Source organism: Arhodomonas sp. KWT2 (assembly GCF_041949875.1).
GTDB lineage: Bacteria > Pseudomonadota > Gammaproteobacteria > Nitrococcales > Nitrococcaceae > Arhodomonas > Arhodomonas aquaeolei.
Map to the genome: position 1 here is coordinate 55,660 of NZ_JBHFPQ010000046.1, position 41,481 is coordinate 97,140.

Consider the following 41,481-nt stretch of genomic DNA (forward strand, 5'->3'; position numbering starts at 1 on the left):
GTGCTACCGCGAGGTCGTCGCGGCGGTGCGCGAGCGCTGGCCGGGGACCGTGGCCATCGGCGGCAAATCCATGGGCGGACGCATGGCAAGCCTGGTCGCGGACGAGCTCGGCGCCCGGGGACTGCTCGTCCTCGGCTACCCCTTCCATCCCCCGGGCCGGCCCGAGCGGCCGCGGGTCGCGCACCTGGCGGCGCTGTCGACACCGGCGCTGATCCTGCAGGGCGAGCGTGACCCGTTCGGCCGGCCGGACGAAGTCGCGGCCTACGAGCTCGCCTCCACCATTGCGGTGACCTGGGTGCCGGACGGCGATCACTCCTTCAAGCCGCGCAAGCGCAGCGGCGAGACCGAGGCGGGCAACCTTGACCGGGCGGTGGCCGCCAGCGCTGCCTTCCTGGCGCGGCTCGCCTAGTCCCCGGAGACGCCGATGCGGTTACGCCCGCCGTTCTTCGCCGCATAGAGCCCGGCGTCGGAACGCTCCAGTGCCCGTGCCGCCGTATCGTCGCTGCGTACCTCCGTCACGCCTGCCGAGATCGTGATACCGATTTTGTGCTCGCCGGTTTGGAAGTGCTCGTCGCGTATCCGTGCCAGCAGCTTGCCGGCGGTGTGGCGGGCCTGCTGCAGGTCGGTCTCCGGCAGCAGCACCACGAACTCCTCGCCGCCGTAACGGGCGAGCAGGTCGATGGCGCGCACCTCTGCCTGAAGCCGGCTGGCGACGGCGGTGAGGATGCGGTCGCCGGTGACGTGGCCGTAGGCGTCGTTGACCCCCTTGAAGTGATCGATGTCGAGGATGATCAGTGACAGGCGCCGGCCGTAGCGCTGGCGTCGCGCCAGCTCGACGGCAAAGCGCTCCTGGAAGGCCTTGCGGTTGTAGATGCCGGTGAGGGCATCGGTGGCCCCGCGGTTGCGTTCCTCGGCAAGGCGCCGACGAAGCTCCGCGATCTTTGCCTCGCTCTCGCGCAGGCGCCTGCGGTACGGGCAGGCCCTGCACGCCGTGCTCTGCCGTCCGGGGCTGCAACGCTGCAGCAGCGCCAGGGCGCGGAGGGCAAGGCGTCGGGGGATGTTACCGGGGATGGTGCGTGTGATTGGCCTGCCGCGCTCAGCCTGCTCGTCCTGAGCCATTGATCCCTACCTCTGCGCACGTCCCGTGCATCCGTGCGCGGCACGGGGGGCTGGTTCTGGCGTGTCCCTGCACCGGTGCCATGCAGTCGCGGGGTTTACGCGGGTGCATGGCTCGCGCCGCCATTGCGTCGTCCTTTCCCGGGGCGTTCCCGGTAATGGGACATGGTCGACATGACGCGATCGTCTGCCGCCCGGTATGCTCGTTCACTTATGGTCAGCCATAAGCCACCGCCGCCGCGCGATTGGGTATCCGCCCGGTGTGTCCATACTGCGGTGTCTCCGTGGCTCAAGGCGCACGGGCCGGCACGTTGCATGCGCCGACACGGTCTCCGGCCGTCCATTCCGTGACGCCGGAGTCCCGGATAAGGGTGAGACTGCCTTATCCGGGAGTTTCGTGTCAATGGTTTCCGGGCGTGTGTCGCAACCGGGGTGGCCCGGGCGTGCCAGTGGAACACGACAATGCCTGACGAAGGAAAAAACAACGACATGGCCGGCCGTTCACACGGGGGTGCATCGACGGATGCCGGCGCCATTGGGGCTCGCATATCCGAGATTGCCGCGCACGTCGGGGGCAAGAAGGCCCTCGCCGCGCGGGCCGGTGTCTCGGAGAGCCATCTCTATCGTTATATCGCGGGGGCCAGCGAGCCCACGGCGGGGCGCCTGGTGGCCCTGGCCCGGGCCGGCGGTGTGTCCGTCGCGTGGCTCGCGACCGGCGAGGGGGCGCTGGAGGTATCCGGTACCGTACGCGAGGCCGGGCCCCGATACGCCGCGGGGGAATACACGCCGATCCGTGCCGCGGACACGATGCCGGTGCTGGCGCTCTCATCGGCGTGGCTGAACGCGGAGGGACTGTGCGCCGAGGCGCTGGTCGTGGTCACGGCCAGCGGCGACTCCATGGCCCCGACCGTGAACGAAGGGGATCGCCTTCTCGTCGACACGACCCGGCACGATATCGGCGACGACGCTGTGTACGTGCTCCGCGTCGACGGTGCGCTGCAGCCGAAACGCCTGCAACGGGACTGGTCCGGCGGGGTGTGGGTGCGATCGGACAGCCTCCGCTACGCGGATCAGCACGTTTCCGGCGCGGCCCTGGCGGCCCTGGATGTGGTCGGCCGGGTGATCTGGATAGCGCGACGGGTCTAGCCCGGCACCGCGTTCGCTCCGCGTCGTCGTGGTTGACGTTGGTGACGCGGCACTCGCCGGGTGTCAACGCAGGCGCACGGCGATCCGGTCGCGTCCGGCGCGCTTGGCGTCGTAGAGGGCGTGGTCCGCGCGTTCGAAGGCATCCGTCATGTCGTCGCCGACCTGGACCTCGGTCACACCGGCCGAGATCGTAACCGGGACGGCCTCCGGGCCGCCGCCGTCGGGGCGCAGCCGGCGGACGGCCTCCAGCAGCCGGTCGGCGCTCTCCCGTGCCGCGTCCGCGTCCGTTTCGGGCAGCAGCGCGACGAACTCCTCCCCGCCGTAGCGGGCCATCATGTCCGTGGTGCGCAGGGCGGCGCGCAGCGTTTCCGCCACGGCCACGAGGATCCGGTCGCCGGCGAGGTGGCCGTGGATATCATTGACGCGCTTGAAGTGATCGATATCCGCGACGACCAGGGCGAAGGTCCGGCGGGTGCGCTGCTGGCGGGCCAGCTCATCGGAGAAACGCTCCTCGAAGGCCATGCGGTTGGGGACGCCGGTGAGGGTGTCGGTGGCCCCGCGGCTGCGCTCCTCGACCAGGCGCCGGCGTAGCTCGGCGGTCTCGGCCTCGGCCTCCTGCAGCCGGCCGCGCAGTGCGTCCGCCTCGGATTCCGCCGCTGCCACGCGCTCGTGCTGACGCCGGGAATAGGTCCGCAGGGTGTCGACGATGTGCGCGAGCCGTGATTCCACGCGCTGCATCGGTACGTCGGCGGTCCCGCCGGAGACCGCCTGACGGATGTCCCCGACGTGCTGGCGGACGTGGTCGCTCATGGCGTCGTGGTCGGCGATGGCCTCCGCGCGCTCGCTCTCGGCGTGGCGGAGGTGGCGGTCCAGTGCCGCGAGCTGGCGGGCGTAGGTGTTGAGCCCCTGCTCGAGCAGCCTGGCCTCCGAGCGCAGGTCCCTCTCCAGCAGGGCGTGGAAGCGGTGCACGCGCTCGGCGCAGTCGGTGTCGTCGCCAAGCTCTTCGGCGAGGGTCCCCCGGTGCGCGCGGCTGGTTTCCGGCAGCGCATCGGTGGTGAACAGGGCCGCCAGCGCCCGCCTGAGTGCAGCGGTGACGGAGCGGCGCCGGCGGGCGTGGAGCCAGTCGCAGAGGCGAGGGAGCAGGGCGCGGGCCATGGTCGCCCGTTAGTGCCCGTCGTGCAGCGGCGGGGTGAACTGCAGGCTCATGTCCCAGGGGAAATAGATCCAGGTGTCCTGGGAGACCTCGGTGACGAAGGTGTCCACCACCTCGCAGCCCTGGGGCTTGGCGTAGACCGTGGCGAAATGCGCCTTCGGGAGCATGTCGCGGACCTCGCGCGCGGTGCGGCCGGTGTCCACGAGGTCGTCGACGATGAGCACCCGCTCGCCGCTGCCGGCGCCGAGGTTGGTGACGGCGTCGGTGACGTGCTTGAGCACGACCAGGTCACCCTGGGTGTCGTAGTCGTGGTAGGAGGCGACGCAGACGGTCTCTATAAGCCGGATGCCGAGTTCCCGGGCGACGATGGCCGAGGGCACGAGCCCGCCGCGGGTGATGCAGACCAGGGCGTCCCACTGGCCGACGCCGGACAGACGCCAGGCCAGGGCGCGGGCGTCGCGGTGGAGCTGATCCCAGGAGACGGGAAAGGCCTTTTCCTGTGGGTGTGGCACCATGGTCGTCGAGTACCTGCAGCGGGGTTGGGGCGGCACATTATCGTCAAATCGGCCCGCGCGGCCAATACCGGAAGGCCGCCCCGCCTGGTGTCACCGCTTGCAGCTGCCGTCCGGGGCGGCATGGATGTCGTCGCCCGGGATGACGCTGACCTGCTTGTAATAGTCCCAGGCCGAGGTGCTGTTCAGCGGTGATTTCACCTGCATGAGATAGAAGTCGTGGACCATCAGCCCGTCCTCGCGCACGTGGCCGTTGTGGGCGAAGGCGTCCTCGATGGACATGCCCCGCAGCGTGTCCGCGACGCTCCGGGCGTCGTCCGTGCCGGCCTTCCTGGCGGCGCGGAGGTAGTTCAGCGTGGCCGAGTAGGTGCCCGCGTGGATCATGGTCGGCATCGCGCCGGCGCGCTCGTAGACCGCCTGGGCGAAGGTGCGCGAGGCCTCGTCGAGGTCCCAGTAGAAGGGGGTGGCGAGCTGCAGGCCCCGGGCGACGTAGAGCCCGAGATCGCGGACATCGGTGAGGAACATCAGCAGCGCGGCGAAGCGGTGCTCGTCGTCCACCAGGCCGAGCTCATAGCCCTGGCGGATCGCGCGCTGGGTGTCCTCGCCGCCGCTGGCGAGCGCGATCACGCCGGCCCCGGAATCCTCCGCGGCCGTCAGGGGCTCGGTGAGGTCGGTGGCCTTGTACGGGTAGCGTGCCGCGCCGAGGACCTCGCCGCCGGCCTGCTTGACCAGCCCGCGTGCGGCGGACTCGATGGCGCTGCCGAAGGCGTAGTCCGCGGTGACGAAGAACCACTCGTCGCCACCGTCCCGGGTGACCGCCGAGGCCACGGCGTTGGCGAGGGCGTAGCTATCGAAGCCCCAGTGGAAGGCGAGCGGCGAGCAGTACTTGCCGTGCAGTGCCGAGGCGCCCGCGCCGGTGGGCATGACCACCACGCCCTGCTCGGTCGCATAGCGCTGTACCGGGATTGCCGTGTTGGAGCGCACCAGGTCGGTGATCATGTCCACGTGGTGGGTCTCGACCAGTTCCCGCGCCGCCTTCAGTGCCTGATCCGCATCGCTGCCGTGATCCATGGCGATGATACGGATGGGGGCACCGTCGATATTCCCGCCCAGGCGGTCGGCGGCGACCTCGGCGGCGACCACGCTCAGCTGGCCGGCGTCGCCGCGGGAGACGCCGGAGAGGTCGGTAAGCACCCCGATGCGGATCTCACCGTCGGAGAAGTCGGCATGGGCCGTGGCATACGCGCCGCACAGCACCAGGGCGAGCAGTCCGCGAAGCATCGCGCGCATGGATGATCTCCTTGCTGGCCGGCGCAGTCCATTCCCTACCGCGCCTTATTGTTCGGATTGGGCCGTGTTGCCGCGACGGCGCGTATCCGCGCGGCTACGCACGACTGTAGCATTTTGGCGGCGTGGCGGTCGCCGGCGTGTGAGCAACATCAAGCTTTGATGGATCCACGGTCTCATCCGGTGCCTGATCGCCGTGTGTCCGTATGCCTTGCGGGTGCAACGGGCCCTTGCCGGGCGGCACCGCGGTCCGGTGAAGGGGCGTTCCCGGCATACCGGGGTGAGGACGGGCAAGCGTCCGGGTTAGTATGGCGGCACGCCTTTCACCTCCCGGAGGAGTCGCCGTGGCGGACACCGCCCCGCTGGTGCCGGCCGGTCCGGCGCGTGCCGAGACCTTGGTGCGCAAGAGCCGGTTCATCGCTCACGCCGAACGCGCGGAGACGCGCGGGGAGGCGTTCGCCGTGGTCGATCGGCTGACCGCGGAGTTCCCGGACGCGCGCCATCACTGCTGGGCCTACCTCGTCGGAGACCCCGAGGGGGCCGCCTCCGCGGCGGTGAGCGATGCCGGTGAGCCTTCGGGTACCGCCGGCCGGCCCATCCTCGGTGTGATCCAGCACAAGGGCATCGCCGACGTGGTGGTGGTCGTCGTGCGCTATTTCGGCGGTATCAAGCTGGGGGCCGGCGGCCTTACCCGGGCCTACGCGGGTGCCACGGAACAGGTGCTATCGGCGCTCGAGCTCACGCGTCACCGGCCGTGCTCCCGGGTCCGCCTGCATATGGGCTTCGCGGTCGAGCAGCCGCTGCGCCACTGGGCCTCCGGTCACGACGCATGGCCGTGCTCGGTCGACTACGGCGAGGGGGTGGTCATGGAGCTGGTGCTGCCGGACGACGAGCTGGAGGCGCTGTCGGCGTTCTGCGGCGCGCAGGGCGTCCGTATGGAGGCGCCCGCCACCGTCCCGGGAACGGACGGCGAAGGACGCGGTTGATGGCGGACGGGCCTCACCCGCCAGCCTCGTCACCCCAGATGGCTTCCAGGCGCTGGTCCCGCCCGCAGCGCAGGCGGTAGTACTTGTAGCGGATCGGATTCTTCCGGTAGTAGTCCTGGTGATAGTCCTCCGCCGGATAGAACGCCGAGGCGTCGACCACCGGTGTGACGATGCGGTGATCGAAGCGCTGCGCCAGCCGCTCCTTGCTCTGCTCGGCGAGACGGCGCTGCTCGTCGTTGTGCACGAAGATCGCCGTGCGATAGGAACGGCCGCGGTCGCAGAACTGTCCGCCGGGGTCGAAGGGGTCGACGTTGCGCCAGTACACCTCGAGCAGCCGCTCGTAGCTGATCTTCGCCGGGTCGTAGACCACGCGTTCCGCCTCGTAGTGACCCGTGCCGCCGCTGCCGACCTGGCGGTAGGTGGGTCGCTCGACGTGGCCGCCGGTATAGCCGGAGATCGTCTCACGCACGCCGTCGAGCTTGTCGAACGGCGGCTCCATGCACCAGAAGCAGCCGCCGGCGAAGGTCGCCACCGCGAGTCCCTCCGGTGGCGGGCCGGCCGCGGGCTTGCCCATGCCGGCGGCGCCTGCGGCGGTGGTGACGGCGGCAAGGAGGATTACGGCCAGCCGGCGCATCATGCCGGGGCCTCCCCGGCGGGGACGAAATCAAGCGCCACGCCGTTGAGGCAGTAGCGCAGCCCCGTGGGCTCCGGACCGTCCTCGAAGACGTGGCCGAGATGGCCGCCGCAGCGGCTGCAGTGCACCTCGGTGCGCACCATCACGAGCAGGCGGCGGTCCTCGCGGGTGCCGATCGCGCCGTCGATGGGGGCGTAGAAGCTCGGCCAGCCGGTGCCGCTGTCGAACTTGGTCTCCGAGCGGAACACGGGCTGGTCGCAGCCGGCACAGGTGTATACCCCGGCGCGCTTCTCGTGCAGGAGCTCGCTGCTGCCGGGTGCCTCGGTGTCCTCCTCGCGCAGGACCTCGTACTCGCGTGGGGTCAGCCGCTTGCGCCACTCCGCCTCGCTGAGCTCCAGGGGGAACTCGCCGGCGGCGCGAGCGCTCGGCAGCAGCCGCCACACCCCGGCGGGGATGATGGCCGCGGCCCCGAGGGCCGCGAGCAACTGGCGTCGTGTCATGGCCATGCCTTCTCTCCGCTGACCTTTACCGTTTCGACAGCCCCGTCCCCGGTATGTTCGCCGGGGGCGGGCGGCCATGGGAATGACCGTGTCAGTAAGGCTAGCGCGGGGACTCCGGCATGTGCATACGGGGCTTTACGGACCCCGCCCGCCCTCGTTCAGCGCGCCGGCGGGGCGTCCTCCTCCTCGCGCACCTGCGCGGCCATGCCGGCGAGGTCCGGGAAGAGGAAGTCGACCGAGGGCCGTTCCGGTACCTCTGCGGTGGCCCCCCAGCTGCCGCCACGGGACAGGCCCTGGCGATCGATCCAGCATCGGGCGAGGCCGGCGTGGCTGGCCGGGACGTGGTCGTGGAACAGGCTCTGGGCGGTGTGCAGGATCTGCTCCGGGGCGATGCCGTGGTCCTCCCGCAGCCGGTTGACCATGTACTCGAAATTGCCGGGGGTGGGCTTGTAGGCGCCCATGTCCTCGGCGGTGTAGATGGCGTCGAAGGTGACCCCGAGCTTGCGATTGGAGGCGGCGAAGCCCCCGTGGTCCACGTTGGAGAGGATCACCAGCCGGTACGAACGGGCGAGCGAGCGCAGGGCGTCGGCGCTGTCGGGGAAGGCGGGCCAGTGAGGCACGGACTCGCCGAACGCCCGGTCCAGGGCCTCGTTGCTGCGCAGCCCGAAGCGCTCGACGAAGCGCTCGTGGACACGCCGCAACAGCTCGGGGTAGCGCATCCCGGGGGTCTCGGCCTGCTGCGTGCTCTCGAACTCGGCGAAGGCGGCGAGGCCGGTTTCGCGGGTGATTTCCGTGCAGCCGTTGGCGTGGAGCACCGGCTGCAGGGCGTCCCAGATCCCGCTCTCCCAGTCGATCAGCGTCCCGTAGCAGTCGAAGGTGAGCACGGAGAAGTCGGTCAGTCGACGGGTCATGGCTTGCATCTCCTCTGCGTCCTGAGGCCGCAGTCTGGAGCGTGGGGCGGAGGCCTGTCTTTGCCCGTTGCTGCCGCCGTTTGTGCCTGGTCTCCGCCTTTATCGCCGGCCACCGTGGCGGCGGCGGTAAGCGGCCGGCGGCATGCCCGTCTCCCGGCGGAAGGCGCGGGTGAAGGTGCTCTGGTCCGCGTAGCCGGAGGCCAGGGCGATCTCCGCGAGCGGCCGGCGCGTCGTCTCCAGCAGCCAGCGTGCGTGATGCAGGCGCTGCCGGGCGAGATAGCGGCCCGGCGAAGTCCCGAAATGCGTATCGAACAGCGTGAACAGCCGGCTGGTTCCGACACCGGCCTCGCGGGCGATCGCCGCCACCGTGAGGGCCTCGCTGCAGTGGGATTCCATGAACCGGACGGCCCGCGCCAGCGGCCGTGGCAGGGCGGCGGGGACCGTGTCGAGGCCCCGGGCGAGGGTCTCGACGATCATCGATCCGGTGACCTCGGAGCGCACCCCGCCGAGACCGTCCGGGCCGATGCGCTCGGCCATGAAGCGGCACAGCCCGTGGAGGCTGGCGTCGAAGCGCACGAAGGGCTGTTCGGCGGCCGCCTGCCAGAATTCGCGGCCGTTGCCGGGGGAGGGCGGTGCGGTGATGTCGAGGATCAGGAACGCGTTGTCACCGCTGCCGGCGAAGCCGTGGGGCCGGCCGCGGGGGATAACGGCGGCACAGTCGCCGGTGACGTCGCCGCCCCGGCCGTCCACGTCCATTTCCAGTGTGCCCGCCAGCGGCAGCACGACCTGGTGATGGGGGTGAGCGTGGTGGTGTGTCTCCCGCGCGTAGCGCCGCAGCGCCAGGTGTGCCGGTTCCGTGGGGACCGTCATGACCGTGTCCTCCGGGCCGGCGTTCGCCGCCGGCCATGTTCAGCCGAGTACGAGTGCGTCGTCGTCGACCTCCTCGCCGCGGACCTTCTCGAACATGTGCAACAGGTCCTCGACCTTCATGCCGCGGCGCTCCTCCCCGCTGACGTCGAGCACTACCCGCCCCTCGTGGAGCATGACCGTACGGTCGCCGTGGTCCAGCGCCTGACGCATGGAGTGGGTGACCATCAGTGTAGTCAGCCCGGACTCTCCCACGAAGCGGTCCGTCAGGCCCATGACGAAGTTCGCGGTACGCGGGTCCAGCGCCGCAGTGTGCTCGTCGAGCAGGAGGATGCGCATGGGGTTCATGGTGGCCATCAGCAGGCTCACGGCCTGGCGCTGGCCGCCGGAGAGCAGGCCCATGCGGTCGCCGAGGCGGTCCTCGAGGCCGAGGTTGATCTCCGCGATCCGCTCGCGGAAGGCGCGGTGGCGGCCGCCGTCGACCGCGCGGCGCAATCCGCGGCGGTGGCCGCGGGCGCAGGCAAGGGCCAGGTTCTCCTCGATGGTGAGGTCTTCGCAGGTGCCGGCCATGGGGTCCTGGAACACCCGGGCGACCAGCCCCGCCCGTGCCGATGTGCTGCGGCGGGTGACGTCGTCCTCGCCGATGAGCACGCGGCCGGTGTCCGTGCCGGTCTCGCCGGCGAGGACGTTGAGCATGGTGGACTTGCCCGCGCCGTTGGAGCCGATGACGGTGACGAACTCGCCCGTGGGGATGTCCAGGTTCAGGCCCGTGAGCGCGTGGGTCTCGATGGCCGTACCGGGATTGAAGGTGACGTGGATGTCCTCGAGACGGATCATCAGCCCTGTCCCCCCTTGTTGGCCGGAGTGGCCCGGGCCCGGCGCTGCATGGCGCGCTTGGTGCGCAGGCCCGGCAGCACCATGGCGACCACGACCAGCACCGCGGTGATGAGTTTGAGGTCCTGCGCCTGCAGGCCGATGAATTCGGCGTTGAGCGCGAAGGCCACGGCGAAGCGGTAGATGATCGAGCCGATCACCGCGCCGATGACCGCGCGCACGATCGTCTTCGGCGGTACCAGCGCCTCGCCCACGATCACCGCGGCCAGGCCGATCACGATGGTGCCGATGCCCATGGTGATGTCCGCTGCGCCCTGGATCTGGGCGAACAGCGCGCCCGCGAGTGCCACCAGGGCATTGGACAGCGCGATGCCGAGCAGCGTCATCCGCCCGGTATGAATGCCCTGCGCGGAGGCCATGCGCGGGTTGGCACCGGTGGCGCGCATGCCGAGTCCCATCTCCGAGCCCAGGAAGCGCGTGATCAGGTAACCGGTGACGAGGACCACGACCAGGAGCACCGCGGGATTGAGCCAGTAGTAGGGGATGTCCAGGCCCTCGAATGCGGAGAAGACCGTGGGCTCGCCGAGCAGTGCGACATTGGGCCGGCCCATGATGCGCAGGTTCACCGTGTGCAGCGAGATCATCACCAGGATGCTCGCGAGCAGGTGGAGGATGCGCAGGCGCACGTTCAGCCAGGCGGTGACCAGCCCGGCGCCGGCCCCGGCGAAGAAGGCGGCCACGGTCGACAGCCAGGGGTTCACGCCGGCGAGGATCAGCGTTGCGGCGACGGCGGCGCCCAGCGGAAGGCTGCCGTCGACGGTAAGGTCGGGGAAGTTGAGTATCCGGAAGCTCAGGAAGACGCCGATGGCGACCAGGCCGAACAGCAGGCCGGTCTCTATGGCGCCGAGAATGGCGATCTGACTCACGTCGCTGCCCTTTGCGTCATAACCGAAGGTGCCGGTCCGGGCCGGCCACGCCTTGTGGGCGCGGCCGGAAAACGGCCGGTGGCCGGGCGCCGGCGTGGTGGCCGGCGCCGTTCGGACCCGGCCGCGGGCCCGCGCGTGTTATTCGACGATCTCGTCGGCGTCGTCGAGCACCGACTGGTCGAACTCCAGCCCCATCTTGCGGGCCGCCGCCGGATTGAGATGGATCCGTGTCTTGTCGACGAACTCCACCGGGATATCCCCGGGGGCCTCGCCCTCGAGGATGCGGGCCACGATGGCACCGGTCTGGCGGCCGACGTCGTAGTAGTTGAACCCGATACCGGCGGCGGCGCCGCGGCTCACGATGGTGGTGTCGCCCGTGAAGATCGGGATGTCCGCCTCCATGCCCACCTTGGCCACCGACTCGAAGGCGCTGATCAGGGTGTTGTCGGTGCCGATGTACATGGCGTCCACGTCGCCGACCAGTGAGCGGGCGGCGCCGAGCACGTCCGCTGTTGACGGGGCGGCCGCGGTCTTGACCTCGATGCCGTACTCCGGCGCGGCCTTCTTGATCGCGTCGACAAGCACGACGGCGTTGGGCTCACCGGGATTGTAGGGAATGCCGAGGGTCTCGAGCTCCGGCATTACGCGCTTGATGAACGCCAGGTGCCTGGCTACCGGCGTCATGTCGGAGACGCCGGTGACATTGCCGCCCGGATGGTCGAGATCGTTCACCAGCTTGGCGTTGACCGGGTCGGTCACCGCGGAGAAGACCACCGGGATCCGTCCGCGGGCGGCGGATACCGCGGCCTGTGCCGAGGGCGTGGCGATGGCGACGATCACGTCTGGGTCGTCGCCCACGTACTGCCGGGCGATCTGTCCGGCGATGCCGACATCGCCCTGGGCGGTCTGGAACGCCCAGTCGAGGTTGTCGTTCTGCTCGTAGCCGCGCTCGCGCAGCTCGTCCAGCGTGCCATCACGCACGGCGTCCAGCGCCGGGTGCTCGACGATGGAGGTCACCCTGACGGTCGCCGGGGCCGCGGCCGCGGGGCCCGCGATCAGTGCCATGGACAGCGAGGCGGCCCCGAGCAGGCCGCGGACGAGGTTTTTGCCGATCATTCCCTTTCCCCCTGGCTGGTGTTGCCGGCGCCGACGTGTCCCGGCGAAGGCGTCGTGCGCGGCGCCGTAAGCCGCCAATTCTGCCGCAAAGGCCGACGCGGGCAAATACCGCCGGCCGTAACGAAAAGAGCCCGGGGCGCCGCCCCGGGCTCGATCGGGTCTCGAGGTTTCCCGCTTCGGGAAGCCTACTTCTTCTCGGCCTCGTCGAACAGCTTGGTCACCAGATCCAGCAGCTCCTGGCCACTGTCGCCGACCTCGTCGACGAAGACCTGGCGCACCGGCTTGGCGAGCTCGCGGAACTGGTTCCGCTCCTCGTCGGAGAGCCGGATGATCTCGATGTCGCTGTTGGACTTGATGATATCCAGGCGCTTGCTGTTGAGCTCCTGCTGCTTGTCGTGGATATAGCGCACGAGCTCGTCGGTGGCCTCCTTGATGAGCTGCTTACGCTCGTCGGACAGGCCGCTGTACCAGTCCTGGTTCGCCATCGCGGTGGCCACGAACTGCGCCTGGTTGGCGAAGATCATGTAGTCCTGAACCTCGTAGAAGTTCATCTCCTCGTGGGCGAAGACCGGCTGGATGTTGCCCTCGGCCTGGCCCTGCTGGAGGGCGCTGTAGAGCTCGCCGTACTCGATGGTCGTCGGCGACGCCCCATAGGCGCGGTAGGTCTCGAGCAGCAGGCGGTTGTCCATCACGCGGATGGCGAGACCTTCCATGTCGTCAGGGGTGTGGATCGGCTTGTTCGCCGTCCAGACCTGGAAGCCCTCGGGCACGATCGCGATCGGGTGCAGGCCGCGATCCTGGAACGCGTTCTGCCACGGGTCACTCTCCAGGAACTCGGGGGAGTTGAGGACCTTGGTGGTCATCCACTCGTCCTGGGGCAGGATGAAGTTCAGGCTGAACAGCTGGCTCTCGGGCACCGTCCCGCCGAGGAAGCCGGAGCCGAACGCGAGCTGGATGGCGCCGCTCTGGACGGCATCGTAGATGTCGGTGAGCCCGCCCAGCTCGCCGTAGGGATAGAGCTCGACGGTGACGTCGCCGTCGGTCTTCTCCTCGATGATGTTCTTGAACTCGGCCGCGTACTCGTACTGAACGCTGCCCTCGATCTCTTCGAGACCGAAGCGCCAGGTCTCCGCACTGCTCGCTGTTGCCGCGAACGCCAGGCCCAGGCCGAGCGCCGCGATGGAGATGGACTTGTACAGCCGCATGGGTAAGGACCTCCTTTCTGATTGGCTGTTCTCGTTCGTGTCGAGGCTCCCCGGTAACAGTAACACAGGGTTTTCGGCCGTCCAGCGAGTAGGCAAACCCGGATTCTTGGTTTATGGTCAATTGAGGTTTGACCAGCCGCGGCGGGGGAATTCGCTATGACGCAATCCGGTGATGGTGCGGCGGGACCGCGCAGTCACAACGTCTTTCTCAGAGGGTTGGCGACGCTGGACCGCTGGCTCGGCAACATAGAAAGGCTGATAGTCGGCGGCGGTATCCTGGTCATGGCCATCGTCATGAGCGGGCATGTCCTCGGAAGACTGATCTTCGGCGAAGGCATCCCCGGCACCAGCGAGATCACCGAGCTCCTGATCATCCTCATCACCTTCATCGGCGTCAGCTACGCCGCCCGCTCCGCCCGCCACATCAGCATGTCCGCCCTCTACGATCAGCTCGGCGGCACCGCCCGCAAGGGGCTGCTCGTGCTGATCTGTCTCGGCACGGCCGCGCTGATGTTCTACCTGGCCTTCGAGTCCGCCGACTACACCCTGGCGATCTACGAGCGGGGGCGCACCAGCTCGGCGCTGACCATCCCGCTGTGGATCGTCTACCTCGCCGCGCCCATTGGCTTCACCCTCGCCGGCGTGCAGTACGTGCTCACCGCCGTGCGCAATCTCACCAGCCACGAGCTGTATCGCTCCTTCACCGAGAAGGAGGAGTACGCCGAGGTTCCCGTCGAGGAGGAGGGTGCCGCGGCCGGCACCACGACGAATCAGAATAACGGCGCCTGAGCGGGCGCGTAGGCTAGAGAGCAAGGGGAGCGCGCCGGATGTTGACCTGGCTTGTTGTGACGATGATCGTGCTGCTGCTGCTCGGGTTCCCGATGATGGTCCCGCTGGCGGCCGGCACGCTGTACATGATGTTCACGGGGATGACCTTCTTCGGGCCCGACCAGGGTGTGAGCTGGATGATCTCCGGTATCGGCACCTGGGTGCTCGCGGCGGTGCCGATGTTCATCTTCGCCGCGGACATCATGACCAAGGGGCACACCGCCAACCGGCTGCTGGACCTGGTCTCCGCCTTCACCGGCCATCTGCGCGGCGGCCTGCCGATCACCACCGCGGCGAGCTGTGCGGTGTTCGGCGCGGTTTCCGGCTCGACCCAGGCCACGGTGGTCGCCATGGGCGGGCCCATGCGCCCGCGGCTGCTCGAGAAGGGCTACACCGACAGCTTCGCGCTGGCGCTGATCATCAACTCCAGCGACATCGCACTGCTGATCCCGCCGAGCATCGGCTTCATCGTCTACGGGGTGATCATGCCCGGGGCGTCCATCGGCGACCTGTTCATCGCCGGTATCGTCCCCGGCCTGCTCATCCTGCTGCTGTTCTCCGTGTACTGCTACATCGGCTCGCGTGTCCAGGGCATCGAGCCCGAGCCGCGGACCCCGTGGCCGGAGCGCTGGCAGTCGATCAAGCGCGCGCTGCTGCCGCTGGGCTTCCCGGCCATCGTGGTGGGCGGCATCTACGGCGGTTTCTTCAGCCCGGTGGAGGCCTCGGCGGTGGCGGTGGCCTACGCCTTCGTGCTGGAGGTGATCATCTTCCGTCAGGTCACGCTGCGCGATCTCTGGGACCTGGCGCTGTCCACGGGCATGATCACCGCCGTGGTGTTCATCCTGGTCGCGGTGGGCGCCGCGTTCTCGCAGACCCTGGCGACGGCGCATATCCCGGAGCAGGTCCTCGGCCCGGCGGTGGACAGCATCGGCGACAACCAGATCGCCGCGCTGTCGCTGATCGCGCTGTCGTTCTTCATCGGCTGCATGTTCGTCGACCCGATCGTGGTCATCCTGATCCTGGTGCCGATCTTCAAGCCGCTGGTCGACTCGGCCGGGCTGGATCCGGTGCACGTGGGCGTGATCGTTACCCTGCAGGCGGCGATCGGCTCGGCCACGCCGCCGTTCGGCTGTGACATCTTCACGGCGATGGCGGTGTTCCGGCGGCCCTATTTCGACGTGATCCGCGGCACCCCGCCGTTCATCCTGATCCTGCTGCTCGCCACTGCGCTGCTGATTGTCTTCCCGGAGCTGTCGCTGTGGCTGCCCTCGTTCGGGGCGCAGTAGCAGGCCTGCCTGGGAGCGCCGCCGGCCAGGCGGCGCCCCAGGTCCGGGGCGCAAAGGTGTTTCACAAGGGCAGAGACGGGGCCGCATGCCGGCCCGGGCGGCGGGTGCCGCCGCAGGGCTATCGGCGCAGGCGCGTCGCGATGTCCGGGTAACGGCTCAGCCGTTCCACCTCGTCGTCGTCGGGCAGGGTGGGGCGGTCGCGCTCGCGGTCGACGATGCACAGAAAGCCGAGGGGCCCGTCGCCGGTGGCGTGGAACTGGTGGACGGTGTGCGGCGCGATGTAGACGACGTCATGGGGGTGCAGCGGCTCCACGCGGTCCCCCAGGATCACCTGGCCGCCGCCGCGCAGCACGACCACCGAGTGTGGGTGGGCGTGGTACTCCAGCGTGGAGTAGCCGCCGGGCTGGATCTCGAAGTACCGCGTCACGAAGCCCGGGGCGCGTTCGTCCTCCCCCTCGCCGATCAGCGTCTGGCGGGTGATGTCGCGGAAGGTCGTGGTGCCCTCGCTCTTGTACTCGCGCACCGGCACCGCCTCCCAGCGGAAGTCCCGGGCGTGGAGCACCTTGCTGCGGTCGTTATCACTCGTCATGGGCGTGTTCCAGGGCATCGATCAGGCGCGCGGAGGCGGCGGCGATATCCCCGCGCGCGTACAGGCTGCCGCCGACCAGGAACAGGGTATCGCGCCCGTAGTGCCGCGCCCAAGCGCCGATGCGTGTGACGTCCAGGCCACCGCCCGGGGTAGGCATGGCGGCGCGCAGTCCCCCGAGGGGGCGCCGCAGCCGTTCGTTGATGCGCTCGCAGCGCGCCAGCGAGAAGCCGAAGCGCCCGTCGCGGTTGGGGTAGATGACGGCGTCGCTGCCGGCGAGACGGAAGAGCTCGCCGAGCAGCAGCGGCGCGCTGATGCCGTGGCGCGGCGAGAACAGGCCGCCCGTCAGGGACGGGTGGGCCATGACCGCGAGGCCGGGCTCGTCGCGCAGCCACGCGATGGCGTCCATGCCGGTGAGCCAGGGGTTGACCAGCACGCCGGCGCAGCCTGCCTCCCGGGCGGCGCGGGCGCGGGCCATCAGCGTGGTGCGCTGGGCGGTGACGTTGGGGAAGTACTGGCACCGGCGGCCGGTGGCGGCATTGGCGTCGGTCACCGCCGCCTGGCAGCGTGCCAGGCGCTCACCGAACGGTGCCGCGGCCTGGTCGGTGAGCCCGTGATCGTCCTTGATGATGTCCACGCCGCCCCGGGCGAAGGCGGAGCAGCGCTCTGCCAGATCGCCGGCGGACAGCCCCATGGGCTTGAGCGCGGTGGCGAGGAGGGCGCGGCCGGGAACGCCGGTGAGTGCGCGCAGCCCCGCCGTGCCGGTGCCCGGCCCGCCGAAGGTGTCCAGCAGCGTCTGCGGCCAGTCCACGCCGACCAGGCGCAGCCCGCGCTTCAGGGAGATGTTACCGAACAGCAGGTTGATCAGCTGTGGCCACTCCGCCGCGGTGGCGGCGACCGGGAAGCGTATCCGTGCCTGCCAGACGTTGCGCCCGCTGGCCTCCACCGAGAGCACCTCGCCCACCATCCCCGCGGCCGGCGCGGGCACGAGTGCCTCCGGCAGCTCCACGGTCTGCTCCAGGGCGATGTCCTGTGCCCGTTCCTCGGCGCTCTCGCCGCGGCCGGGGCGGATCTCGTAGGTGGCGGTGAGGTGCTCGCTCATGCGCGACTCCCTTCGGCGGGTGAGGTCTCCGGACGGGGTGTCCTCCGGCCCCGCAGGGTGAGCAGGCCGGCCCCGATGATCAACAGGCTGCCGGCCACGGTCAGCAGATCGGGCACCTCGCCCCAGAACAGCCAGCCTGCGAACGAGCCGAATATCACCGACACATAGGTGAACGGCCCGATCTGGCCCGCGGGCGCCAGGCTGTAGGCGCGGGTCAGGCAGAGCTGGGCGGTGGTGGCGCAGCCGCCCATCAGGCCCAGCCAGCCCAACGACGCGAGCCCCGGCGTCTGCCACGCCCAGGTGAGGGGCACCGCCGTCAGGGTGGTCGCGAACACGCCGAAGTAGAAAACGATCCGCGGGGCGGGCTCGCTGCGGCCCATGCGCCGGATGGTGACCTTGGCCAGCCCGCCCAGGAACGCACCGCCCAGGCCCGTGAGCCCGGCCAGGGCGAAGCGGTCCGCGCCGCCGGGGCCGAGCACCAGTGCGCTGCCGGCGAAGCCGACGCCGATGGCGATGCGTGCGCTTGCGGGGATGCGCTCGCCGAGCCAGACCAGGGCGATCAGCGGGATGAAGAACGGTGCGGTGAGCTTGAACAGGATCGCCTCGGCCAGGGCGAGGTGCTCGATGGTGTAGAAGAAGCAGTACATCGCGCCGACGCCCGCGGTGGCGCGCAGCAGGTGCCACTGGATGCAGTCCGTGCGCAGCGCTCCGGGCCCGTGACGCAGGGCCACGGGCAGTACCAGCGCCAGCCCGAACAGGTTGCGGAAGAACACCAGCATCTCGTTGGGCAGGTCCGCGGACACGACCTTGATGGCGGCGCTCATGGTCGCGAGCAGCGCCTCGGAGAGGATGATCAGGGCGGCGCCTGTCACCAGGGGGTTCGCAGAGGCCGGTTGGGTGCGGTGTTGGGCGTGTGTCCCGGGCGAGCTCATGCGCCGCCCGGCTCGCGCACCGTGTCGCCGCCGCGCTGGCGGGCGTTGAAGATGCCGTCTTCGGCGGCGGCGATCAGGTCGGCGGGGTTGTCGGCACAGCCCGGCGCCGTGGCCACCCCGGCCGAGAGGCTGACCCGGGCGTCCCGTCCCTCGCCGTCGGTCACCGTCAGCGCCGAGAGGGCCTGGCACAGTGTCTGTGCCGTGGTCCGGGCCGCGCCCCGGTCGTGGCCGGGGAGCAGGACGGCGAAGCGCTCCCCGGAGTAACGGCAGCACACGCCGCTGTCCGGGGCGTTCTCCATGAGCGTCGCGCCGACCGCGGAGAGCATGCGGTCGCCGGCATCCGGCCCGTGGCGCTCGTTGAACAGGCTGAATCGGTCGATATCCAGCATGATCAGCCCGGTCTCATCGCCGCCCGCCACGGCCCGGGCGAGCTCCCTTGGCAGCGCCTCCGCGAAGTAGGCGCGGTTGAGCAGTCCGGTCATCGGGTCGCGCACGGCCTCGTCGCGTAGCCGCCTCTGCAGGGTCATGCCCGCGAGCACGAGGCCGGCGCTGCGCGCGAGCAGCTCGCAGCGACCGGATACCGCCTCGGTGGCGGCCTGATCGTTCTCCGGCCAGACCCGCAGCTCGCCGACCAGCAGGCCGAAACCGCGGGCCGGGTAGACCCAGCCCTGGCCCGTGGGGCCGGCGGAGACGCGGCCCGCCAGGCGCTGCGGCGGCGAGCCGCCCTCGCGCCGGCGGTAGGGGCGGTTCCACTGGTCCTCCGCGTCCCAGACCGCGGCCACCGCCATGGCGCCGTCGTCCCCGGCGAGGCACAGCGCCCCGCGGGTGCCGGGCAGCAGGTAGCGGGCGGCGGAGACGATCACCTCGCAGGCGTCGGATTCGGTGGGCGCGATCGCGAGGTGGCCGAGCAGGTCGAGGACCTTGTCCATGCCGATACGGCGTTCCGGCGCCTCGTGGCCGCCGCTGCCGCCGTGGTGCTCGAGCTCGGCGACCTCGTCGGACATGCGCTCGGTAAGTGCGGCGAGCTGGCCGCGCAGGTCTTCCTGCTGGATGAGCAGCTGCCGGAGCCGCTCGCCGATTTCCTCGCCACTACGCTTGCGCGGCATGGATGATCTCCCGGCGGAATGGGCGTCTATTCTTCCGCGTCCCCGTCGGCTTCACGGCCGCGGCGGCGCAGCAGGGCGTGGACGTGCCCGAGGAAGGGCCATGCCACGAGGAGCTGGGTGAACACGATGGTCGAGGCCTCGTCCGCCACGTCGGTATCGCCGTCGGTCTCGATCCCCGTCAGGCGCATTATATCCGATTCCAGCCGGGCGAGTGCCTGGACGGGTAGGGCACCGTCGATGTGCACCACGTTTACCGCCCGCCCCCAGAAGCTGCTGGGCACGTTCGCGAGCATGAACGGCAGGGCCTGGCGCCGGGTCATGGCGTTGAGGTCCACCGGCAGGTGCAGTGGCGGCAGCGGGGTCTCCGTCGGGGTGACGATGATCTCCATGTGGTGGCAGTGCTCCGGGATCTGGCCCTGGAGCTCATCCACCGCCAGCGCGCTGAGCTCGCTTTCATTGATGCGCACGATGACGTCGGCGTTGGCCTTCTGGAAGTCGATCCAGCGCTGGTAATGGGCCTCGCGGCGGTCCATCTCCGCGCGTGCCTCCTCCGGGGTGTAGCCCCGGCGGTGGACGTCGCGTTCGAGCTTCCAGCGGCGCTTGACCTCGCGCTCCGGGTCGACGAACAGCCGGAAGTCGAGCAGGGGCAGGAATTCCGGGTAGAGCGCGTGCAGGCCCTCGACGACGATGACCGGTGTCGGCCGGAACAGCTGTGTCTCCCCGAAGCGGCCGCTGACGTGGTCGTAGGTGGGTATCTCCACCGGTTGCCATTCGCGCAGTGCTGCCAGGTGCTCGCGCACCCGCGGCAGGTGGTTGGCGCGTGGGTCCAGCGGCGAACGGCCGCTGCGGCGGCGGGCCGCGCGGTCCTCCTTGTGGTAGCCGTCCAGGGTGAGGGTGGCGACCATCTCGTTGCCGAGAAGCCGGCGGATGCCGTGGGCATAGGTGGACTTGCCGCTGCCGCTGTCACCGGCAACGCCCACGACGACGGGCCGGCGCGCGGCGGCGAGCAGCGCGCGCAGGTCGCCGTCGAGGCCGTCCGCCTCCGGCTGGCGGGGTCGTTCGGGACCGTGCGGCATGGGGATCTCCGGGTGTGTTCTGGCCCGCCCGGTGGGGCGGTCGTTTCGTCGTAATTGTGCGCTGCGTCGGGCGTGTGTCAAACCGTGGTGCGCCCCTGTGTCGCGGGCGGGCCGGTTGGTGCCGCTGTAGCGTTTCCGCTAACATTGCCCGGCTATGGCCGAACCCCTTGTCAGGACCCGTTTTGCCCCGAGCCCGACCGGGCGCATGCACCCCGGGAACGTGCGTACGGCGCTGTTCAATGCGCTGCTCGCGTGGCACCACGGCGGGCGTTTTCTCGTGCGTGTCGAGGACACCGACGCCGGGCGCAGCGACCGGGCCGCCGAGGAGTCGCTGCTCGAGGGGCTGCGCTGGCTCGGGCTGGACTGGGACGAGGGCCCCGGCCGCGCCGTGCCCGCCGGCGGCGTGCGCCAGTCCGAGCGTGGCGGGGTCTACGCGGACTGGTACCGGCGGCTGCTCGACGGCGGTCACGCCTATCCCTGCTTCTGCAGCGCGGAGACCCTGGAGCGTACCCGCCGCGCGCAAAGGGCCGCCGGTCAGCCGCCGCGTTACCCGGGCACCTGCGCGGGTATCGACCCCGCGGAGGCGGCGCGGCGCGTGGCGGCCGGCGAGCCGGCCGTGCTGCGCCTGCGGGTGCCGGCTCAGCGGCGCATTGCGTTCTCCGACCTGGTCCGCGGCGACCAGGCGGTCGAGGCCGACGGGCTCGGGGATTTCGTCATCCGGCGGGCGGACGGCACGCCGTCGTTCCTGTTCTGTAATGCCGTCGACGATGCCCTCATGGGGGTGACGGATGTGCTCCGTGGCGAGGACCACCTCGCTAACACGCCGCGGCAGCTGCTCGTGCTCGAGGCGCTGGGCCTCACGCCGCCGCGCTACGGACACCTGCCGCTCATCCTCGGTGACGACGGTGCGCCACTGTCCAAGCGCAACGGCAGTCGCTCCCTCGAGGCGCTGCGCGCGGACGGGTTTCTCCCCGCGGCGGTAACCAACTACCTCTTCCGCCTCGGGCACAGCAGCAGGGACGATACCCTGCTGGACATCGCCGGCATGGCGCGGGTATTCGATACCGCGCGCCTTGGACATGCACCGGCACGCTTCGACCCCGTCCAGCTCGGTCACTGGCAGGACGAGGCGGTGACCGTGACGCCGGCGCAGACGCTGGCCGCCTGGCTGGACGCGGACACGCCGGTGCCGGCGGCGCAGCGTGAGGCCTTTATCGAGCTGGTGCGCCCGAACGTGCGTTTCCCGGAGGAGGTCCGTGAGTGGGCCGGGCGGCTGTTCGGGGTCATGCCGGTGGGGGACGTGACGGTTCTGCGCGAGGCGGGGCCGGATTTCTTCGAGACGGCCGCGGCCGTCTACGCCGAGGCCGGTCCGGACTGGCGTGCATTCACGGCTGCGCTGCGCGAGCGCACCGGCCGGGGCGGGCGGCGGCTGTTCATGCCCCTGCGCGTGGCGCTGACCGGACGCGGGGACGGGCCGGCGCTCGCCGAGGCGGCGCGGCTCATGGGGCCCGAACGGGTGGACGGGCGCCTGCGTGCCGCCGCCCGGGACGCGGCGGGCACCTGAGGACAACGACACCGCCCGCGGGAAGGCGGGCCGGAAGAGGACGACGAGCATGCTCCAGATCTACAACAGCCTGACGCGCCGCAAGGAGCCGTTCCGGCCCATCGAGGCCGGCCGCGTGCGCATGTACGTCTGCGGCATGACCGTCTACGACTACTGCCACCTCGGCCATGCCCGGGCGATGGTGGTCTTCGACGCGGTCGTCCGCCACCTGCGCCGGCTTGGCTACGACGTGACCTACGTGCGCAACATCACGGACGTGGACGACAAGATCATCCGGCGGGCGGCAGAGACCGGTGAGGCCCCGGAGGTGCTGACGCGGCGGTTCACCGCGGCGATGCACGAGGACGCGGACGCCCTCGGTTGCCTGCGTCCGGACCTGGAGCCGCGGGCCACGGGGCACATGGCCGAGATCATCGCCATGATCGAGCGCCTGATCGAACGCGGCTACGCCTACACCGCGGACAACGGCGACGTCTACTACTCGGTGGAGCGTTTCGAGGGCTACGGCCGGCTCTCCGGCGAACGCCTCGAGGACCTGCGCGCCGGTGCGCGAATCGAGCCCGGCGAGGCCAAGCGCGACCCGGCGGACTTCGCGTTGTGGAAGGCGGCCCGGGAAGGCGAGCCGAACTGGCCCTCGCCCTGGGGCGCGGGACGGCCGGGCTGGCACATCGAGTGCTCGGCCATGTCCACCGCTGCGCTCGGGTCGCACTTCGACATCCACGGCGGCGGGCTGGACCTGAAGTTCCCCCACCACGAGAACGAGATCGCCCAGTCGGAGGCCGCCTGCGGCACGACCTATGCCAACTACTGGATGCACAACGGGCATGTGCGCATCGACGACGAGAAGATGTCCAAGTCCCTGGGCAACTTCTTTACCGTGCGCGACATCCTCGCCGAGCACGCCCCGGAGGTGGTGCGCTGCTTCCTGTTGAGCAGCCATTACCGTAGCCCGCTGAACTTCACCGCCGACTCCCTCGCCGAGGCCGCATCCGGGCTGGAGCGGCTCTACCTCGCCGTGCGCGATCTCCCGCCGGTCGCCGCCCATGACGACGAGGACTGGCGTGCGCGCTTCGACGCGGCGATGGACGACGACTTCAACACCCCCGGGGCGCTGGCGGTGCTCTTCGAGCTGGCGCGGGCGGTCAACCGGGCCCGCGAGGCGGGGGAGCGGCGCACCGAGGGGCTGGGCGCGCTACTGGTGGAGCTCGCCGGCGATCTCGGGCTGCTGCGCGAGTCCCCCGAGGCGTTCCTCAAACGTGGTGGCGGCAGCGGCGACGGCCCGGACGATGACGAGATCGTCCGTCTGATCGAGGCGCGCGCGCAGGCCCGCCGCGCGCGGGACTTCGCGCGGGCGGACGCCATCCGCGACGAGCTTCAGGCAGCCGGCGTCGTGATCGAGGACGGCCCGGAGGGCACCACCTGGCGGCGCACCCGCCAGTAGCGTACCCGGGGCGCCGTAGTCAGCGCCGTGTCTTGCCCGGAGGTGGCTGGATGCGGGCGAGCTTCACCCGGTTGCCCTGGGTCTGGATGATGGTCACCGGGTAGCCCTCCAGCATCAGGCTGGTGCCGGGGGCCGGGATGGTCTCGAGCTGCTCTAGGATAAGGCCGTTGAGCGTCTTCGGCCCGCCGGTGGGCATCTCCGCATTGAGCGTGCGGTTGAGTTCGCGCACGCTGGCGCTGCCCTCCACCAGGAACGAGCCGTCCGCCTGCGGATGGACGTCGCGCATCATCTCCGCCGGGTCCGTGGTGAACTCCCCGACGATCTCCTCGAGCAGGTCCTCCAGGGTGATCAGCCCCATGATGTCGCCGTACTCGTCCACCACCAGGGCGATGCGCCGGCGCCGGTTCTGGAAGTTGAGCAGCTGCACGTGCAGCGGGGTGGCCTCCGGCACGAAGTAGGGCTCGTTCATGCCGGCGATCAGCTCCTCGCGGGTGAGCCGGCCGGTGAGCAGGCTCGAGAGCACCCGGCGGACGTGAAGCACCCCCTCGATCTCGTCGACCGCACCGCGGTAGACCGGCATGCGCGTGTACTCGGTATTGGCGAGTAGCTCCAGGATCGCGTCCCAGTCGTCCTCCAGGTCGATACCCATGATCTCGTTACGCGGGATCATGATGTCCTCGACGGTAGCCTGCTCCAGGTCGAGGATATTGGTGAGCATGCGCTGGTGGGTGCGCGGGATCATCGCGCCGGCCTCGTTGACCACGGTGCGCAGCTCCTCCCGGCTGACCGCGGCGCTGGCGTCCTTCTCGATGCGCACGCCCACGGCCCGGAGCATGCCGTTGGCGATGAGGTTGATCAGCCATACCAGCGGGTAGAGCAGGCGCAGCAGCGGAGACAGCGCGAAGGCGGCCGGGAAGGCCACGCGCTCCGGGTGGAGCGCGGCGAGGGTCTTCGGGGTGACCTCGGAGAAGATCAGGATGGTCAGCGTCAGCAGCCCCGTGGCCACGGCGATGGCGCTCTCGCCGCCGAGGCGCAGCGCGATCACGGTGGCGATCTGCGCGGCGAGGATGTTCACCAGGTTGTTCCCGATCAGGATGACGCCGATCAGCCGGTCGGGGCGCTCCAGCAGCCGCTGTGCAATGCGCGGGCCGCGCCGCCCCTCGTCGGCGAGGTGGCGCAGGCGGTAGCGGTTGACGGTCATCAGCGCCGTCTCCGAGCCGGAGAAGCACCCGGAGAGCACCAGCGAGACGATCAGCGCGATGATCAGCCCGGATAGCGGAATGTGTTCCACGGCGCCTCCTCAGCGCACGATCAGGCGCCGAGCACCAGTTCCAGCATGATCTTGGAGCCGAAATAGCCGAGCGCGAGCACGAGGAAGGCGCCGATGCTCCAGCGTGCGGCCACCTGTCCGCGCCAGCCGTAGTGCCAGCGCCCCAGCAGCAGCATCGCGAACAGGGCCCAGGCGAGCATGGTGAGCACGGTCTTGTGCACCAGGTGCTGGGCGAAGAGGTCCTGGACGAAGAACCAGCCGGTGGCGAGCGATGCCGTGAGCAGCACGAAGCCCACGCGGAGCATGGTGAACAGCAGCGCGTCCATGTCCTGCAGGGCGGGGAGCAGCCGCAGGAAACCGCCGGGGTGGCGGTTACGGAGCTGGTGCTCCTGGACCGCCAGCACCACGGACTGGGCGGCGGCGATCCCGAGTACGCTGTAGGCGATCACCGAGAGCAGCACGTGGCTGTCGACCCCGGCGAAGCCCACCGGGTTGGTCGTATGGGCCACGCCGAAGAAGTACTGCGTCAGCACCGCGGCGGCGCTGACCGGGAAGACGAGCACGCCGAGGCTCTCCACCGGCTCGCGCACGGCGGCGAGCACCAGCAGCGCCGCCATCACCCAGCCGATCAGCGCCCCGGCGTTGAACAGCCGCAGATCCAGGCCGTTGCTCTGCCAGATGGTCTGGCTGAGGATGACGGCGTGCAGGGCCACGCCGGCCACTGCGAGCGCGATAGCGGCCTGGCGGGTGCCTTCGCGGGCCGGGAGCCGCCGTGTGAGGCGCAGCACGAGGACCACGGTGGCCGCCAGGTAGAGGGCGATGACGGTGATAGTCAGTAAGGGGTGAATCATTCGCGCCGGTGTGCGCTCCTTGAGTTGGCGTCGATCATCGCACACCTTGCTCCGGGCTTCGAGTCCCGGACACGGTCCTCGCCCCGGCATCGCCCCGACCGTTATACTAACGGGCTGTCGACGAATATCCATTGGAGCGCGCCATGTTCAGCAGTCTCAGCGAACGGCTCGAGGGCATCAGCAAGCGCCTGCGCGGCCAGGGGCGGTTAACGGAGGACAACATCCGCGACACCCTCCGCGAGGTGCGCATGGCGCTGCTCGAGGCGGATGTCGCGCTGCCGGTGGTCAAGTCCTTCGTCAACGACGTCCGTGAGCGTGCCCTCGGCTCGGAGGTGATGAAGAGCCTCTCGCCGGGGCAGGCCTTCGTGAAGATCGTGCGCGACGAGCTCGTGCGCGTGATGGGCGAGGAGAACACCGGCCTGGACCTGGCCACCCGCCCGCCCGCAGTGGTCCTGGTGGCGGGGCTGCAGGGCTCCGGCAAGACCACCAGTATCGCCAAGCTCGGGCGCTGGCTCGCCGAGCGTGAGAAAAAGAAGGTCCTCACCGTATCCCTGGACGTCTACCGTCCCGCCGCCATCGATCAGCTCGAGCGCCTCGCCGGCGAGGTGGGCGTGGATTTCCAGCCCACCCAGACCAGCGACGACCCGGTGACCGCGGCCGAGGCGGCCGTGGACCGTGCCCGGCGCGAGTACTACGACGTCCTGCTGGTCGACACCGCCGGCCGGCTGCACGTCGACGAGACGATGATGGACGAGGTCAAGCGCGTGCACGGCGCCCTCGATCCGGTGGAGACGCTGTTCGTCGTCGACAGCATGACCGGCCAGGACGCCGTCAACACCGCCAAGGCGTTCGACGAGGCGCTGCCCCTCACCGGTGTGGTCCTCACCAAGACCGACGGCGACGCCCGCGGCGGTGCGGCGCTGTCGATCCGCTACATCACCGGCAAGCCCATCAAGTTCCTCGGTGTCGGCGAGAAGACCGACGCCCTCGAGCCCTTCCACCCGGACCGGGTGGCCTCCCGCATCCTCGGCATGGGCGACGTGCTCAGCCTCGTCGAGGAGGTCGAGCGCTCGGTGGACAAGAGCGAAGCCGAGAAGATGGCTTCCAAGCTCAAGAAGGGCAAGGGCTTCGATCTCGACGACCTGCGCAAGCAGATGCAGCAGATCAACAAGATGGGCGGCATGGGCGGGTTGATGGACAAGCTCCCCGGCATGGGCAAGCTCACCGAGCAGATGCAGGACCAGGTCGGTGAGAAGCAGATCCGTCGCCAGATCGCGATCATCGACTCCATGACCCCGCGCGAGCGGCGCCGCCCCGACATCATCAGCGGCTCGCGCAAGCGCCGCATCGCTCGCGGCAGCGGGCTGCAGGTGCAGGACGTCAACCGCCTGCTCAAGCAGCACAAGCAGATGCAGAAGATGATGAAGCAGATGAAGAAGGGCGGGATGCAGAAGATGATGCGCCAGTTCGGCGGCGGCGGAGGCGGCGGCTTTCCACCGGGGGGCGGCGGCATGCCGCCCGGCGGCCCGTCCGGTTTCCTGCGGTGATGCCCCGTCGGGGCGGTTTTACATCGGCGCGGTTTCAAGTAGACTTGCGCGTTTTACATCGGTAGCCCAGTTCTGTTTGCCGATCACAGGGGATTAACGAACACGATGGTAACCATTCGTCTAGCTCGCACTGGCGCGAAGAAGCGGCCCTTCTACCACCTGATCGTTACCGACAGCCGCAACCCGCGGGACGGTCGGTTCATCGAGCGCCTCGGGTTCTATAACCCGGTCGCGACCGGTCAGGAAGTCTCGCTCAAGCTCGAGCTCGAGCGTGTCGACCACTGGCTCGAGCGTGGCGCCCGTCCGACCGAGAGTGCCGAGGGGCTGATCCGCAAGGCGCGCAAGGGCGCGGCCGCGGAGGCGTAACGACCCGGGAGGCGGCTGGTGCAGCGTGGCGCGCAGGATGACCCGCCCGTGGTGCTGGGCGAGATCGTGGGCGTTCACGGTGTGCAGGGCTGGGTCAAGGTGTATTCCTGGACCCGGCCGATGGATAACATCCTCGGCTTCACCGAGTGGCAGCTGCTCGACGATGCCGGCGCCGCGCGTACTCTGAAGCTGCGTTCGGGCCGGCAACAGGGCAAGGGCCTGATCGCGCATCTGGAGGGCGTCGAAGACCGCGATGCGGCGCGGGCGCTCATCGGGCGACAGATCGCCGTGCCCCGCTCGGCGCTGCCGCCGGCGGAAGAGGGTGAGTACTACTGGCACGACCTCGTCGGGCTCGAGGTCGTCAACCGCGAGGGCGTGGTCCTCGGCCGTGTCAGGCGGCTGATGGAGACCGGGGCGAACGACGTGATGGTCGTGGCCGGCGAGCGCGAGCGGCTGATCCCGTTCGTCGTCGACGTCTTCGTCCTCGACGTCGATCTCGGCGCGGGGCGCCTGGAGGTCGACTGGGACCCGGAAGACTGACGGTGCGCTTCGATGTCGTCACGATCTTCCCGGAGATGCTCCGGGCGATCACGGAATCCGGGGTGACCCGGCGCGCGGTGGAGCGCGGGCTGATCGAGATCGCCCCGCAGGACCCGCGGGACTACACGACGGACCGCCACCGCACGGTGGACGACCGGCCCTACGGCGGCGGTCCCGGCATGGTCATGAAGGTCCAGCCGTTGCGCGACGCGATACACGCGGCGCGTTCGGCGGTGCCGACGCCGGCGACGGTGGTCTATCTCAGCCCTCAGGGCCGGCCGCTGGACCAGGCGACGGTGAGCGAGCTGGCGCGGCTGCCGCGGCTCATTCTGCTGTGCGGCCGCTACGAGGGTGTGGACGAGCGCCTGATCGCCGCGGAGGTGGATCGCGAGATCTCGGTCGGGGATTTCGTGGTCAGTGGCGGCGAGCTGCCGGCGATGATGCTCATCGATGCGGTGAGCCGGCTGGTGCCCGGGGTGCTCGGGCATGTGGATTCCGCCGAGGAGGATTCCTTCACGGCGGGATTGCTGGACTGCCCGCACTATACGCGTCCGGAGTCCATCGACGGGCGCGACGTGCCGGCGGTGCTGCTCGGCGGCGATCACCAGGCGGTGGCGCGCTGGCGGCGCAAGCAGGCGTTGGGACGGACTTGGCTGCGGCGCCCTGAGCTGCTGTCCGGGCGGGAGCTGGACGGCGACGCGCAGGCGCTACTGGAAGAATTCATCGAGGAGTACCGAGGGGACTCGGAACGCTAGGGGTTTGTGGTCATGAGCAACATCATCAAAGAGCTTGAGCGGGAACAGATCGAAAAGTCCGGGCGCAGCCTCGACGCGTTCGCACCCGGTGACACCGTGCTGGTGAACGTCTGGGTCAAGGAGGGCAACCGCGAGCGTGTGCAGCCCTTCGAGGGCGTGGTCATCGCCAAGCGCAACCGCGGCGTGAACTCCGCGTTCACCGTGCGCAAGACCTCCCACGGCGAGGGCGTCGAGCGCGTCTTCCCGCTGCACAGCCCGGTGATCGAGAGCATCAAGGTCAAGCGCAAGGGCGACGTGCGCCGCGCCAAGCTCTACTATCTCCGCGATCGTCAGGGCAAGGCCGCCCGCATCAAGGAGAAGATCCGCACCAAGGGTGCGAAGCAGGGCGCCTGAGGCGCAACGCCCGTCCGTGTCCCCCGCGCCGGGGGGCGCGCGAGCGTGACGAAGGCCATCGGCACCCCGTGCCGGTGGCCTTTTTCGTGGCACCGCCGGATTTGCCATCGGCGCGGCTGCGCGCGAGAATCACCGACTCACCACAATCCGACCGTCGCCAGGGGAGTCCGTCACGGACTGAGAGTGCGCGCCGCGCAGACCCTGGAACCTGATCCGGATCATACCGGCGGAGGTAGCGCGACATGTACCTGACCCTTGCCACGCTCGGCGTGGCCCTCATCGCCTTTACCTGGATCGGCCTGCGTGCCCGTGCCACCTCGGCCGGGCTGGACGACTACGTCACCGCCCGCAACAGCCAGGGCGCGACCGTGCTGGGCCTGTCCTTCCTCGCCTCCGGCATGGGGGCATGGATCCTTTTCGCCCCGCCGGAGGTGGGCGCCTTCGTGGGGCCGGTGGCCCTCGCCGGCTATGCCGTCGGTGCCGCGCTGCCGTTCCTGGTCTTCGCGCTCTGCGGCCCGGCGATCCGGTCCCGGGTGCCCCAGGGGCGCAGCATCGGCGACTTCGCGGAGGCCTGTTACGGGACGGCGGTGCGGCGCTGGGTGGCGCTGATCTCCGTGCTCTACATGCTGTGCTTCCTCGCCGCGGAACTCACCGCCATCGGCGCGATCACCGCGCTGCTGTCGGATCTGGACGGCGGCGTGGTCGTGGTAGCCGTGGCGGTGGCGACCCTCGCCTACACCGCCGCCGGCGGACTGCGCGCGAGCCTGGAGACGGACCGCTGGCAGGCCTGGCTGCTGCTTGCCTTATTGGCCCTGGTGACCGGTGTCGCCCTGGGCGGGACGGGACGGCCGCCGGCGGCGTCGGCGATGCCCTCGGTGCCGCTGGCGGACGGCCTGGCGGTGGCACTGGCGCTGGTGCTCGCGGTGACCGCCGCCAACCTCTTCCACCAGGGCTACTGGCAGCGGGTCTGGGCCGCTCGGGACGCGCGTGTGCTCGGGCGCGGGGCGCTCCTCGGGGCCGGCACCACCGTCGTGGTGGTCGCGGTGATCGGTGCCCTGGGCATCGTCGCGGCGATGACCGGACTGTCCCTCGGCGATCCGCCGATCCCTTTCTTCGCGCTGCTCAATGCCGCCCCCGCATGGGTGACCCTGCCGGCGCTGGTCCTGGCGGTCACGCTGGTGGCGTCGTCCGTGGACACGCTGCAGAACGGCATCGCCTCGCTGGCGGTCACCGAGGCCCGCGGCCTGTCGCTCGGTGCGGCCCGCTGGGTGACCGTGGTGCTGATGGTGCCGGTGGTGGCCGTCGCGTTGCAGGGCCTGTCCGTGCTGCGACTGTTCCTCATCGCCGACCTGCTGTGCGCGACCACGGTGGTGCCGGTGCTCATGGGACTGTGGCGGCGGACCACGCCGGCCGCCGCGGTGGCCGGCACCGCCGCCGGTCTCGCGGGTTCCATTGTGCCGGGCTGGTGGCAGGGTGGCGGTCCCGTCGCCGGCCTCCATGCGGCCTCGTTCCCCGGTGGGGCGCCGACCCTGGGGCCTTTCGCCGGGGCGATGATCGCCTCTACGGCGGTCTGCCTGCTGGTGGCACTGCTCGTGCCCGGACGCGAGGCCGTCGCCCGGGCCTGAATGGTTCCGTGGCCGCCTTTCCGGGCGGCGGTTAGAATGGCGGTTTTTTCGACGGGGGAGTGCCCATGGCGGAGAAGACGGCCTACACGGTGGTGGACATGCACACGGCGGGCGAGCCGGTGCGTATCTTCACGGGCGGGTTGCCCGAGCTGGCCGGCGAGACCCTGCTCGATCGCCGGCGCGACGCGATGGATCACCACGACCACGTGCGCCGGCGCCTGATGCTGGAGCCCCGCGGGCATGCCGACATGTACGGCGTGTGGCCGACGCGGGCGAGCCATCCGGATGCCGCCATGGCGGTGCTGTTCACCCACAACGAGGGCTATAGCACCATGTGCGGGCACGCCACCATCGCCCTGGGTCGGTATGCGGTGGACCAGGGGCTGGTGACCCTGGGTCCGGACGGCGCCGACTTCGTGCTGGAGTGCCCCTGCGGGCCGGTCACCGTGCATGTGCACGCGGACGCCGATGGTGCCCCGGGGGACGTGAGCTTCGACAGCGTGCCGGCCTTCGCCAGCCACCTGGACGCCGACGTGACCGTGCCGGAGTACGGCCGTATCGCCGTGGACGTCGCCTATGGCGGGGCGTTCTACGTGATCGTGCCCGCCTCGCGGCTGGGGCTCGATCTCTTCGCCACCCCCTACGAGCAGCTGCTCCACGCCGCCCGCGCCATGACCGCTGCGGCCCGCGAGCAGCTCAGCGTGAGCCATCCGGACGCCGACGACCTCGGTTTCATCTACGGCACCATTCTCACCGACGACGTCCCGCCGAGCAGCGAGGCACCGAGCCACAACGTGTGCATCTTCGGCGGCGGGCAGGTGGATCGCAGCCCCACCGGCTCCGGCGTCACCGCGCGGCTCGCGCTCGCCCACGCCCGCGGGCTGATCGAGCCGGGACAGACGCGGACGTTCCGCGGCATCGCCGGGGTGGACTTCACCGCCGCGGTGCGCGGGGCCGCCGCCGACGGCAGCGTGGTCGTCACCGTGGGTGGCCGCGGCCACTACGTCGGTGAGGCGCGGTTCGTGGTCGAGGCCGGCGACCCGCTGGCCGACGGCGTCGCCCTGCCGGACGAGCTGTGGGGGCGGCGCTGAGCGCGCCCCCACTCATCCCTTGAGGGCCTCCCGGGGGGGCAGGTAGCGGTAGCCCAGCTCCTCGGCAACGGCGCGGTAGGTCACGTGCCCGCGGCAGACGTTGAGGCCGTCGAGGAGGTGCGGGTCCTCGGCCAGCGCCTGCGGGAAGCCCTTGTCCGCCAGGGCGAGGGCATAGGGCAGGGTGACGTTGTTGAGCGCGAGCGTGGAGGTGCGGGGCACCGCGCCCGGCATGTTCGCCACGCAGTAGTGGACCACGCCGTCGACGACGAAGGTCGGCTCGTCGTGGGTGGTGGGGTGGGAGGTCTCGAAGCAGCCGCCCTGGTCGATGGCGACGTCCACGAGCACGCTGCCGGTGCGCATGCGCGAGACCATCTCGCGACTGACGAGCTTCGGGGTCTCCGCGCCGGTGACAAGCACTGCGCCGATCACCAGGTCCGCGTCGAGGACCTGGTCCTCCAGGCTCTGGCGGGTGGCGTAGATGGTGGTCAACGCCGGTCCGAAGTGCGTGGCGAGGCGGCGCAGCACCCCGACGTCGCGGTCGAGCACGACGGTGTCGGCGCCCAGGCCGATGGCCATCGCGATGGCGTTCTCGCCGACCACGCCGCCACCGATCACCACGACGCGCGCCGGCGGTACGCCCGGAACCCCGCCGACGAGCACACCGCCGCCCCCGGCCGCCTTCTCCAGGCAGTGGGCGCCGGCCTGGATGGACATCCGGCCCGCGACCTGCGACATGGGCGCGAGCAGGGGCAGGCCGCCGTGGCCGTCCGTGACCGTCTCGTAGGCGATGCACACGGCGCCGCTGTCGACCAGGTCGTGGGTCTGCTCCGGGTCCGGGGCGAGGTGCAGGTAGGTGAACAGGATCTGGTCCGCCCGGAGCTGCCGGCGCTCCTCGCGCTGGGGTTCCTTGACCTTGACCACCAGCTCGGCCTCGGCATAGATGCGCTCCGGCGTGTCGCTGATCCTGGCGCCGGCGCGCTCGTAGTCCGCGTCGGCGTAGCCCACGCCGATGCCGGCGTCGTGCTCGACGAGCACCTCGTGGCCGTGGGCGACGAACTCGCGCACGCTGTCCGGGGTGAGGCCGACCCGGTACTCCCGGTTCTTGATTTCGCGTGGCACACCTACCTGCATGATCGCCTCCGCGCTAGTGTCGTGTCCGCTGCCGGCCGCCTCAGTGGGGCAGCTCGGCGTCCTTCATGCCCATAAGATAGAGGATTCCGTCGAGGCCGACGGTGGAGATCGCCTGGCGCGCCCGCTGCTGCACGAGCGGCTTGGCGTGGAAGGCGATGCCCAGGCCCGCGAGCTTGAGCATGGGCAGATCGTTGGCGCCGTCGCCCACGGCGATGACCTGGTCCAGGGTGATGCCCTCCTGCACCGCGATCTCCTCGAGCAGCGCGGCCTTGCGGCCGCCGTCCACGACCTCGCCGATCACCCGGCCGGTCAGTCGGCCGTCGGCGATTTCCAGCTCGTTGGCGTGGACGTAGTCCAGGTCGAGGCGCTGCTGGAGGTAGCGGCCGAAGTAGGTGAAGCCGCCGGAGATCACCGCCGTGCGGTAGCCCAGGGTGTGCAGGGTCTTGAGCAGTCGCTCCGCGCCCTCGGTGAGGGTGAGCCGCTGCGCGACGGCCTCCAGGGTGGTCTCCGGCAGGCCCTCGAGCAGGGCCACCCGCCGGGCGAGGCTCTCGCGGAAGTCGATCTCGCCGCGCATGGCCGCCTCGGTGACCGCGACCACCTGCTCGCCGACGCCGGCCTCCTTGGCGAGCTCGTCGATGACCTCCTGCTGGATCAGTGTGGAGTCCATGTCGAAGACCACCAGCCGGCGGTTGCGGCGGTAGAAGTTGTCCTCCTGGAACGAGATGTCCACGCCGAGGGCCTCGGAGATGCTGAAGAAGCTCGCCTTCATGGCGTCCGGGTCCCGGGGCGTGCCACGCAGGGTCAGCTCGATGCAGGCGCGGCTGCCGCCGTTGTCGTCGTGCAGCGCGCTGCGCCCGGTGAGGCGGACGATGTCCTCGATGTTCAGCCCCTGGTCGGTGATCACGTGGGCGATGCGTCCGATCTGCTCCGCGGTGACCCGGCGGCCGAGCAGGGTGAGCACCTGCCGTGGCGCCCCCTCGTGGGCGACCCAGCGCTCGTAGTCCTCCGCGGAGATCGGCGTGAAGCGAACGCGCAGATCCAGCTTGTGGGCCTCGTAGAGGAGATCCTTGAGCACCGGCGCGCTCTGCGCCTCGTCCGGGATCTTGATCAGTATGCCCAGCGCCAGGGTGTCGTGGATCATGGCCTGGCCGATATCGAGCACCCGGGCGCCGTAGCCGGCGAGGATGTCCATCAGTGCGGAGGTGATGCCCGGGTTGTCGTGCCCCGAGATATTGATCAGTACCACTTCGCTCATCGCGCGCGGTCCCGTCCTGCTGCGGAAAGCGCTCCATTGTAGGCCATGGGACCGGTCATTGCCCGGGTGGATTCGGGGCGGTGCGCTTCCAGTGCCATCACTGCCATTGGTATCTTGAGGGAATGACCGAGACATCCACCGAGGCGCTTCCCGCCGCCCTGATCGAGCTACTGGGCCGTGCCCGGCAGGTGCTCGCCCTGACCGGGGCGGGCGTGTCCGCGGCGAGCGGTGTGCCCACGTTCCGCGAGGCTCAGACCGGGCTGTGGGCGCGGTACGATCCGACCGCGCTGGCCACCCCGGAGGCGTTTTCCCGGGATCCGGGGCTGGTGTGGTCCTGGTATGCCTGGCGGCGCTCTCTGCTGGCGGGGGTGGAGCCGAACGCGGCCCACACGGCCCTGGCCTGCTGGCCGGGGCCGGCACGGCTGACCGTGGTCACCCAGAACGTGGACGGTCTGCACCAGCGTGCCGGCAGCGGGGACGTCATCGAGCTGCACGGCCGCATCGACCGGGACCGCTGCAGCGCCGGCTGCGCGGTGCGTCGTCCGGGGGCCACGGGTGAAACCCCGCCGGCGTGTCCGGAATGTGGCGCGCCGATGCGTCCCGACGTGGTCTGGTTCGGCGAGCCGCTGCCGGTGGCGGCGCTGTACCGGGCCGGCGTGCTCGCGGAGTCGGCGGACTGCGTGCTCAGCATCGGCACCTCGTCCCTGGTGCGCCCGGCGGCGGACTTGCCGTGGGCGGCGCTGCAGGTGGGTGTGCCGGTGGTGGAGATCAATACCGAAGCCACGCCGCTGACGCGGCAGGCGGACTGGTCGCTGCGCGGCGGTGCCGACGAGGTGCTGCCGCGCCTGGTGGCCGCACTCGGCGGCGGGCCTGGAGGATAAAGGCGATGAGCGATACCCGTGACAACGATACCCCGCAGGCACGGCTGACCCCGGAGCAGTACCGGGTCACCCAGCAGCACGGCACCGAGCCGCCGTTCTCCGGGGAGTACAACGACTTCAAGGGCGACGGCACGTTCCGCTGCGTGTGCTGCGGCGGGCCGCTGTTCGACAGCCGGGACAAGTACGACTCCGGCAGCGGCTGGCCGAGCTTTACCGCGCCGGCGGATCCGCAGGCGGTGGGCGAGTCCTTCGACGAGAGCCTGGGGATGCGGCGCACCGAAGTGCACTGCCGCCGCTGCGCCGCCCACCTGGGGCACGTCTTCCCCGACGGGCCGGCGCCCACCGGGCTTCGCTACTGCATCAACTCCGCGGCCCTGGATTTCCACTCGCGGGACGACTGATTGTCGCGCCGGTCCCGAAGGAGCGGTGCCATGCCGCTCCCGGGGAGCGGCCCCGCCGTCGCGGACGTCCGTCGCGCAGGCGCTCCCGGGCGCCCTGAAAGCTGGCATTACCTATCGTCACATTAGTATATTGATCGATCGATCCCCTGATGTTAGGGGCCACGGAGCCAGTGGAGACGAAGACCGACCATGACGGAACAAGCACCCCGCATCCCGCACAGTACCCAGCACCCCCTCGCCGGCGAGCAGATGAGCGGCGCGGAGATGGTCGTACAGGTCCTGGCGGATGAGGGGGTAGATACGGTCTTCGGCTACAGCGGTGGCGCGATACTGCCGACCTACGACGCCGTGTTCCGCTACAACGAGCGCCAGCGCGGCGATACCGGTGGTGCGCCGATGAACCTGGTGGTGCCTGCCAACGAGCAGGGTGCCGGCTTCATGGCGGCGGGCTATGCCCGCAGTACCGGCCGGGTGGGGGTGTTCCTGGTGACCTCCGGTCCCGGTGCGACAAACACCGTCACCCCCATCCGCGACTGCATGGCGGACTCCGTGCCGGTGGTCGCCATTACCGGCCAGGTGGCCCGTGGCGCCATGGGGACGGACGCCTTCCAGGAGGCACCCATCGTCAACATCATGGGCAACTGCGCCAAGCACGTCTTCCTCGTGACCAATCCTGAGGACGTGGAGGCGACCATGCGCACCGCCTTCGAGGTGGCGCGCTCCGGGCGGCCCGGGCCGGTGGTGGTGGACCTGCCCAAGGACGTCCAGAACTGGGTGGGGGAATTCCACGGCGAGGGGCTGCTCGATGTGCGCGGCTACCGTCAGCGCATGGAGTCGCTGCGCCAGGCCAAGCTCTCCGAGCGCAAGTGCCGGCAGTTCTTCGACCTGCTCGGCCAGTCCTCGCGGCCGCTGCTCTACGTCGGCGGTGGCGTGGTCAGCGGCGACGCCGGCGATGACCTCACCGCCTTCGCCAAGGCGTACGGGATCCCGGTGGTGACCACGGTGATGGGCCTGGGTGCCATCGACACCACCGACGACCTGTGCCTGCACATGCTCGGCATGCACGGCACCGCGTACGCCAACTACGCGGTGGAGGACTGCGACTTCATCATCGCCGTGGGCGCGCGTTTCGACGACCGCGTGGCCGCCAAGGCGGAACTGTTCGCGCCGATGGCCGAGCACGTGGCGCATATCGACATCGACGCCGCGGAGATCGGGAAGGTCAAGCTCGTGGACTGGGCGCATGTCGGCGACGCCGGGCGCTCGCTTCGACAGCTCGTGGAGTTCGGGCGCAGCGAGGGCTTCCGCCGGGACTTCACGCCCTGGCTGGAACACGTGCGCGGCCTGCGCGGCAGCTACCCGATGAACTTCGACCGCGAGACGCCGCTCATCCAGCCCCAGGAGGTGCTCGAACGGCTCAATACGCTGACCCGGGGCGAGGCGGTCATCGCCACCGGCGTGGGCCAGCATCAGATGTTCGCGGCGCAGTACCTCGATTTCCACCGCCCGCGCCAGTGGCTCACCTCCGGGTCCATGGGCACGATGGGCTTCGGGCTGCCGGCGGCCATCGGCGCCCAGTTCGCCAATCCGGACGCGCTGGTCATCGACGTGGACGGCGACGGCAGCATCCGTATGAACCTGGGCGAGATGGAGACCGTCACCACCTACGGCCTGCCGGTGAAGGTGCTGCTGCTCAACAACAGCTGCGATGGCATGGTGCGCCAGTGGCAGCGGCTGTATTTCGAGGACCGTTTCTCGGGCAGCGACAAGTCCCTGCATCGCAAGGACTTCATCAAGGCGGCGGAGTCGGATGGTTTCGAGTTCGCCCGCCGCGTCACCGACAAGGCGGAGCTCGGCGAGGCGCTGAAGGCCTTCGTGGGCTTTGAGGGGCCCGCATTCCTGGAGGTGGTCATCGATCCGGACGCCGGGGTGTACCCGATGGTGGGGCCGGGCATGAGCTACCGCGAGATGGTCACCGGCGATCACATCCCGTCCCGGGATTACGGTGACAGCCGTGACGGGCCGGAGCGGCTGGCGCCTTCGGAGGCCTTCTAGGCCGCGCCGTCCCGGATTGAGCGGGCCTTATTGGCGGCCGGCCCGGCGCCGGCCGCCGGCTCGCCGCGCCGCGGTTCCCGGGCGCGGGCCCGTTATCGCTGCCGCCGCCTAGCCCCGCGGCTGTTCCGTCTCTTCCGCCGTTTCCGGATCCGACTCCGATTCACCGAGGCGGGCCCGCAGCTCCTCGATCTGTTTGTCCTTCATCGCCATGACCTGCTCGATCTCCTCGGGCACGGAGACCCCGTCTGCTGACGCGTCCCCGCCGGCGTCCGGCGGATCGGCCTCCACGGTCTCCGAGAAACGCTTTTCCAGCTCTTCCAGGGAGGCCAGCCAGCGGGTCTCGGTCTCGCGGTAGGTCTGTGTCTCCTGTTCGTCGAGGCCGTGCGCCTCGACGTTCTCCAGCAGCTTGCCGGCCAGGTGGCGGACCCGGTCGTAGCCTACCCGCAGGGTGCGCAGCTCGTCGCGCAGCTCCAGCAGCGAGGCGACCCGTTCCTCCTCGCGGGTGAGCAGGCGTCGCAGGCGTGCCGATTCTTCCGCCGCGTCCTCGTTCGCCTTGTCCACGGAGGACAGGGCCGCGTAGGCGGACAACGCCTCCTCCCGGTCGTCGGCGGTGTCGGCGTCGATGGCGGCGATCTCGGCGGCCAGGGCCTGCCGCCGGACCTCCGCCGCGCTCCCGCTGCCCGATTCGCTCGCCGCCAGGGCATCGGCGAGGTGGGCGCGGGCGGCATCGAGCGGGTCCGCATGCCGCCGGCGCAGTCGCAGAGCCAGCCAGATCGTGATGGCAGCGAGCACGAGGGCGACCTCGGCAGAGATCACGAAGGCGATGAGAACGCTGTCGTAGGTGGTCATGCCGTCGGCCTTTGTGTCGTCGTCGTTGTAATAGAATCGACCCCCGGCTCTCCCCGGCCTTGAAATGGGATCGATCCGGCACCATGCGAAGATCGTCGCCGCGGTTACGATCGTACAGACCGCGGCCGTTGTGGACCACGTCATTGATCAAGAAGGGAATGCGAAGCGGTATGAGCGCAGAGGCACAGCAGGAGACCCTGGAATTCCAGACCGAGGTCCAGCAGCTGCTGGATCTGATGATCCACTCGCTGTACAGCAATCCGGAGATCTTCCTCCGCGAGCTCGTCTCCAACGCCTCCGACGCGGCGGACAAGCTGCGTTTCGAGGCGCTGAAGGACGAGAGCCTGCTCGAGGACGACCCGGAGCTCGCCATCCGGGTGCATGCGGACAGCGAGGCACGCACGGTCACGATCGAGGACAATGGCATCGGCATGAGCCGGGACGACGTGGTCGAGAACCTCGGCACCATCGCGCGCTCCGGCACGCAACGCTTCCTGGAGGCGATGACGGGTGACGAGAAACAGGACGCGCAGCTCATCGGCCAGTTCGGCGTGGGCTTCTACTCCGCGTTCATCGTCGCCGACCGGGTGGACGTCTACACGCGCCGCGCCGGCGAGTCCCCGGAGCTCGGTGTGCACTGGTCCTCCGACGGCAAGGGCGCCTACTCGGTGGAGTACGTCGAGCGCCCCGAGCGCGGCACCCGCGTGATGCTCCATCTCGCCGAGGAACGCGACGAGTTCCTGGAGCCGCAGCGGCTTCGCCACATCATCCGCCGGTACTCCGATCACATCTCGCTGCCCATCCGCATGCCCGCCGAGGCGGATCCGGAGTCCGACGAGGCCCCGGGGGAGGAGACCGTCAACCAGGCCTCCGCGCTGTGGATGCGCCCGAAGGGCGAGATCAGCGACGAGGAGTACATCGAGTTCTACAAGCACGTCGCCCACGACTTCGAGGCGCCGCTGACCTGGCTGCACAACAAGGTCGAGGGCAACCAGGCCTACACCTCGCTGCTCTACATCCCTGCGCGCCGGCCCTTCGACCTGTTCGACCAGGACCAGCGCCACGGCGTCAAGCTCTACGTGCGCCGGGTGTTCATCATGGAGGACAGTGAGCACCTGATGCCGCGCTACCTCCGGTTCGTGCGCGGCGTGATCGACTCCGACGACCTCCCGCTCAACGTCTCCCGCGAGCTGCTCCAGCACAACAAGCTCATCGACCGCATCCGCGGCGCCTCGGTCAAGCGGGTGCTCGACACCCTGGAGCGCATGAGCCGGGACGAGCCCGAGAACTATGCCACGTTCTGGTCCCAGTTCGGCTCGGTGCTCAAGGAGGGCGTGATCGAGGACTCGGGCAACCGTGAGCGCATCGCCGGACTGCTGCGTTTCTCCTCCACCCAGGAGGCGAAACAGGAGGCGGACGTCACCCTCGCGGACTACGTCGCGCGGATGCGCGAGGGCCAGAAGCACATCTACTACGTCACCGCCGAGGGCTTCAACGCGGCGCGCAACAGTCCGCACCTGGAGATCTTCCGCAAGAAGGGCGTCGAGGTGCTGCTGCTCCACGAGCCCATCGACGAGTGGCTCGCGAGCCATCTCCACGAGTTCCAGGGCTACCCCCTGCAGTCCGTCGCCAAGGGCGAGCTGGACCTGGACGAGCTGGAGGACGAGACCGAGAAGCAGGCCCGCGAGGAGCGCGCCGAGGCGCTCAGGCCGCTCACCGAGAAGCTCCAGGAGTCGCTGGGCGAGCGGGTCTCCGAGGTCCGTGTCAGCGACCGCCTCACCGACTCGCCGGCCTGCCTGGTAGTGGGCGACTACGAGCTCGGCATGAACCTCCAGCGCATGCTCAAGGCCGCCGGCCACGAGATGCCCCAGGGGGCGCCGGCGCTGGAGATCAATCCGGATCACGCGCTGATCCAGCGGCTCGAGGGCGGCGGCGAGGATGCGCGCTTCGACGACTGGGCGCAGCTGCTCTTCGACCAGGCCCAGCTTACCGGCGGCGGCCAGCTCGAGGACCCGGCGGCGTTCGTGCAGCGGGTCAACCGTCTGCTGGAAACGCCGGCGTGAGCGGCACCGGGCAGCCGTGGGCGGCGGGGGGGGGCGGGGGCCCCCACCCCGGGGGGCGGGTTCGGCGGGTGGGGGGCGCGGTGGGCCCCGCGGGGCGCCCGCGGGGGGGCGGCGTGGTGGGGCGGGTCCCCGTTGGGTTCCCCCGCGGGGTGTGGGGGCACGGGGGACAGGGGGGGGTGGGGGGTTGGCCGCCCCCCACGACCCGGCGGAGCTGATACGGCTGTTCGACGACGAGTTCGCCCCGGAGAACACCCGGCTGGTGCGCGGCGATGAGGAGCCGCTGTACCTGCCGGCGGACGACACGTGTGCGTACCACCGGGTGGTCTTCGCCCATGGCTTCTTCGCCAGCGCGCTCCACGAGATTGCGCACTGGTGCATCGCCGGACCCCGGCGCCGGGCGCTGGTGGACTACGGCTACTGGTACGAGGGGGACGGACGGGACGCCGTCACCCAGGCCGAGTTCGAGCGGGTCGAGGCCCGCCCCCAGGCGCTGGAGTGGGCCTTCAGCATGGCCGCGGATGCACCCTTCCGGGTGAGCGTCGACAATCTGGACGGCGATCCCGGTGATCCGGACGGCTTCCGCCGCGCCGTCCGCGACGCCCTGGCGGTGTATCTCCGCGACGGACTCCCGCCGCGGGCCCGGCGTTTCGCCATCCGCCTGCAGGACCGCTACGGCGGTCATATCGAGCTGCCCGCGGATCTTCCTCGTTTATGATCGCGTTGGGTTGCGGTGTGAGTGATCCGCATTCCGGACTCGGCAACCGGAAAGTACTGAGGTAGGCTGATATCGCCCGGACCGGGCAAGCCTGGCCCGGTACGCACCGCCAGGAAGGCGGAAGGCGCATTATCGCGCGGGTTGATGCACTTCGGCTTTTGACCAGGGAAGGTGGCACATGGCTGACGATTCCTTCACGGGCATCCCGCCCGGGTTGTCCGGTTCCTCGCCGACACGACACACCGCACCGCCGGGACCGGCCGGGGGCGGTCACGGAAAGCCGGGCATCCCCGGGCCCGCCGGCGTGTCAGCATGACAGCACGCCGCTCGACCCCCCTCATCGTCTGGCCCCTGCTCATGGCCGCCCTGCTCACCGCCTGCGGCGGCGGGGAGGGCATCGGCGTGTCCGTCTCGGCGGTGAACTACACCGAGCGGGGTATCCGCTACTTCTCCGTGCACCGCCCGGGCGATGCCAAACGCAGCGCCGTGGGCATGAGCATCCGCCCTTACGGCGCCGGCGGCGTGACCTGCTGCGTGCCGCTGCCCAGGCAGTGGCACGAGGGGCTGGAGGTCGTCGTG

General features: G+C 70.1%; 42 protein-coding genes and 1 riboswitch (1 of these 43 only partly in view). Of the genes, 20 read left to right on the plus strand and 22 right to left on the minus strand.

The annotated features are described in order from the left end of the window. Positions 1 to 409 carry the 3' portion of an alpha/beta family hydrolase gene (locus ACEZHJ_RS11315; protein ID WP_018717775.1) on the plus strand. Its footprint begins 218 nt before the window's first position, so 409 of the gene's 627 nt are visible here — the last part of the coding sequence; its start codon lies beyond the left edge, outside the window; its stop codon occupies positions 407 to 409. Here the strand turns inward: ACEZHJ_RS11315 and ACEZHJ_RS11320 are convergent. After that, positions 406 to 1,119 (minus strand): GGDEF domain-containing protein, encoded by a 714-nt coding sequence (locus ACEZHJ_RS11320; RefSeq protein WP_018717776.1) that lies wholly within the window; start codon positions 1,117 to 1,119, stop codon positions 406 to 408. The two genes, ACEZHJ_RS11315 and ACEZHJ_RS11320, sit on opposite strands and share 4 nt — an antisense overlap. A 486-nt stretch (positions 1,120 to 1,605) precedes the next feature. Here ACEZHJ_RS11320 and ACEZHJ_RS11325 point away from each other — a divergent pair, with 486 nt between their 5' ends. Continuing rightward, complete coding sequence (locus tag ACEZHJ_RS11325; RefSeq protein WP_018717777.1) at positions 1,606 to 2,262, plus strand: S24 family peptidase; 657 nt, start codon at positions 1,606 to 1,608, stop codon at positions 2,260 to 2,262. Between the two features lie 63 nt (positions 2,263 to 2,325). Here ACEZHJ_RS11325 and ACEZHJ_RS11330 read toward each other — a convergent pair whose 3' ends face one another. The 3 genes from ACEZHJ_RS11330 to ACEZHJ_RS11340 all read right to left on the minus strand — a co-directional run bounded on the left by ACEZHJ_RS11330 (position 2,326) and on the right by ACEZHJ_RS11340 (position 5,217). Next, positions 2,326 to 3,417 carry a diguanylate cyclase gene (locus ACEZHJ_RS11330; RefSeq protein ID WP_018717778.1) on the minus strand — a complete coding sequence of 364 codons (1,092 nt, stop codon included), beginning with the start codon at positions 3,415 to 3,417 and terminating at the stop codon, positions 2,326 to 2,328. 9 nt (positions 3,418 to 3,426) lie between these two features. Continuing rightward, positions 3,427 to 3,930, minus strand: a complete 504-nt coding sequence (gpt, locus tag ACEZHJ_RS11335; RefSeq protein ID WP_018717779.1) for a xanthine phosphoribosyltransferase — start codon at positions 3,928 to 3,930, stop codon at positions 3,427 to 3,429. 90 nt (positions 3,931 to 4,020) lie between these two features. Next, positions 4,021 to 5,217, minus strand: a complete 1,197-nt coding sequence (locus tag ACEZHJ_RS11340) for an ABC transporter substrate-binding protein (RefSeq protein ID WP_018717780.1) — start codon at positions 5,215 to 5,217, stop codon at positions 4,021 to 4,023. A gap of 341 nt (positions 5,218 to 5,558) precedes the next feature. Between ACEZHJ_RS11340 and ACEZHJ_RS11345 the strand changes: the two genes are divergently transcribed. Further along, positions 5,559 to 6,200, plus strand: coding sequence for a YigZ family protein (locus tag ACEZHJ_RS11345; RefSeq protein ID WP_205599767.1), 642 nt, complete (start codon positions 5,559 to 5,561; stop codon positions 6,198 to 6,200). A 13-nt stretch (positions 6,201 to 6,213) separates the two neighbouring features. Here ACEZHJ_RS11345 and msrA read toward each other — a convergent pair whose 3' ends face one another. The 8 genes from msrA to dctP form a co-directional block, all read right to left on the minus strand. After that, positions 6,214 to 6,837 carry a peptide-methionine (S)-S-oxide reductase MsrA gene (msrA, locus tag ACEZHJ_RS11350; protein ID WP_018717782.1) on the minus strand — a complete coding sequence of 208 codons (624 nt, stop codon included), beginning with the start codon at positions 6,835 to 6,837 and terminating at the stop codon, positions 6,214 to 6,216. Continuing rightward, positions 6,834 to 7,340, minus strand: a complete 507-nt coding sequence (gene msrB / locus ACEZHJ_RS11355) for a peptide-methionine (R)-S-oxide reductase MsrB (protein WP_018717783.1) — start codon at positions 7,338 to 7,340, stop codon at positions 6,834 to 6,836. Before msrB (ACEZHJ_RS11355) ends, msrA begins: the two co-directional genes overlap by 4 nt. A gap of 152 nt (positions 7,341 to 7,492) precedes the next feature. Then, positions 7,493 to 8,245, minus strand: coding sequence for a haloacid dehalogenase type II (locus ACEZHJ_RS11360; protein WP_163139348.1), 753 nt, complete (start codon positions 8,243 to 8,245; stop codon positions 7,493 to 7,495). A 99-nt stretch (positions 8,246 to 8,344) separates the two neighbouring features. Then, complete coding sequence (locus ACEZHJ_RS11365; protein ID WP_163139347.1) at positions 8,345 to 9,115, minus strand: AraC family transcriptional regulator; 771 nt, start codon at positions 9,113 to 9,115, stop codon at positions 8,345 to 8,347. Between the two features lie 39 nt (positions 9,116 to 9,154). Next, positions 9,155 to 9,949: an ABC transporter ATP-binding protein gene (locus ACEZHJ_RS11370; RefSeq protein WP_163139346.1), complete on the minus strand. Its 795-nt coding sequence runs from the start codon at positions 9,947 to 9,949 to the stop codon at positions 9,155 to 9,157. Further along, positions 9,949 to 10,872 (minus strand): ABC transporter permease, encoded by a 924-nt coding sequence (locus ACEZHJ_RS11375; protein WP_018717787.1) that lies wholly within the window; start codon positions 10,870 to 10,872, stop codon positions 9,949 to 9,951. Before ACEZHJ_RS11375 ends, ACEZHJ_RS11370 begins: the two co-directional genes overlap by 1 nt. Positions 10,873 to 11,010: 138 nt before the next feature. Next, positions 11,011 to 11,988 carry an ABC transporter substrate-binding protein gene (locus ACEZHJ_RS11380; RefSeq protein WP_018717788.1) on the minus strand — a complete coding sequence of 326 codons (978 nt, stop codon included), beginning with the start codon at positions 11,986 to 11,988 and terminating at the stop codon, positions 11,011 to 11,013. 185 nt (positions 11,989 to 12,173) lie between these two features. Continuing rightward, positions 12,174 to 13,193: a TRAP transporter substrate-binding protein DctP gene (dctP, locus tag ACEZHJ_RS11385; protein WP_018717789.1), complete on the minus strand. Its 1,020-nt coding sequence runs from the start codon at positions 13,191 to 13,193 to the stop codon at positions 12,174 to 12,176. 156 nt (positions 13,194 to 13,349) lie between these two features. Between dctP and ACEZHJ_RS11390 the strand changes: the two genes are divergently transcribed. After that, positions 13,350 to 13,982: a TRAP transporter small permease gene (locus ACEZHJ_RS11390; RefSeq protein ID WP_163139345.1), complete on the plus strand. Its 633-nt coding sequence runs from the start codon at positions 13,350 to 13,352 to the stop codon at positions 13,980 to 13,982. A 38-nt stretch (positions 13,983 to 14,020) separates the two neighbouring features. Next, positions 14,021 to 15,307: a TRAP transporter large permease gene (locus tag ACEZHJ_RS11395; RefSeq protein WP_018717791.1), complete on the plus strand. Its 1,287-nt coding sequence runs from the start codon at positions 14,021 to 14,023 to the stop codon at positions 15,305 to 15,307. Positions 15,308 to 15,425: 118 nt separating this feature from the next. Here the strand turns inward: ACEZHJ_RS11395 and ACEZHJ_RS11400 are convergent, their stop codons facing one another. Genes ACEZHJ_RS11400 through ACEZHJ_RS11420 form a run of 5 tightly spaced genes read right to left on the minus strand, consistent with a single transcriptional unit; the run spans position 15,426 to position 20,109 of the window. Further along, positions 15,426 to 15,896, minus strand: coding sequence for a cupin domain-containing protein (locus tag ACEZHJ_RS11400; RefSeq protein WP_163139344.1), 471 nt, complete (start codon positions 15,894 to 15,896; stop codon positions 15,426 to 15,428). Then, positions 15,886 to 16,995: a RuBisCO large subunit C-terminal-like domain-containing protein gene (locus ACEZHJ_RS11405; protein ID WP_163139343.1), complete on the minus strand. Its 1,110-nt coding sequence runs from the start codon at positions 16,993 to 16,995 to the stop codon at positions 15,886 to 15,888. The genes ACEZHJ_RS11400 and ACEZHJ_RS11405 overlap by 11 nt, the downstream gene beginning before the upstream one ends. Further along, the gene (locus ACEZHJ_RS11410; protein WP_240466162.1) at positions 16,992 to 17,867 is read right to left on the minus strand and encodes a DMT family transporter; all 876 of its coding nucleotides are present in this window, start codon (positions 17,865 to 17,867) and stop codon (positions 16,992 to 16,994) included. The genes ACEZHJ_RS11405 and ACEZHJ_RS11410 overlap by 4 nt, the downstream gene beginning before the upstream one ends. A gap of 56 nt (positions 17,868 to 17,923) precedes the next feature. Further along, entirely contained in the window at positions 17,924 to 19,033 is a 1,110-nt protein-coding gene (locus ACEZHJ_RS11415; protein ID WP_163139341.1) for a GGDEF domain-containing protein, read from the minus strand. A 26-nt stretch (positions 19,034 to 19,059) separates the two neighbouring features. Further along, positions 19,060 to 20,109, minus strand: a complete 1,050-nt coding sequence (locus tag ACEZHJ_RS11420) for a phosphoribulokinase (protein WP_163139340.1) — start codon at positions 20,107 to 20,109, stop codon at positions 19,060 to 19,062. Between the two features lie 154 nt (positions 20,110 to 20,263). Between ACEZHJ_RS11420 and gltX the strand changes: the two genes are divergently transcribed. Then, positions 20,264 to 21,673: a glutamate--tRNA ligase gene (gene gltX / locus ACEZHJ_RS11425; protein ID WP_163139339.1), complete on the plus strand. Its 1,410-nt coding sequence runs from the start codon at positions 20,264 to 20,266 to the stop codon at positions 21,671 to 21,673. Between the two features lie 49 nt (positions 21,674 to 21,722). Further along, the gene (cysS, locus tag ACEZHJ_RS11430; RefSeq protein WP_163139338.1) at positions 21,723 to 23,114 is read left to right on the plus strand and encodes a cysteine--tRNA ligase; all 1,392 of its coding nucleotides are present in this window, start codon (positions 21,723 to 21,725) and stop codon (positions 23,112 to 23,114) included. A gap of 19 nt (positions 23,115 to 23,133) precedes the next feature. Here the strand turns inward: cysS and ACEZHJ_RS11435 are convergent, their stop codons facing one another. After that, the gene (locus tag ACEZHJ_RS11435) at positions 23,134 to 24,405 is read right to left on the minus strand and encodes an HlyC/CorC family transporter (RefSeq protein WP_163139337.1); all 1,272 of its coding nucleotides are present in this window, start codon (positions 24,403 to 24,405) and stop codon (positions 23,134 to 23,136) included. A 20-nt stretch (positions 24,406 to 24,425) separates the two neighbouring features. Further along, positions 24,426 to 25,235 carry an inner membrane protein YpjD gene (locus tag ACEZHJ_RS11440; protein WP_163139336.1) on the minus strand — a complete coding sequence of 270 codons (810 nt, stop codon included), beginning with the start codon at positions 25,233 to 25,235 and terminating at the stop codon, positions 24,426 to 24,428. Positions 25,236 to 25,378: 143 nt separating this feature from the next. Here ACEZHJ_RS11440 and ffh point away from each other — a divergent pair, with 143 nt between their 5' ends. The 7 genes from ffh (at position 25,379) to ACEZHJ_RS11475 (ending at position 31,552) form a co-directional block, all read left to right on the plus strand. Continuing rightward, entirely contained in the window at positions 25,379 to 26,782 is a 1,404-nt protein-coding gene (ffh, locus tag ACEZHJ_RS11445) for a signal recognition particle protein (protein ID WP_018717801.1), read from the plus strand. A gap of 105 nt (positions 26,783 to 26,887) precedes the next feature. Beyond that, on the plus strand, positions 26,888 to 27,148 hold the full coding sequence (gene rpsP / locus ACEZHJ_RS11450; protein WP_018717802.1) for a 30S ribosomal protein S16: 261 nt from the start codon (positions 26,888 to 26,890) through the stop codon (positions 27,146 to 27,148). 15 nt (positions 27,149 to 27,163) lie between these two features. Then, entirely contained in the window at positions 27,164 to 27,688 is a 525-nt protein-coding gene (rimM, locus tag ACEZHJ_RS11455) for a ribosome maturation factor RimM (RefSeq protein ID WP_156831162.1), read from the plus strand. 2 nt (positions 27,689 to 27,690) lie between these two features. Then, positions 27,691 to 28,443, plus strand: a complete 753-nt coding sequence (trmD, locus tag ACEZHJ_RS11460) for a tRNA (guanosine(37)-N1)-methyltransferase TrmD (RefSeq protein WP_018717804.1) — start codon at positions 27,691 to 27,693, stop codon at positions 28,441 to 28,443. A 12-nt stretch (positions 28,444 to 28,455) separates the two neighbouring features. Then, positions 28,456 to 28,836 carry a 50S ribosomal protein L19 gene (rplS, locus tag ACEZHJ_RS11465; RefSeq protein ID WP_026321022.1) on the plus strand — a complete coding sequence of 127 codons (381 nt, stop codon included), beginning with the start codon at positions 28,456 to 28,458 and terminating at the stop codon, positions 28,834 to 28,836. A 149-nt stretch (positions 28,837 to 28,985) separates the two neighbouring features. After that, a riboswitch (TPP riboswitch) is annotated at positions 28,986 to 29,089 on the plus strand. Continuing rightward, on the plus strand, positions 29,079 to 30,461 hold the full coding sequence (locus ACEZHJ_RS11470) for a sodium:solute symporter (RefSeq protein ID WP_163139335.1): 1,383 nt from the start codon (positions 29,079 to 29,081) through the stop codon (positions 30,459 to 30,461). It overlaps the preceding riboswitch by 11 nt. 65 nt (positions 30,462 to 30,526) lie before the next feature. Continuing rightward, entirely contained in the window at positions 30,527 to 31,552 is a 1,026-nt protein-coding gene (locus tag ACEZHJ_RS11475) for a proline racemase family protein (RefSeq protein ID WP_163139334.1), read from the plus strand. Between the two features lie 12 nt (positions 31,553 to 31,564). On the opposite strand, the gene ald is transcribed toward ACEZHJ_RS11475, so the two are convergent. Then, positions 31,565 to 32,683 (minus strand): alanine dehydrogenase, encoded by a 1,119-nt coding sequence (gene ald / locus ACEZHJ_RS11480; protein WP_018717808.1) that lies wholly within the window; start codon positions 32,681 to 32,683, stop codon positions 31,565 to 31,567. Positions 32,684 to 32,723: 40 nt separating this feature from the next. Next, positions 32,724 to 33,938: a phosphoserine phosphatase SerB gene (gene serB, locus ACEZHJ_RS11485; protein ID WP_018717809.1), complete on the minus strand. Its 1,215-nt coding sequence runs from the start codon at positions 33,936 to 33,938 to the stop codon at positions 32,724 to 32,726. Positions 33,939 to 34,060: 122 nt separating this feature from the next. Between serB and ACEZHJ_RS11490 the strand changes: the two genes are divergently transcribed. The 3 genes from ACEZHJ_RS11490 to ilvB all read left to right on the plus strand — a co-directional run bounded on the left by ACEZHJ_RS11490 (position 34,061) and on the right by ilvB (position 37,275). Continuing rightward, positions 34,061 to 34,819 carry an NAD-dependent deacylase gene (locus ACEZHJ_RS11490; RefSeq protein ID WP_163139333.1) on the plus strand — a complete coding sequence of 253 codons (759 nt, stop codon included), beginning with the start codon at positions 34,061 to 34,063 and terminating at the stop codon, positions 34,817 to 34,819. Positions 34,820 to 34,824: 5 nt separating this feature from the next. After that, positions 34,825 to 35,220, plus strand: coding sequence for a peptide-methionine (R)-S-oxide reductase MsrB (gene msrB, locus ACEZHJ_RS11495; protein WP_018717811.1), 396 nt, complete (start codon positions 34,825 to 34,827; stop codon positions 35,218 to 35,220). A gap of 189 nt (positions 35,221 to 35,409) precedes the next feature. Then, the gene (gene ilvB / locus ACEZHJ_RS11500) at positions 35,410 to 37,275 is read left to right on the plus strand and encodes a biosynthetic-type acetolactate synthase large subunit (protein ID WP_018717812.1); all 1,866 of its coding nucleotides are present in this window, start codon (positions 35,410 to 35,412) and stop codon (positions 37,273 to 37,275) included. A 108-nt stretch (positions 37,276 to 37,383) separates the two neighbouring features. Here ilvB and ACEZHJ_RS11505 read toward each other — a convergent pair whose 3' ends face one another. After that, positions 37,384 to 38,124 (minus strand): hypothetical protein, encoded by a 741-nt coding sequence (locus tag ACEZHJ_RS11505; protein ID WP_018717813.1) that lies wholly within the window; start codon positions 38,122 to 38,124, stop codon positions 37,384 to 37,386. A 170-nt stretch (positions 38,125 to 38,294) separates the two neighbouring features. Here ACEZHJ_RS11505 and htpG point away from each other — a divergent pair, with 170 nt between their 5' ends. The 3 genes from htpG to ACEZHJ_RS11520 all read left to right on the plus strand — a co-directional run. Continuing rightward, positions 38,295 to 40,187 carry a molecular chaperone HtpG gene (gene htpG, locus ACEZHJ_RS11510; RefSeq protein WP_375036513.1) on the plus strand — a complete coding sequence of 631 codons (1,893 nt, stop codon included), beginning with the start codon at positions 38,295 to 38,297 and terminating at the stop codon, positions 40,185 to 40,187. A 184-nt stretch (positions 40,188 to 40,371) separates the two neighbouring features. Continuing rightward, positions 40,372 to 40,902 (plus strand): elongation factor P hydroxylase, encoded by a 531-nt coding sequence (locus ACEZHJ_RS11515; RefSeq protein ID WP_375036514.1) that lies wholly within the window; start codon positions 40,372 to 40,374, stop codon positions 40,900 to 40,902. 312 nt (positions 40,903 to 41,214) lie between these two features. After that, positions 41,215 to 41,481 (plus strand): DUF3304 domain-containing protein (locus ACEZHJ_RS11520; RefSeq protein ID WP_375036515.1); only part of this gene is annotated, 267 nt, incomplete at its 3' end.

Bases quoted from the DNA above. Each gene is read 5' to 3' on its own strand.
- cysS (WP_163139338.1), top strand. From the start codon at position 21,723: ATGCTCCAGATCTACAACAGCCTGACGCGCCGCAAGGAGCCGTTCCGG.
- ACEZHJ_RS11330 (WP_018717778.1), bottom strand. From the start codon at position 3,417: ATGGCCCGCGCCCTGCTCCCTCGCCTCTGCGACTGGCTCCACGCCCGC.
- ACEZHJ_RS11440 (WP_163139336.1), bottom strand. From the start codon at position 25,235: ATGATTCACCCCTTACTGACTATCACCGTCATCGCCCTCTACCTGGCG.
- msrB (WP_018717783.1), bottom strand. From the start codon at position 7,340: ATGGCCATGACACGACGCCAGTTGCTCGCGGCCCTCGGGGCCGCGGCC.
- ilvB (WP_018717812.1), top strand. From the start codon at position 35,410: ATGACGGAACAAGCACCCCGCATCCCGCACAGTACCCAGCACCCCCTC.
- gltX (WP_163139339.1), top strand. From the start codon at position 20,264: ATGGCCGAACCCCTTGTCAGGACCCGTTTTGCCCCGAGCCCGACCGGG.
- ACEZHJ_RS11340 (WP_018717780.1), bottom strand. From the start codon at position 5,217: ATGCGCGCGATGCTTCGCGGACTGCTCGCCCTGGTGCTGTGCGGCGCG.
- rplS (WP_026321022.1), top strand. From the start codon at position 28,456: ATGAGCAACATCATCAAAGAGCTTGAGCGGGAACAGATCGAAAAGTCC.
- ald (WP_018717808.1), bottom strand. From the start codon at position 32,683: ATGCAGGTAGGTGTGCCACGCGAAATCAAGAACCGGGAGTACCGGGTC.
- dctP (WP_018717789.1), bottom strand. From the start codon at position 13,193: ATGCGGCTGTACAAGTCCATCTCCATCGCGGCGCTCGGCCTGGGCCTG.
- ACEZHJ_RS11320 (WP_018717776.1), bottom strand. From the start codon at position 1,119: ATGGCTCAGGACGAGCAGGCTGAGCGCGGCAGGCCAATCACACGCACC.
- ffh (WP_018717801.1), top strand. From the start codon at position 25,379: ATGTTCAGCAGTCTCAGCGAACGGCTCGAGGGCATCAGCAAGCGCCTG.
- htpG (WP_375036513.1), top strand. From the start codon at position 38,295: ATGAGCGCAGAGGCACAGCAGGAGACCCTGGAATTCCAGACCGAGGTC.
- ACEZHJ_RS11365 (WP_163139347.1), bottom strand. From the start codon at position 9,115: ATGACGGTCCCCACGGAACCGGCACACCTGGCGCTGCGGCGCTACGCG.
- ACEZHJ_RS11370 (WP_163139346.1), bottom strand. From the start codon at position 9,949: ATGATCCGTCTCGAGGACATCCACGTCACCTTCAATCCCGGTACGGCC.
- serB (WP_018717809.1), bottom strand. From the start codon at position 33,938: ATGAGCGAAGTGGTACTGATCAATATCTCGGGGCACGACAACCCGGGC.
- ACEZHJ_RS11360 (WP_163139348.1), bottom strand. From the start codon at position 8,245: ATGACCCGTCGACTGACCGACTTCTCCGTGCTCACCTTCGACTGCTAC.
- ACEZHJ_RS11390 (WP_163139345.1), top strand. From the start codon at position 13,350: ATGACGCAATCCGGTGATGGTGCGGCGGGACCGCGCAGTCACAACGTC.
- ACEZHJ_RS11490 (WP_163139333.1), top strand. From the start codon at position 34,061: ATGACCGAGACATCCACCGAGGCGCTTCCCGCCGCCCTGATCGAGCTA.
- ACEZHJ_RS11380 (WP_018717788.1), bottom strand. From the start codon at position 11,988: ATGATCGGCAAAAACCTCGTCCGCGGCCTGCTCGGGGCCGCCTCGCTG.
- gpt (WP_018717779.1), bottom strand. From the start codon at position 3,930: ATGGTGCCACACCCACAGGAAAAGGCCTTTCCCGTCTCCTGGGATCAG.
- msrA (WP_018717782.1), bottom strand. From the start codon at position 6,837: ATGATGCGCCGGCTGGCCGTAATCCTCCTTGCCGCCGTCACCACCGCC.
- ACEZHJ_RS11420 (WP_163139340.1), bottom strand. From the start codon at position 20,109: ATGCCGCACGGTCCCGAACGACCCCGCCAGCCGGAGGCGGACGGCCTC.
- ACEZHJ_RS11405 (WP_163139343.1), bottom strand. From the start codon at position 16,995: ATGAGCGAGCACCTCACCGCCACCTACGAGATCCGCCCCGGCCGCGGC.
- ACEZHJ_RS11395 (WP_018717791.1), top strand. From the start codon at position 14,021: ATGTTGACCTGGCTTGTTGTGACGATGATCGTGCTGCTGCTGCTCGGG.
- ACEZHJ_RS11325 (WP_018717777.1), top strand. From the start codon at position 1,606: ATGGCCGGCCGTTCACACGGGGGTGCATCGACGGATGCCGGCGCCATT.
- ACEZHJ_RS11475 (WP_163139334.1), top strand. From the start codon at position 30,527: ATGGCGGAGAAGACGGCCTACACGGTGGTGGACATGCACACGGCGGGC.
- ACEZHJ_RS11415 (WP_163139341.1), bottom strand. From the start codon at position 19,033: ATGCCGCGCAAGCGTAGTGGCGAGGAAATCGGCGAGCGGCTCCGGCAG.
- msrB (WP_018717811.1), top strand. From the start codon at position 34,825: ATGAGCGATACCCGTGACAACGATACCCCGCAGGCACGGCTGACCCCG.
- ACEZHJ_RS11470 (WP_163139335.1), top strand. From the start codon at position 29,079: ATGTACCTGACCCTTGCCACGCTCGGCGTGGCCCTCATCGCCTTTACC.
- rpsP (WP_018717802.1), top strand. From the start codon at position 26,888: ATGGTAACCATTCGTCTAGCTCGCACTGGCGCGAAGAAGCGGCCCTTC.
- ACEZHJ_RS11505 (WP_018717813.1), bottom strand. From the start codon at position 38,124: ATGACCACCTACGACAGCGTTCTCATCGCCTTCGTGATCTCTGCCGAG.
- ACEZHJ_RS11400 (WP_163139344.1), bottom strand. From the start codon at position 15,896: ATGACGAGTGATAACGACCGCAGCAAGGTGCTCCACGCCCGGGACTTC.